The sequence below is a fragment of the Anabaena sp. UHCC 0204 genome, assembly GCF_009711975.1.
GTDB lineage: Bacteria > Cyanobacteriota > Cyanobacteriia > Cyanobacteriales > Nostocaceae > Dolichospermum.
On sequence record NZ_VIKW01000024.1, the window covers coordinates 1 to 56,665 of the forward strand.

The window sequence follows — 56,665 nt, forward strand, 5'->3', positions numbered from 1 at the left end:
CTAACTTTTGCCTGGAATGCGATTCTTACGGAGAGCTTCGCTATAGCTCTGTTCTTTTTCCTAATAGGAATTATACAAGATGAGCAAAGCACAAAATTTTGATGGTAAATACCTCAATCAGTTGATATTGCGTCGCTTGAAAACCTTTTATTAATAGGAAAACTCGGAGATTGACAGAAGAGAGTTATAGCCGTTTCAGATCAAACACGCCACAAAAATCAATCGCATAGTGAAGTCTGGTAATGGTTTTTATCCTTTTCATGTGTGGCACGTTTAACGTTTGATTTGATTGCAATTTGCTGTAAATTGTTGCGATAATTTTGACAATGCCTTAATTAATTGCATTAGTTTAGTCTAAATTTTATCTCCAATGCCCGTATATTCGGCACTACCGAAAATTGCATCTGGGTAGTGATAATACTTAAATTCTATTAAGTTATAAAAGGGGTCTTCTAAAAAGAAAGTACGATGTTCTAGAAGAGTATCAACAAAACGGTTTTTTGGTTCTTCTCGAAAATTTAGCTGTTTGATTTGCACCCTTAATAGTAAATTTTGCCAATCTTCTTCTGTAGTAAAAATTAAGCCAAAATGTCTGGGATAAATTGTTTTCTGAGGTACTAGGATATTTTTAGTAATGTGGGCTACTAATTGATGCCCATAAAGATTGAGAATTAAAGCATGGGAATTTTCACGTCCGGGTATGCAACCTAAACCATCAACATAATAGGCTTTGGCTTGAGGAATATCAGTAACAGGAAAAGCAAGGTGGAATAAAATCTTGTTCATAATTAGAGTTTGCTAAAAAGTCTTTTAGTTAGGGATAGGAGTCAGGAGTATGGCTTACGCCACGCTGCGCTATCAGAAAGAAGAAGGAGATCCGAATAGTATCGAATCTGGGTTATTAAGCGTTGTTAATTGTTAAATGTCAATTTTGATTGATTTATTTAGGTTTTTACTTTATTAAGCAAGACCTAATTAGAGTGAGTATATAGCAGTTTTATCTGATAACATTATGGCAAAAATACTCAGGATTTATCGCTTATGTTATCTTTAATAGATTCTGTTAATCCCTGGTTAATGGGAGTAGGCTTAAATGCAATTTTACTAGGAATAGTCGCAATTATTCCCAAAAAGTTGCTTACTCCCGCAGGTATATTGAATGCTGGGTTATTAGGAATAATCATTTGGGGAACATTAGGTTGGCAAGGATACCTAGTAGTAGTGTTTTATTTTATTGTCGGTTCAGGGGTAACACGCATTGGTATGGTAGAAAAAGAAGCCGCAGGAATTGCGGAAAAGCGTGCCGGTGCAAGAGGTCCAGAAAACGTTTGGGGTTCAGCATTAATAGCGGCTTTGTGTGCCTTGGGAGTCTTGTTTTTACCGAGTTTTAAATATTTACTATGCTTGGGTTATGTTGCCAGTTTTAGCACTAAACTCTCGGATACAACTGCGAGTGAAGTTGGTAAAGCTTATGGTAAAAGCACTTTTTTAATTACGACACTGCAACCAGTTCCTAGAGGTACAGAAGGGGCGGTAAGTTTAGAAGGAACTTTAGCTGGTATGGTAGCATCAATAGCGATCGCTCTCATTGGTTGGGGAGTAAATTTAATTAATCCCCTTGGTATTGTTTGGTGTATACTAGCAGCATTTATCGCTACCAATTTAGAAAGTGTCATTGGTGCAACTTTGCAATCTCAATATACTTGGCTTACCAATGAAGTTGTCAATGTTTTTAATACCCTAATTGGGGCAATTGTAGCAATCATACTGGCATTAATTTACCAAAGTATCTTTGTTTAATTATTAACACAAATCAAACTTCAAGTAGGTTGGGTTGACAGATGTTACCCAACCTTATTATTTTTGTCATCCTGTTTACAGATTTTAAAATAGTGATCATCTAGAATCATTTAGTTTACCTTTTATCAGAAAATAGCATATTTCATTACCAGATATTAATTACATATTTAATTTATCGAATCTTTATTATTGCTAGAGATCATTTCCTACTGTTTTCTCTATTATTTAATGGAAAGTCTTATAGATGTTTTAGTATTATCCTCAGAATTACTTCATGGAATCTTCATCTTTTCTGACTGTCAATGACCAAGAAATAGCCCTAGCTGAAGTAGTCAAATACCTGCAAATATCTGGTAAATTGGGGAATTTCATTAGTGATGTCTTACGTCAGCACGTAATTGCACAAGAAATTAGTAACAGGGCAGAAATCGAAGTTAGTTCTGCATTAATTGAACAAACAATTATTGATTTCCGTCTCAAAAACCAATTAACAGATGCACAAAAATTCCAAGAATGGCTAACAAGCAATGGTACAGATTATACAACTTTTCATACATCTATTACCTTTAGTTTTCAATTAGAAAAACTCAAAGCATTAGTCACAGAATCCAAATTACCAGAATACTTTATTGAAAAGAAGATTTATTTAGATAGAGTTGTACTTTCCAGGATTCTAGTTGATAGTCGAGAACTAGCAGAAGAACTACAAACTCAAATTGAAGAAGGTAGTAGTTTTGAACAACTAGCAAAAGAGTATTCATTAGCAGATGAACGAGTCTTTAATGGCATGATGGGACCGATTAGTCGGGGAACTATACCGGACATTTTACGTGCGGCTGTAGACGCAACTACCCCCGGAAAATTAATCAATCCCATAGAAATAGAAGGACGATTTGCTTTATTCAGATTAGAACAAATTCTTCCAGCATCTTTAGAAGATCCTCAATTACAACAATCATTAAAAAATGAATTATTTGAGAAATGGTTAGGAGAGAAAATTCAAAGCCTGACAGTCAAAATTCAAGTGAATTAAAAGATATCAATCATCAACTTTTACCAATAAATGTGTTAAATAATTTACCCTGGAATGAACCGCCCCTATCCTGGCTAAATGCTGAAGAACAAAGCGAATTAAAACAGCAAGCGGATATTCGTCACTATAAACTTGGCGAAAAAATTTGGTCACAAGAACTAGGATATGAACAGTTTGTAATTGTCACTGGTAAAGTGCGTTTACGTGAAGAAGGAGAAAGTAAAACTGTCGCAACTTTACAAACAGGAAATTGGTTTGGTGACTGTCAACAATTATTTGTTAATTGTAAAGCTGTGGCTGCTAGTAAGGAAGTAGTAGTAGTGTGCTGGAATGCGGAACTATGGAAAAAGTTTATCAATCCTCAACTTGATGAATTTTGGAAAAGTTCAACAGATAAACAGCAGAAAGAAACCTTTTTACCATTTCCTAATTCCCCTATTTCTCCACTACCTTCAACACCTCCTCAACCGATAATTTCTAACTATCCCTTTGTGGGAAGTGGGAATACAGGTGCTGCTTGTTTAACAATGGTGGCGCAATATTTACAAAATCCTGTGCAGTTGGAATGGGTACAACGTCAATTGCGGGGACAAAAGCCCAAAAATCTAGTAGAAGCAGCGGAAAAAGTCGGCTTAGTTTTGCGAAAATTACAGGTTAATTGGCGGGAATTACGTCAATTATCTTTTCCGGCTTTGTTGTTGTGGAATCAAGCCAATCAAGAGGGAGAAAACTCACAATTAAAATGGGTTGTGGCTTATGGAATGAAAGGTAATTATTTAATTATTGCTAATCCCCAAAATCCTGATTATATTTGTGAACAATTACCCCAATCTGTGGTAGAAAATTGTTGGGATGGTACATTATGGCAAACTGAATTAGTTTCCCAACAAGAGAAATTTAATTTATCTTGGTTTACTCCCGCAGTTTGGAAATATCGGGGTTTATTAGGTGAGGTTTTATTAGCTTCATTTACCTTACAATTATTGGGTTTAGCTTCACCATTAATTACCCAAGTCATCATTGATAAAGTGATGGTACAGGAGAGTTTAGCCACATTAGATGTCATGGCGATCGCTCTCTTGCTAGTGGCGACATTTGAATCTATTCTAGGTATGCTGCGGCTATTCATATTTACCCACACCGCCCGACGTTTAGATTTGAGTTTATCAGCCCAACTTTTTCGCCATTTAATGCGTTTACCCTTGGCTTATTTTGAGTCACGGAGAGTGGGCGATACAGTTGCTAGAGTCCAGGAATTAGAACAAATTCGTCAATTTCTTACAGGTACAGCTTTAACAGTAATTCTTGACAGTATCTTTGCTGTAGTGTATCTAGGATTGATGTTTTATTACAACATTCCCCTGACATTTGTAGCCTTAGCCGTATTACCATTGTTTGCGACTTTAACCATTGTTGCTACCCCAATTTTACGTAATTGGCTAAATGAAACCTTTAACCGTAGTGCGGACAGTCAATCATTTTTAGTAGAGACAGTCACCGGCATCCATTCAGTTAAAGCCCATGCAGCAGAACCAGTAGCTAGAGAACGCTGGGAAGGCTTATTTGCTCGTTTTATTCGCACCAGTTTTAAAGCTTCAACTACATCTAATATTAGTAGTAATATTGGTGACTTTCTCACTAACTTTTCTACCTTATTAATTTTGTGGTTTGGGGCAAAATTAGTAATCGATCAACAACTTACCATTGGTCAATTAATCGCCTTTCAAATGTTATCAGGACGAGTAACAAGCCCCCTACTAAGATTAGTCCAGTTGTGGCAAAATCTCCAACAAGTGCTACTATCAGTAGATAGAATTGGTGATATTCTCAATGCTGCCCCAGAGACAGAAGCAGGAACAGGTTTAGTATTACCATCCCTCAAAGGTGAAGTTAATTTTGAGCAAGTTTTCTTTCGCTATAATGCCAACACTGAACCAGTCTTAAAAGGAATTTCATTTAATGTTGAACCAGGACAATTTGTAGGCATTGTTGGACGGAGCGGTTCAGGAAAAAGTACCCTTTCCAAAATTATCCAAAGACTTTACCAAATTGAATCAGGACGTATCCTCATTGATGGTTTTGATATCAAAAGTGCTGACTTAGCATCTTTACGACAACAAATAGCTGTAGTTCTCCAAGAAGACTTTTTATTTAATGGTACAATCTTGGAAAATATCACTTTAGGAAATCCAGATATTAGCGCCGAACAAGTTGTAGAAGCAGCCAGATTAGCAGTAGCCCATGACTTCATTAGTCAACTACCTTACGGTTACGAAAACAACGTTGGTGAAAGAGGTACAGCATTATCAGGAGGACAAAGACAACGCATAGCATTAGCCCGATTATTTCTAGCTTCTGCACCAATTCTCATATTAGATGAAGCCACCAGTGCCTTAGATAGTGAAACCGAACAACAAGTATTACAAAACCTGAAAAATGTTTCCACAAACCGCACCGTCTTCTTAATTGCCCATCGTTTTGCCCCTCTCAAACGTGCTGATTTAATATTAGTCATGGAAAAAGGTGTAATAGCCGAACGAGGAACACATTTAGAACTCTTAAAACAAAAAGGTTTGTATTGGTCACTTTATCAAAGACAACAGGCAAACATCTAAAGTAAACTCTCTCCGACTCTGCGGCTCTGCGTCAAAAAAGAGTTTAATCCAAAACATTCAAACCCAAAGCAACAGCCCCCCATAAAGGTGCATCATCACCCAACAATGCTCGCACAACCTCAAAATTCACCTCTGGTAGTGCAGTTTCTCTAGCTACTTTTCGCACCACATTCCAGAAATTATCCCCAGCTTTGGTAACACCACCACCTAAAACAAACCGTTGGGGATTCATGAGATTGGCTACATTACCAATACCTACGCCCAAAGCCCAAGCGCCCCTATATAATACCTCTTGTGCCATTTCATCCCCATAAGCGGCTGCGGCACTGACGACCTTTCCTGTGATTAAATTGAGGTCATTTCCTATCAAATACCTGAGTATATCACCCCTGCCTTTACCGTCAGCACTGGGGGGTTCGTTCTCCAACATTTCGCGGGCATTTTGCGCCATATATGGACCAGAAGCTAAACGTTCTACACAGCCCCGTTTTCCACATAAGCATATTGGTCCTCTAGGATCTACAACTATATGACCTATTTCTCCTGCCATGCCTAATGATCCTCGCCAGGGCTTGCCATCAAGTATCCAGCCTCCACCTACTCCTGTACTAATAGTAATGTAAAATAGGCTGTCATATCCTTGCCCCGCCCCAAAACGGTGTTCACCAATAGCAGCAACATTAGCATCATTGTCTATACTGGCAGGTACGTGATAATCTTCTTCAAGTAGTTGTTTAAGAGGAACATTTTCCCAGCCAGGAACGTGATGAGATAATCGGACTAAACCTGTAGTTGCATCCACTGGTCCACCAAAGCTGACACCAATGGCATCCGCTTTCTTTCCTTGTAACACAGATTTGATGAGCGATCGCATAATTTCTAAATCACTCAAAGCATCAGCATTTGCAGGTGAAAAACGTGATTCATGATCCAACCACTCCTTCGCACCAGCCTTGACTGTCGCGGCTGCCAACTTTGTCCCACCAAAATCCAGAGCTAAGATTAATGTCATATAATTTAAGAATAGGTAATTTAGGAAACAACCATCAAGTATCCACCATTATTACTTAATAGCAATTGCGCTGTCGTTCATTAAGAAACCATCTTCACTGTCTGGATATAAAATATTTCTGTATTAATTATTTTTGTAACATATAGGCAACCTAATTTATTACATTTGCAAATCCAATCCTACCGATGCTAAATTTTTGCTATTTTAGATAATATTAAGTTTTATGAAAGATAAATTAATCTAAAGATATATTTTTGTAGAATTTATCTAAATAATCAAAATAGTTGCTTTAAAAATTGAGTTAGGTTAGAGTCGAAATACATGACCGCATAAAAATAAAGTCTCCAGTATTTATATTTTTTTCATAAATAATTGAGAATATTTCGCAATATGAATAAATTAAGCTATAATTTAAAAGCTAGTGAATGTAAACAATTGATTGTACAAACAAAAGATAAAATTTGCTATTTAAGATCATTTAGAGAAAACATGAAAAAATAATTTAAATTTCAGAATTCAGCATTTAATAATACTGATTGCCAAAGTCTGAAATGAAAACCAGCTAGTCTAGAAATTCCCTATATCAATTGACCAGAAAATCAGCATTCTCAAATATTACATTTTTTTAAAGAGGATTTATTTAACCGGAAAAACTTTAAAAAATCAGAATTTGATAAAGTGCTTACCTAGCTTTTTCCTAACCATTTCCCATAAAATCTATCATTGAGTAAGTGTACATGAATAATTTTTTCTGTGCTGATCATTCACGACAAATACAAGAAGATGTAATTGGTAGTGCTACCAACTATCAGACTTATATTTTAGTAGAATGTCCTACACCTTGGGCTTATGAAGCTTTCAATTCTAAATGGGTTCCAGATAACTTAAGAAGTTTAGTAGAAGATATCCAACGTGCTAAACTACCAATTCGCTTTTTACTAATTGCTAATGATGAATCTCATCAGGTAGAAGAAACAACCTTATTAATTTATCAACAGCAAGAGGGACTGAGTAGCGGATATCAGAAACAGGAATTTAAATTACCAAATATTGAACAAGTAGCAGGAGTTGTTAGTAAATATTTAGCTGGTGTGACTACTGATTATGAAATAACATCTAGCATCACCAGAGATATATTAATATGTACTCATGGTAGCCATGATCAATGCTGTGCAAGATATGGCAATCCTTTTTATTTTTATGCTCAAAAAACGGTTTCTGATTTACAGTTAAATCATGTCAGAATGTGGAGATCAAGTCACTTTGGTGGACATAGATTTGCTCCCACGGCTATAGATTTTCCCCAAGGAAGATATTACGGAGTTCTTGATCAAGATGCCTTTAAATCAATTCTCACCCAGACTGGGGATATACAATGTTTGAATAAAGTTTATCGTGGTTGGGGAATCTTGCCAAATCCGCTACAAATTTTGGAAAGAGAACTCATGCTTCGCTTAGGTTGGGATTGGTTTAACTATAAGGTAACAGGTAAAATTCTAGAAAAAAGCTTAGATAATAATACGATTCTTGGAGAATTAAGTTTTGAACAACCTTCAGGTGATCTCTACACTTATCAAGCAAAACTTGTAAAAGATCCTGTGAAAACACAAACAGTCAAAGGTTCTTGTCATGCTTCACAAGAGATAGTATGTGTGAAATATGCTGTATCTCATCTTTGGCTTGTAGCGAAGAAAGTCGCAACTTATAGTTAATTGAAATATGCTGTAAGTAGGTGAACAGAAAAAAACCGCAATATGTAACGAAAAGTAAAATCTCCCAAAACCTCTTTCCTGCGATGCACTGAGCTTGTCGATAGCGTAGCGTGGCGTAAGCCATAGTGTTCCCTTCCCATAACGACAATTTTTAACGCCAACCTACTTATGTATAAATATAGACTATAGTCAGTAAGGGTTTAGTAATGCTAAACCCTATTTTGTATACTTCTTTGAAGTTGAACCAACTTTTCATGAATATGAGATAATCTATAGCATTATTTACAAAGCTAATCATTAGACATTTCCGGTATAAGGATGTAGAGACGCTCTATAGATAGGGATTCTCGGCTCTGGGTTTTAAGTCACGCATATTTAATTTTCGGGGATGTTTATTTAAAATTTTTCAGTAAAATTACTATATACTTTACGGAAACAATCATGATATACGTAACTACGTATAGGGTAAGCAATCTTCACAAGACTTGTATTTCAAAAATCAAATAGGTATCCTGTAGAAGCATTACGTTCTCAATAAATCCATACATTTACTCAATATCCTAACATGAATCGTTTTTTATCAGGACTTACGCAAAACAGAACAAAAGTAGGGGTAATTCATGAATTACCCATAGGAAAGAATAATGTTTTCAGCTACATCTTATATAATTCCTCTTTATTACAAACATCATTTTTATCTCTGTTGTTAGTTTTCCTATTTCCCAGTTTAGGAAAATGTCAAGATATCCCTAATCAGCAAGATTTACCAAAAGTTAATTCTGAGTTACAATTACTTTTAAATAAGCCTAACCAAGACATACCTTTAAAATTAATTGATGCTGTTTATTTAGCTTTACAAAATAATCGAGATTTAAAAATAGCTTATCTGCAACGTATTTTAGATAAACAACAGTTAGCAGAAACTGAATCTCAATTTAATCCAACTTTTGGAACTCAACTATCATGGGATTTTAATAATAATGAAACTGGTAGTAATAGCAGTACTAATAAAAATGCTGCTCTCGGTGCTAATTTTAAGTTAAAACTTCCTACAGGTACTAATTTAAGTTTAAGATGGCAAGGACGAAATCAAGTATTTAACAATAGTTCATTCTCTAGTTACTCTAGTACAGATATTCTTAATCAAGGTCTAAACTTGAGTTTAAGTCAACCTTTATTAAGGGGTTTTGGTACATACTTGAATACTTTGAATATAAAAAGGGCAAGATTAACAGAAAATACAAATATTTTATTTTTTAAGAATACTATTTCCCAAACAATCACTAATACAATATTGGTTTATAGAAATTTATTGTTAGCTCAAGAAAGATTGAAAATTGAAGAACTATCTTTTGCTAATGCTAAAAAAGAATTAGAGCAATTAGAAGCATTGTTTGCAGAGGGGAAAATTACTAAAAGTGATTTAGTTGAGCGTCAAGCGGATCTTGCTCAGAAAGAAGTAAATTTAGTTAATGTACAAACAAATTTAATCCAAGCAATTTCTGATTTAACTAAAATTACAGATTTACCTCTAAAAATGCTAATTGCTGCTGAAAAGCCTGCTCCTCCTACAAGTTTAGATCTACCAACTTTTGAAGAAATGCTAAAATTAGCTCAAGATAATAATACGAGTTATCTTATTGCTATTAATTCTGTAGAAAATGCCAAATTTACGATAGCAGAAGCCAAAGATCAACAACGATTAGATCTAAGATTAAATGTGAATTATGGGTTTAATAGTGCTTCTAATAGTGACGATACAAATAGTGTGACTTCATCTTTAGTATTAAGTCGTGAGTTTGGTAATCTTAGTCAAGATAATGCTGTCTACAAAAGTGAGATTGCTTTGCAAAAGGCTAATTACAATTTAGCAAAAACTCAAGATGATCTCAATGAGGAATTAAGAAATAAAATTCGTAATGCTAAGGATAGTTTTAAGCAAATTGAATTAGCTCGACTAGCACTTAATTTAGCGGAATTAAGACTTAACAATGCTAAGGAAAAAATGAAATCAGATAGTAATACTTCGATGACGGATATTATTAATTTTGAAAGAGGTTTAGTTGATGCTCAAAATCAAGAATTAAATGCAGTTATTAATCATCTTAATAGCATGACTCAATTAGAACAGTTTTTGGGTATTACCCTGAATAAATGGATTAAACAATAAAAAAATATACCTAGATCCCGGATTTGTTCAAGAAGTCCGGGATCTATTTCACTGCTGTAATTTAACTAATATCTAGCAATTGTCTCAGCAGCATTTGGTCATCTAGTTTAGCTTTTAAACGACCTTTTTCGACATCACGAATCCAGCTTTGGCTTTTTTCCATCAGCTTGGCTAATTCCCTTTGGGAAAGGTTCATTTTTTTGCGCCCTTCTGTCACCTGTTCCCCCAGTAAATTACCTGTTTGTTGATGATTACTTTTGGTTTTAGTGGTGCGACGTTGTTTTTTATCTGATTCTGAACGCTTATCCCAGTCTGGAGGCAGTTCAAAAGATAAAATTCGTGCATTCATGAGCAAATTCCACTTACCACGGGGACCGCTGTCTGTGAGACGATTTTCACCACTACCATCATTAATCCAAAATTCCAAAGCTTCATCTGGATCTTCAGGAATATCAACTAATTTTGCCCATAAAGGTTGAATTTCTGGGGGATAGGTAACAGGATCAAATAATGGCTTAACTCCATAATGATTGAGAACTTCTAAATCATTTTCGTAGGCTCTAAGTAGGCGTTTACGTTCTTCCCTATGCCTAGAAGCCTGAGTTACTTTTTCCTCACCATAAGCAACGCGCAGCAAGGTAGGAATAGTAATACGTTGTTCTCTACCCATTTTGGTTTTAAATAATAACCAAAGCATGAGTCTAACAGCGCCTTCATGTTGTTGCCACAGACTCATGACTGTGGTTAAGAGGGTTTTGGGAAGACTGCCATATTGATAAAATGCGGTGCGTTCTTTGCATCCTTGTCTGTTGAAGAAATGTTGAGTCCAAGTTCCAGCTTTGATAGTAAATGTCAGTCCAATTAAATATTTACAACCTTGATCATCTTCTTGGAAATGGTGCTGAGTATCTATCAAATTCCATAGATAAGTATCTTTAATAGAAAAACTGGGAACTCTTCCTTGTTGCGGCCAGTCAATAGAAACCATGAGAGAACAAGTTTGATAAACGATGTTTTTAATTAAACCGAGTTTGACGCTTTTGCTGAGGTCTTTACGTTTTTCTAAGCCCAAATACTGTTCAATTTGTCGTTCATCAATAGTAAATTCTTCTTCCCAAGGTTGATCTAGGGCTGTAATTTGAGCCGCAAAAATAAGATGGATACAAGCAGCACGGATGTCTAAATAATCAATTGCTTGTAAATTATTAGCGCAGTTATTACCTTGAAATAGGTCTTGAATGTGAAAGGAAATTGTCCCTCGTCCTTGATTAACTGAGCGACTGTAATGTAAATTATCTTCTTCATCTTTTTCCCATGCTAAAGATGTCCGTTGTGCTAGTAGATTACAAGCTTCCCAGATAACTATTGCTGAAGCAAAAGGGTTATTCTTGCCATTGGAAAATAAATCGGGACTGGTAGCATCTCGTGGTTCAACTTTACATCTTCCTTTTTTTGCGTATAAAGGTATGGGGGCATTTGTTGGACAAGCAATAACACATTGTGGTTCTGGATAATAACCCTCACAATTATTACAAAGGGCTGGATCAATCCAATATTCATCATCTTCGATTTTGATTGCACCCGTAGGACATAGGAGCCGGCAGTTGTCACATCCCACGCAACTGTTATTAGGAATTATATAGGGCATAGGAAGTCTTCCTACTGTAATCGTTGAGATGTTTGGCTCAAGTTTTCCCTGGATGTGTCCTTTTGATTCATAACTTGCTACCAAATTACCTCTATAACGAGAAAATATTTTCCTCGTCTGATTAATTACTCATAGGGATTGATGAAGCTGTATTTTGTAGTTATTGATATTTTCCAAAGTTAGGCTTCATTGCTTCTTCATTAACTATACATTTCATAAAGATTTCAATAAGATTGTTCAGAATGAGCTTGGCATAATTTCTTAATATTTACCTAGATAATTGTGGTAATAATGTTTATTTTGTCCTAAATAAATTTAGTTAAATGTTTTTAAATAACATCTTATGGCAGAGAATAGGGAATAGGGAATGGGGAACAATTGTAGATAATTGTAGTAAGTTAAGGTTTTTGATTTTTACGAAACTAGATAAAAACAAAATAGTTCAGAAATAGATAAAGTGTTTTTTCTGAGTTTGTGTTTATAAATACTGTAGGCAAGATATTTTTTATAACTAAAAATTTTTTGCAAATAGTAGGTCAATAAAGCCAATATAGATATTCTATAATTGATTATTATTCTTATTTAATTAGGTATTGTTAGCCTAGCTTAACAATGTTTATTGAGATATAAATTTAATTAAAATTTTCAAAAGCCTTTTGTTATCAGCTTTTAGCTTAAAGAAACCAAATCAATTGATTAATAAATAATATCATTTAAGATTTTAAATTAAGCAGAAATAAATAATATGATTTAGCAAGTCATCAAAATTTGATAAAGCAGTTAATTTTTGTTATTTAAAAAGGAAATATTAGGCTAGGATTAAGATTAAAGGATTAACTCACATCTAGCTAAAATTGCTGAGGTTTTATTCATGGCGACATTAACAGGATTGACTTTTGGAGGTACTGCTTGGACTCCTAAATTTGCCCAAGAAATAGATAAAGAAAAATGTATCGGTTGTGGCAGATGTATGAAAGTTTGTGGTCATAAAGTTTTAGGCTTAATGGCTTTAAACGAAGAAGGCGAATTTGTAGTAGATGAAGATGAAGAAGAAGTTGAACGCAAAGTAATGGTTATTACTCATCCAGAAAACTGCATTGGCTGTGAAGCTTGTGCTAGAATTTGTTCCAAGAATTGTTACACCCATAGCACATTAGATAAATAACATTCTTGGTGATTTTGCAACGGTGTGATGTACTGCAACACACTGGTTATTTCCGTCAAGTTTCTAAGCAAGGTAATTAGAGGGGAATCTCAATATTTACCGTAACTGATTAAAAAGTTCAGAGTAAACAGAAACGTAAATCGTCAATTGTTATCATCTAACATAATCATACTTGCTACTATTTTTTCTCTTGCTATTTAATTTATGAAAATATCAACTCTCAGATCCTCGATTTTGAAAAAAGTCGGGGATTTTGTTGTTATCAATCTGAAAAAATATGGAAGTTTCCTGATTTTTCATTAGTTACAAGTTAGAACGGTAATAGTATAGCAGGAGTCAGGAGTTAGAATTCAGGAATAAAACCCTACAGAGTTTAATTATTACTTGATTTCTTAACTACCTTAGCGATCGCTATAAAAATCTAAAAGATCATCTTATCCTCAAAAGCCAATTCTCTAGCTACATAAACAAAGTCTACCTTCACCGACTCTTGTTCTATTACTATTTACACAGCAGGTAGCATTCATGCAAAAAGTTCCTGTTTCACTGTGGACACTGTTAGCTGGGATGATCATTGCCCCTATCAGTATCTGGGTTGGACAAAATCATCATTTATTACCGGAAGCTGCATCACAACAAGCGCCTTTGGTAGATGGTTTTTTCGATATTATGTTGACAATTGCGATCGCTCTATTTCTAGTTGTTGAAGGCACAATTCTGCTGTTTCTAGTTATCTATAGACGACGCAAAGGAGATAATACCGATGGTATACCCATCGAAGGTAACTTGAGTTTAGAAATTTTTTGGACAGCAATTCCCACAGTAATTGTCATTGCTTTGGGTATTTACAGCGTTGATGTTTATAACCAAATGGGTGGTTTTGGTGTGGGGAGTCATCCTCACCAAATGTCAGCCAGTGCTATGAATGTTAGTCAAACAGCTAATATTGGGATTGGCGAAAATCCGCAAACCAAAAATAAACCTGCTGATTTGGTTGTAGATGTCAAAGGCATCCAATTTGCTTGGTTATTTAATTATCCAGTCAGTGGTATTTCCGCTGGAGAACTGCACGTTCCTGTCGGTACTGATGTGCAGTTGAATTTATCCGCAGATGATGTCATTCATTCCTTTTGGGTTCCCCAATTTCGTCTTAAACAAGATGCTATTCCTGGTGTCCCCACTCAACTACGATTTACAGCTACAAAACCTGGGACTTATCCAATAGTTTGTGCAGAATTGTGTGGTGGTTATCACGGTTCAATGCGATCGCAAGTAATCGTCCATGAACAACAAGATTATGATGCTTGGATGAGTGAAAATCAACTTGCCCAAAAACAAGATATGAATCATGCAGTTGCTGTGAACTCGGAGAATTTATCCCCATCAGAATTTCTTGATCCCTACCTTCAAAATTTGCAAGTAACTCCAGCAACTCTTGAGTCATTAGTTATGAGTCATTAGTAATTATTAGCTAATAACTGACAAAAGACAACTCACAAAAATATGACACAAGTAGATTTTCCAATTAATCCTCCACCAGATGAAAATCAAGCCCCAACACTGCTGATTACTCATAATTCTCATCCCGAAGCGTGGAAAGTTCGAGATTATTTTACATTCAATACTGATCACAAAGTTATTGGTATTCAATACTTAGTGACAGCATTTTTCTTTTATCTAATTGGTGGGTTGATGGCGATCGCTATCCGCACCGAATTAGCCACAGCAGACTCGGATTTCATTGATCCAAATCTGTACAATGCCTTCATGACAAATCATGGAACAATCATGATTTTCTTGTGGATTGTTCCCAGTGCAATTGGTGGATTTGGTAACTATCTAGTCCCATTGATGATGGGTGCTAGAGATATGGCCTTTCCTAAATTAAATGCGATCGCCTTTTGGTTAAATCCAGTCGCCGGATTATTACTATTACTAAGTTTCTTCTTTGGTGGTTCTCAATCTGGTTGGACAGCATACCCACCATTAAGCCTAATTACCGCCAACAACGCCCAGAGTTTATGGATTTTGGCCATTGTTTTAGTGGGAACTTCTTCAATTTTAGGTTCTATTAACTTTGTCATCACCATTTTGATGATGAAAGTTCCCAGCATGAAATGGGATCAAGTACCCCTATTTTGTTGGGCAATTTTAGCAACTTCCATCCTCGCACTCTTTTCTACCCCAGTATTAGCAGCAGGCTTAGTTTTGCTGTTATTTGATATTAACTTCGGCACATCCTTCTTCAAACCAGATGCAGGTGGTAACGTCGTTATTTATCAACATTTATTTTGGTTTTATTCCCACCCGGCGGTTTATTTAATGATTCTGCCGATTTTTGGGATTATGTCCGAAATTATTCCCACCCATGCCCGCAAACCAATATTTGGTTATAAAGCGATCGCATTTTCCACAGTCGCTATCTGCGTCGTCGGTTTATTCGTTTGGGTTCACCATATGTTCACCAGTGGTACACCTGGTTGGATGCGGATGTTCTTCACCATTTCCACACTCATAGTTGCAGTTCCCACAGGAGTCAAAATCTTCGGTTGGGTCGCAACCTTGTGGGGTGGAAAAATCCGGTTCACCAGCGCCATGTTATTTGCGATCGGCTTACTTTCCATGTTCGTCATGGGCGGTTTAAGCGGCGTAACTATGGGAACAGCCCCCTTTGACGTTCACGTTCACGACACCTATTATGTAGTCGGTCATTTCCACTACGTTTTATTTGGTGGTTCAGTCTTTGGGATTTACGCAGGTATATATCACTGGTTTCCCAAAATCACCGGCAGAATGATGAACGAAACCTGGGGACGAGTTCATTTTGTCCTCACCTTCATCGGTACAAACTTAACATTTCTACCCATGCACGAACTGGGTTTAAAAGGAATGCCCCGCCGAGTTGCCATGTATGACCCTCAATTTGTCAGCTTAAACCAGCTTTGCACCATTGGCGCATTTCTTTTAGCTCTTTCCGTCGTTCCCTTCGCTTTAAACGTCATTTTCAGTTGGCAAAAAGGTGAACTCGCAGGTGATAACCCCTGGGAAAGTTTAACCTTAGAATGGACAACCTCTTCTCCACCTATCATTGAAAACTGGGAAGTTCTACCCGTTGTCACTCATGGACCCTATGACTATGGACATAACCATGATAATGGACAATTGACAATTGACAATTGACAATTGTCAACTGGTAATAGAAGCCGTCAGTTGAAACGCAGATTTAGAAATTGTAGGTTGGGTAGAACGAAGTGAAACCCAACAAACCCCCCCCCCAAAAAGTTGGGTAACATACATCAAGCCAACCTACATCTATTCATCATTTACTAGGAATAATAACATGACTGCAATCACACCCAGTGAACATCATAGCGACGGAGAACATCCAGATTTACGAGTGTGGGGTTTAATCACATTTCTTGCTTCTGAATCATTGATGTTTGGCGGATTTTTTGCCACCTATTTGTTTTTTAGAGGGACTACAGCAGTTTGGCCACCGGAAGGAACAGAAGTAGAATTATTTATTCCCGCAATTAACACTATCATCCTCGTTTCTAGTAGTTTTGTCATTCACTTTGGTGATATGGCAATTAAAAGAAATAGTGTGGGTTGGATGCGGTTTTGGTATTTTATCACCGCGATTATGGGGGCAGTATTCCTAGCCGGTCAGGTTTATGAATACATGAATTTAAGTTATGGATTCACTACTAATGTTTTCTCAAATTGTTTTTATTTAATGACTGCTTTCCACGGTTTGCACGTCTTTATTGGACTGTTGTTAATCTTGGGTGTCTTATGGCGTTCTTTCCGTCGTGGTCATTATTCTGCTACTAAACACACTGGCATAGAAATGGCAGAAATTTACTGGCACTTTGTGGATATTATTTGGATCATTCTCTTCACTTTGGTCTACCTTCTCAACGTTTTGTAAACATGGATAATGAGTAATTCATCATGATGAATTACTCAAATCCTGCAAACCTTGATATGGCTACGCCACGCTACGCTATCAGACATTTTCCTCATCCTGTAAATCCTTAAATCCTGGACATTATCTCGACTATGGCTACGCCACGCAGGCTATCGCTCGATAACCACCTGATTCTGAGCATTTTCCTTAATCAAAAATTTGCGCTGCTTTCAAATTTAGACTATTAAATTGTGGAGATAAAACTAAATCATCATCAGAAAAAATCCCAATCTCATGATAAATTTCATTAATTAATTCTAAAACTAATATACTTTTGGTTTGGGGGTCAATAATCCAATATTCAGGAATACCACAATCCTGATACTGTAGACGCTTGGCGATGAAATCTCTATCTCTTTGTAATTCCCCAGGGCTGACAACTTCCACAACTAATAATGGTGGTGACATTGAGAGGCGGATCGTGTTACGGTTTGCTAATTGTTGAATATGCTCTTCTCGAATAATAGTCAGATCAGGATAACGATTTCTCGGTTCTCCTCTTACTTCCAACTCTAATCCATGTCCTCGCACTCTATCAATTCCTATTAACAATGCAAAAATGATGAAAAGACGATTGGCAATTTGCACATTAATTCCTGACTCTGGTGGCATTTCAATTAACTCCCCATTAAACAATTCATACAAGTTATCTGTGCCATCATCATAAGATAAATATTCTTCAAAACTTGCAAATCTATGTTTAGTTTGTACCATGACATTTACTCCATGATTACTTGTAGTTTAATTTTAACATTATTTGTAAGTATTAAAACATCATTCAATCACATCTTGTAAATCCTGTATCCCTAACGGGAGGCGTAAGGCATTTCTGACAATTAGCCGCAATTTTGCTATAATCATAATCACTTCAATGTAAGTAACTAGATAAAAATCAATCAACTTAGATTAAGTAATCTAAAAAATATGGAGATGATTTGGTAGTAAGGGCTTCAGCCCTTAAATGAGGACTAAAGTCCTCACTACAAACCTGGAATTATTTAGTCCGTTCTACTTAATCGGTGACAGCATAATGATAACCACTGTTGAGCGTCGTTATAGTTTAGATGAATATCGCGCCATTGAAGAAAAAGCTGAAGGGCGCAATGAGTATCATGATGGAGAAATTGTACCAATACCAGGAGTATCACTCAACCAAAGCCATATCAGTGGTAACATTTTTGCATTTCTAAAATTTCTTCTGCGGGATAGTAAATTTGAGCCAATTAATAGCGATTTGCGGTTATGGATTCCTGAATATAAACGCGGATTATATCCAGATGTGATGGTTTTTGCCGGTGAACCGCAACTAAATGAAAATCGCAGTGATGAAGTTTTAAATCCTACCTTAATTATAGAAGTATTATCCCCTTCCACAGCAGATTATGACCGCAAAGGCAAGTTTCGTATGTATCGTTCAATTAGCAGTTTTTGTGAATATTTATTAGTTGAACAAGATGAAATTCTTATAGAAAAATATAGTAAACAATCTCAAGGTTGGTTATTAAGTGATTTTAATAATTTAGAAACATCTATTTCTCTGGAATCAATTGGGGTTGAATTACCAATAGCAGAAATTTATCGTGGTGTTGTTTTTGAGTAACCAATATTCAGATCCCCGACTTTTTAGATCAATCCTCTAATTCATGATAAATGTTTTAAACAATTCCGCTATCTTTGTGTTAAAGATATTAGATAAAGGACTTGACAAAAATCGTAGTTTCAACTATGGTTATGTTATGATTGGGAAAGAATGCGCCCATATATAACAGGTCTTTATATTGTAGATATCTGGTAGAAAACTTTCAGCTTATGAAAACCACATTACCAACCTTATCAGATTCTCTCTACAACCAAGATTTTCATCTTTGGGTAGAATCAACCATCAAAATATTAGAACAAAAAAGATTTGATCAATTAGATATCGAAAATTTAATTTCTGAAATAGAAAGCATGGGGAATAATGATAAAAAATCAGTTAAAAGTAACTTGAGAATTTTATTAATGCACTTACTAAAATGGCAGTATCAACCAGAAAAAAGGACAAATAGCTGGCGTACAACAATTAAAGAACATCGTAACCGATTAGAGGATGATTTTGCAGATAGTCCTAGTTTAAAGAACTACTATTTAGAAATATTCAATGAATGTTATCAAAAAGCGAGAGATTTAGCTTCTTCAGAAACAGGTTTATCTATATCTGTGTTTCCTGTGGAATGTCCTTTTAATACTGAATGTGTTCTCAAATCGGATTTTTTCCCAGAATAACACCAGATTTATTCATCTGATTTAAGAGGAGGAATTTGTTCAGCAGTTAAGGTCACAACTTGACCATCTTGCCAAATGCTTATTGATTCTCCTAATTTGCGGTGTCTTTCAATAGCTTTAGCAATAGCGAGTTTAACACCTGCGTCTATTTGGCTAGATAATTTCTCAGGAATTGGTTTATTTACAGAAATTGGCTTATTCATTAGTAGTGATTTGACTCCATAGTTGAGGTTGATAAATTATAAACTGTTAATGGGTAATGGGTAATTATTAACTCTTTACCTATTATCAATATCCTACTCTCCAAACAAAGCTTCTAAATCTTGACGACCATTAACAACTCGGAGAATTTCAACATTATTATCACTAACTTGATAAAAAATGATGTAACTATTAAGAGGAACTCCACGCATTCCCTGTCTTATATACTCGTAACTACGCCCCATATTGGGAAATTGGAGTAAATTCTCACATTTTTTTGTGAACTCTTTAAAAAGCGTTTCTCCAGCCTCAATATTTCTGGTTAAAAAATATTCTGAAATGGTGTCTAAATCTCGAATTGCTTAGGGCGAAATTAAGCATTGATTCATTTATTCGCCTCATGAGCATTACGAAACTTTGCCTGTATCTGTTCAACAACTGTTTCTAAAGGAACTCCTTCTCCTCGTTCTAATTCTTCTCCCGCTTCATTGACTTTAGCTCTAACATCCTCTACCCATTCTTCATATTCTCGCTGTTTTTCCTGTAAAAGTTGTAGAGCTTGATTAATCACCGCTTCAGCATTAGGAAATCTGCCTTGAGCTAACTGATTTTGAATAAACTGTTCTTGTTCTGGTTTTAAGGTAATATTCATCGCCTATTTCCTGTATTTTAAATAGACTTTAACTGCTAATTTAATTATAAACTGGTAAAAGATACAAACATCGTCAGATCCCCAACTTCTTAGATCACAAACAACAATCAGCGTCCATCCGCGTCCATCTGCGTTCCTATCCTGTAAATCCTTAAATCCTGGACATCCTGTATCCCTAACGGGAGGCGTTAGCCATTTCTGGCAAATAACCCCTTGACAATCCCTGAATTATCTATTATCCTAGATACGATACCTATATTATAGATATTCAGCTTCCCACAACCAAAATCAAATAACCCCAACCCCAAATACCCCACTTCAAAAAACTTCCCCCACGTATAGCAATCATTTCTAACAGTACACCATTACCTAAATTTTCCGTAAATGATCTGTGAGCATTAATAGATTGAGGTTTAATGATTGTTGGTTGAGGTGGGTTAGTTGGGGGAGAAATCAACTGTTGAAAAATTTGTTTAAATGGATTATTAGAACTTGGTTGTGTTTGAGGAGGTTGTGGGTTAGGAACAACAACAGTTTTTTGACCTATGGGATTTTTCAATGCTGCTAAAACTTCTGCTGCTGAATGATAACGTTTCCTCGGAATATCCTGCAACATTGTTTCTAAAAGATCAGTTAATTCCTGACTTAAAGAAACATACTTTTGCCATTGCCATTCCATATTTATAGTATCAAACAACTGATCTGAACCATCAGCTTTGGGAAAATATCCCGTCAATAACCGGACACAAGTAACAGCTAAACTATAAAGGTCACTACTTGGGTAAACCATCCCGCGAAATTGTTCCGGTGGTGCATATCCAGGTGTACCTGTAATAGTACCGATTTTAGTTACAATACTGCTGCTGGTTTCTTTAGAAACACCAAAATCAATTAGGAATAATTTACCGTTTTTACTTCTAATAATATTTTCTGGTTTGATGTCTCGATGAATTACATTATTGTCGTGAATAAATTGCAAAACTGGCAATAATTCTGTTAAAATAATTCTAATTTGGGACTCATTTAATAAACCTTGAGTTTTTAACTCTTGGAATAAATTTTGACCATCAATAAATTCCTGGATTAAATACAATCTACCATCTTGGGGAAAGAAAGCAAGTAAATCAGGAATTTGGGAATGTTTACCTAACTCTTGCAGTCTTTTTGCTTCTTGTTGAAATAATTCCGTTGCTTTTTGTAAAGATGAACTTCCTGCTTGTTGGGGTAAAAACTGTTTAATGACACAGGGGGTATTTAATCTTTTCACATCTACAGCTTGAAAAGTGCGTCCAAAACCACCTTCTCCGATAAATTTAATCGGTAGATAACGGTCATCTAAGATGATTTTATTTCCACAACGTTGACAAAATTGAGTACCCTGGGGATTTTCGTAAAGACAGTCAGGATTGAGACATTGACTCATGGTAGTTGCTGGGGATATCTAGTGATAATTGTAGCATACTACTGTCTGAATCAGGATTTCCAGGATGATAGTGTTTAATGGTTGGTGGTGATTTGATGATTTAAGTATTTGTCTGAATCAGGATTTCCAGGATTTAAGGATTTACAGGATGATAGTGTTTGTGTGTAATTTATGATTTTGGTTAATTATTTATTATTTTTCAAGATAGATATTGAGATAATATAAAATTTACAGAATTACGTCTAGTCTATGCTATAAATTAAATTGGTAATTGGTAAATTACATCCTGAAAATCCTCAAATCCTGGACATCCTGATTCAGACAATTCACCCTGTCTAAATATTATGGAAACTTCTCAAAACAAATTTTCATGGTTTGATGTAGCAGATGATGTTAAAGAATTATTGATATTAGCAGCACAGACTTGGGAAAATACGGAAGAATCTACAAAATATATGCAACAAGCCTTAGCTAAAACAGGAGATAACACAGATGTTTTAGTCGCAGCTTATAGATATTTTTACTACAAAAATAATTATGTTCTCGCACTGACAACAGCAGAGAAAATAACCGCTAAAATTAAGAAAGAGGAAAGTCTACCTGATAATTGGCAAGAACTTAAACCTATCCTCGTTAAAAGTCACGAAGAAGCTCAAATCAGATTGTACTTAACTGCTTATGCTGCTTCGGGTTTAGTATTAGCTAAACTAGGAAAAATAGAGGAAGCTAAGGAAATCAGTACCAGAATAAAAGGTATTGATGACAAAAATGATTTTGGTGCTGGTATTCTTCTCGATATTTTAACCCGTCCACCAGAAGAAGATGATTAAATCTGGGGATACAGAAAAAACTAACAACTAATTAATTACGAATCATGAATAATTGGTTATCTATCAACTCAACAACTCATAATCCACTTTCTGCATCTAATACTGTTAATAATCCGCTGCAACTTCCTGTATCTCCTGTCAATCCAGGGAATTTATTTCCGAAAGTATATGTTCCTATAGTTCCCTTACCAAAATACTAGAAAATATGCAAGGTAAGGATTGGTTTGTCGCTGAAAATGGACAGTATCAAATTTGTAAATCAGCGAGAATATGGGATTTGTTGCGTGATAATTATCGTCTGTATCGCTTTTTAACTGAAGTCGAAGATGTTCTTCATAATGTTGAGGATGAATCAACTCGACTTCCAGAAATTAGAATGTTGGTAAGACGATTAATTGTCAATTCCTATTGGGTAAATAGTCAATCTTTAGAACCTGAAGCAAAAACGGGAATTTCGGTTTTACTGTTATATGATGAATTAGGATTTCCTCTGACTGTACAAACAGTTACATTTGTACCAGGGACAACTTCTAATATTCATAATCATGGAACATGGGGAGTAGTAGCAGTTCTCAAAGGTCAGGAAAAAAATACATTTTGGCGACGTAGTTCTCATCCAGATTTTCCTGATAAAATTGAAAAAACCGGAGAAATAATTCTCTCACCTGGTGATATTGTCAGCTTTGCACCAGAAACAATACATCATGTTCAAGCAATGGGGGAAGAACCAACTGTAACATTTAATATTTATGGAGAAACAAACCCAAAACAGAGATTTGAATTTGATGTAATTAACCATATTGCTAAAAAATTTTAAATGTAATAGCAAAAACATCAATAACAGTTTAATCTGATAAATATAATATCTGCGTTCATCTGCGTTTATCCGCGTTTAATTATTTTCGATCTAGAAATCAATAGGAGAAATAGCAATGGCCAGAGTAATTTTCTATGAAAAACCAGGCTGTAAAAACAATACCAGACAAAAAGTTTTACTCACAGCCGCAGGTCATGAAGTAATAGCATATAGTTTATTAACAGAACCTTGGACAGTGGAAAAATTGCGGTCATTTTTTGGCGATCGCCCGGTCATTGAATGGTTTAATAAAGCCGCACCTAGTATAAAATCAGGAGAGGTGAATCCTGAAAACATCAACGCTGAAACCGCTTTAATAATGATGCTCAGAGATCCTTTATTAATTCGTCGTCCTTTGATGCAAGTAGGGGATAAAAGAGAAATAGGTTTTGATGTCGAAAAAATTGACGCATGGATAGGTTTAAAAGCTGTAGATGAATCTCTGAAACAAATGAGTGAAAACCTCATGCAGCAAGACCTCCAAGGCTGCGCTAATGGACATAATCACAAACACGATAAAGGTGGTTGCAAACATCACGGACAAGAACACCAGCATTAGATATTCCCTCATTTATAACCTCGACTTCTTTAAGGAGTCGGGTATCTTATTTCTCAGTTTTTAATAATTACTCATAAATAAAAAATATTCAGGATCAATGCTAATAGTAAAAGATGATTTTGTTGGGTTTCCTTGCGTCAACCCAACCTACAGATTCAGGATTTTGGCTAATTAATTAACTCATCAATTCTTGAAACATGGCGGTACTTAAATAGCGTTCACCAAAAGAAGGTTGAATCATTACTATTAATTTACCGGCATTTTCTGGACGTTTACCCACAACAATCGCTGCACATAAAGCCGCACCAGAAGATATTCCTGATAATAAACCTTCTTCTCTGGCTAATCTGCGTCCATAAGCCATTGCTTCAGCGTCATCAACTTGCACAATTTCATCAATTAGATCTTGACGCAAAATATCAGGAACAAATCCCGCACCAATACCTTGAATTTTGTGAGGACCGGGTTTACCACCTGAGAGAATCGGACTGTTTTTAGGTTCAACTGCGATCGCTTGAAAACTCGGTTTGCGCTGTTTAATAGCCTCAGCAATACCAGTAATCGTTCCTCCAGTTCCTACCCCAGCTATCAAGATATCCACTTCTCCATCTGTATCCTGCCAAATTTCCTCGGCGGTGGTTTCTCTGTGGATTTTGGGATTAGCTGGGTTGGCAAATTGTTGTAACATAAAAGCATTAGGAGTATTGGCAACTATTTCCTCTGCTTTGTTAATTGCGCCGCGCATTCCTTGAGTTCCAGGTGTTAATTCCAAACTTGCACCATAAGCCCGCAACATGGCGCGTCTTTCTTGGCTCATGGTTTCCGGCATGGTTAAAATTAATTTGTAGCCACGGGCTGCTGCTACCATTGCTAAGGCGATACCTGTATTACCAGATGTTGGTTCGACTAAAATGGTTTTTTCCGGTGAAATTAAACCTTCAGCTTCAGCGGAAAGTATCATACTCACGCCAATTCTGTCTTTCACAGAGGCCGCCGGATTCATACTTTCTAGTTTGACAACTATTCTGGCGACAACTCCCTCAGCTTGGGGAATTTTATTTAACTGAATTAATGGAGTTTTGCCAATAAGTTCTGTTACGTCTTTAGCAATTCGCATTTATTATCCTCTAAAATTTATATATTAATCTATTTTGGTTAAGTATTTAGTCTAGTTGAGTTTTGATTTAGCCATAGTTATTTTAGCATATTTTTGGTTGGCTCTAACAACACAACATGAGCGATCGCTGAAAAAAATAATATGATGCTTTCCTCAGAATATCTTAATTTTATTTTTGAATTATTCAAGATATCTTAGGTCTATCTTTGTCATGAGATGCTGTGATTTGAGTGCAAGTTGTACTTGTGAATTTTATCTTCCAAATATCTCAAACAAATAGCCTATATAGGTTTGGCTTTGAGTACAAAATACCCCGTTCCCTCCCTCAAAAATGCTAGTACCCCACTCAATAAATACTAGCACCCCTACACCAAATATTTTTTTTAATGCTTATCTAATCAGGGTTACAGGCTGTGAGTGCTGTCGTAATCATCTTAATAATATTAATTGGAATTGCTTCCAGGGGGGATGAGAAAGGCGACTGATATAAACGATATAGGATTTACGCAGAGATTCCCCTCTACCCCCCGAAGTTCCTAAGATGAAAATCTGACGAATCAGGGGGGACTTCTTAACTCCTATATCTCTCAAGATTTATCTAAATACTGTCCGTATTATTGAATACGAAAAAGACATATTTTTGTAGATTGAGTAGATTTTGATAAGCATATTTTCAATAAAAAAAGGTGCAAAAAATCAACCTACTAGAAATTTCTTTCTAGGTAATTCATACCTGGCGAGGGAGAATAAACATGAAAGTCAAACTTTTAAATGTGCTGACCGTAAGTTTGGTAACTTTAGCATTAATTTCTCCGGGAATAGTAGTATTTAGTTTAGTCTGGGGACACCATAGAGAGTTCGTTAAAACACAGAATTTATCCTGTGAATTGCAGAAAATAAATATAGCATCTCCAACTGTATTTCCCCAAACAAAAATTATTGCTACTCAGCCACCTTTAGCCAAGGTTAAATTATCTAACAATAATTTCCTGTATCAACTGCAAATGGCTGCAAAAAAATATAAATTAGCAACAATTTTGCAGTGGTTATTTTTGGTTACACCGATTTGTATTGGTGTAGGAATTATTGCTTATGACAGATATCTGGTCTATCGGGCTGCTGTATTCAGAGAAAACATTGCCATGTTAGAAAGAATGTGGCAACAAAGCATTGAACAGTAATTAATCATTCACCATAAACTAAATTATCATGACAGACGAACGCCAAACACAGTATTTTAATTTAATTGATGAACTTCTTCAATGTCCTAATGGTCAAGAACCAGAAGTTTTGGAAGCACAACCTGAATTAATTGATTCTGGTTTAGTTCAGTCAATGTTACAAGTAGCAACAATGTTTGCACATCAAGGTAATCAAGATGGGGCGCAGTTTTTATTTTTTGTTGCTAAACAATTAGCAAAACAATTAGGTTTATATCCTGAAGTTCCGAATCAAGTTGTCAATCAGGAGTAATAATGTTATTGACTTCAACTGATGCCGGACAAATATCATTAGAATTTCTCTTAGCAGATTGGAATATTGCCGACGATTATCGAGATTGGTTTACAGTATTTAACTCTCGGTTAATGGGAGAGAGTTGGTATATTGTCGAATTGGGTGTAGAAGGATTACCTGATAGATGGTTTATGCAGGTTTATGACACAGGAGTTTGTGACCCTAACTACACTTTTATTTCCCCAATCTCTGGTGCAGAAGGATATACAGATTTGAAAAGTCTACCAGATATTATTGCTGATGTATTGGTGGCAGAACGTAATTCTCGATAGAAACTTTTAGATCCCCAACTTCTTAAACAAGTCGGGGATATTTATTTATATATTTTTAATAAAAAATGCTGTTTTTGGAAAATTTGTCAGGTTTATTTGACAAATATATGTTATGCTAAATAGAGTTATGGACGCTACAGAAGAATCAGTCAAATGATTACTGAAGACATCCTAGCCCAAGAATTTGTCAGACTCATAAATGACTATTACCCAACAGTGGGAAAACTCTTAGAAGGCTGCCATGTGAAAGTTATAACTTGCTTTTGGGGACGACCCGCAAAACGGTTTCAATATGTAGGAATTTATTGTCGAGAAGACATGATACCCTATATTCAAGCCAAAAAAGAAATCCTCAGAGAATTAGCAGAAAATATGGGGCTAATTCAAGTAGTTTGTCTCAATGCCAAGCGATTGTTACGTGATCCTATGTCAAAGTTAAAGCAATCTGAACCTCGATTATGGTTAGAGTTGCAATTAGTAGCAGCCTAAGACAATAATTATCATGGCGAATATTGATTATCAATGCGAAAATCCCACAATTCATTGCTAACCACTGCCGATATATATTGCTAGTGGTGATAAGGCGATCGCCATTGCTACTATCGTCACAAAATCAGGAAATTTCCGAACGAATTAGATCTCAGCACACTAGCGTTAATATCCTCATTCTTTTCTTTGCAAAAAAATCGAGAGAGTTGACAACGCTACAATCAAGAGGTGCGGAATTATGTCTAAACTTCCCTTGCTTCCTCCCGATGATTTACCTCCTACCAAGGTAACAAAAGAGGATGGAATGCTACATTTAGAGTTAGAAGAGTCTATTGGTAGATGTTTTTTCTATGCGTGCGATCGCATTACCCAAGTATTATTATCTAATTGTCAGTGGTACATGACTACGAATAACACCACTTTGATGTTAATTGTAGACTGTCCCGATATAGTTGCTTATTGGCACATAGTCAGCAATATTCCCCAATTGGGAAATAGACTGGAAAGATTTACTAAAAATGCCAAAATTCGAGTTTATCCCCCCTTTGGGAAAGGATCACCTTTTGAAATTGGAGTGAATGAAATTTCAGCCTATCGAGATTGGTTATAAGTTTTAAATAACCAGATATTGGACTTCTTGGAGAAGTCCTTATCTATTTTGTTATAATTAGATCAATACCAGAATATACCAGCCATGATTAATAACTTTATCAATAATAAAAAAGAACTTTTCGACCGTTGGGCAAATAGTTATGATTGGACATTTCCTTCTTTTATTTACCAAGCAATTCACCAAAGATTACTCACAAAAGTTGAATTAGCACCAAATGCAAATATTCTAGATTTAGGTTGTGGAACTGGCAGATTATTAGACAGATTAGCAACTCAGTTTCCAGAAATTCGAGGAACAGGATTAGATTTATCTCCCCAAATGTTGCGGATAGCTAGACAAAATAACCGCCACCGTCCCCGATTAATTTATATTGAAGGTAATGCTGAAAATCTCCCCTTTGCTGAAGGACAATTTGATGCAGTTTTTAATACCATCAGTTTCTTGCATTATCCTCAACCAGAACAGGTTTTAAAAGAAGTAGCAAGGGTACTTTCTCCCGGTGGTAAATTTTATTTAGTAGACATCACTTTTAATAACTCATCATGTCAAATTACACCCCATTCTCCCACAGGAATAAGGTTTTATAGCAAGAAAGAAAGAGAAGAAATGGGTAATAATACTGGATTAACTTGTGTAGGTCACTATGATTTATTGGGGTTTGTATTATTAACGGTTTTCCAAAAATAATCTTTGTAAGGCGCGTAACGCATCAATCCTTTACTTCCAATTGACCTAATTACTCAAAGCTGATTTCACCTTGATCTTAGCAGATGATTTCTAGCTGCATTTAAATAACCAATTATATAAACCTTCTAATCCTTCCCCAGTAGTAGCAGAAACTTGGAAAATTTGTATTTTTGGGTTTACCTGTTTTGCATACTCAAGACAACGTTGAACATCAAAATTGAGATATGGCAATAAATCAATTTTCGTGAGAATCATAATTTCACTATTACGGAAAATATGGGGATATTTAATTGGTTTATCTTCCCCTTCCGTCACTGATAAAATTACAACCTTAGCCTGTTCTCCTAAATCAAACAAAGCCGGACAAACTAAATTTCCCACATTTTCAATCATCACCACAGAATTTAAAGGTGGATTAAGTTCCTGTAACCCTCTTTCTATCATTGATGCGTCTAAATGACAACCTGTACCTGTGTTAATTTGCACAACTTTACAGCCTGTGGCTTTAATCTTTTCAGCATCATTAGTAGTTTCTTGATCACCTTCAATCACGCTGATAGATAATTTGTCTTTTAAATCATTAATTGTGCGAGTTAATAATGTAGTTTTTCCTGCACCGGGAGAACTCATTAAATTTAACGCGAGAATATTTCTACCTTTAAACCAGCCGCGATTTTGGGCAGCTAATAAGTTATTTTTACCTAAAATTTCTTGTTCTAAAGATATCGTTGTATTATGAATTTTGGCGTGAATATCAGCAGGTTTTTCATGGTGATGAGTGTGGGTAATTACAGTCCCATCTGCTAAAGTATGAGTATGATGTTCATGTTCTAAGTTAGTAATTGTCGTTTCATTATTATCAGAACAACCACAGGTTACACACATAAATCCTCCACTTCAATTTCTTTAATTTTCAGTTCTTCACCAGTTATTAAGTCTAACTGCACACTACCACATTCACAAATACCAAAAGGTTTATCTATAGGAAAAGTTGTCCCACATTGACGACATTTAGCCGTTCCTGGTATTTCTATTATTTCTAATATTGCCCCTTCTACTATTGTACCTTGGGCGCAAATTTCAAAACAAAATCTGATAGCTTCGGGCATAATAGCTGATAATTTGCCAATTTCTAATAATACTCTTTGGACTTTTTTGTTTTGGGCATTTTCGCTAACTATAGCGATGATATTTTGGGTTATTCCTAGTTCGTGCATAGCTTTTTTTATTTCACGCAGAGACGCAGAGGCGCAGAGAAAGGAGGGAGTTTAACAAATTCGGGGAAGTTGATCTCCTACTAGCATATCAACTATTCTTTCTGCACCAAAGGCGGTTTTTAAGAGGACTATTCCTGGTGGTGTGGGAATTATTTTACCTATGATAGATGCTTGTTTTCCTGTGGGGTGGGTTTTCATTGTTGCTAAAATTAAATCTGCTTTTTCTGGAGGGGCAACTATGACTAGTTTACCTTCGTTGGCTAGATATAAGGGATCTAAACCTAATATTTCACATACTCCATTTACTTCTTCTCTAATAGGAATGGCGTTTTCATTGATGCTTATTCCTACGTTAGCTGTGAGGGCAAATTCATTTAAGACTGTGGCTAAACCGCCTCTGGTTGCGTCTCGCATGGCGTGAATTTGAGGACAAATTTTGATAATTTCGGCGACTAATTCATGCAATGGTTGACAGTCACTTTCTATATCTGTTTCTAATGCTAATTCTCCTCTAGCAATTAATATTGCTGTGCCATGATTTCCAATTTCACCGTTTATAATTACTACGTCTCCCGGTTGAATATTGCGGGGAGAAATATCAATATTTGGGGGAATTATGCCAATTCCCGCAGTGTTAATAAATAGTTTGTCAGCACAACCACGATTAACAACTTTTGTGTCTCCTGTGACTATTTGTACTCCAGCTTTTTGGGCTGCTTGCTGCATACTGGCAACTACACGGCGCAATGTTTCTACTGCTAAACCTTCTTCTATAATGACGCTACAGGTAAGATATAAAGGTTTTGCACCACTCACTGCCAAATCATTAATTGTGCCATTAATTGCTAGTTCTCCTATATCTGAACCAGGGAAAAATAAGGGGTCTACTACATAAGAATCTGTGGTAAATGCTAATCTGTTTCCATGTTGAGAAAGGCTGGCTAAATCAAATGTTGCTTGATCTTCTAATTGGGAAAGAATGGGATTATTAAAGGTTTTGACAAATACATCATCTATCAAGTCACGCATGGCTTTACCACCGCTACCATGTGCGAGATTAATATGTGTATCACGGACTTTTCCCTGCCGACGACGGACTTGTTCGATTTTTTGAAAAAGTGGATTTTGATTGGGGATAATGGTCATTTTAAATTGTTTTATAAGTATAAATTTTGAATTTTTGACAGGCATATTGCCTGTCATTTCAAATCATTTACCAATTTTTTCTATCATCTCTTTCGTCCCTATCTTTTCTCTCATCTCTGTCTTTTCTTTCATCTCTATCTTCGCGCTTATTGTTGTTTTTGTCATATTGTAAAACGCCACCAATTCCCAAATCTTCTCGTTCAATTTCTTCAATGTGAACAGTTATATATTCGGATTTAGTATCTAAAGTGGAGGCTAAAGCATCAGTCACAGCCTTGACTAATTTGCGCTTTCTTTCTATGGAGTTACCCTTACTAATGCGGACGGTTACATAAGCCATGTGATTTTCCTCAACTTGTACAAGTTAGACTGATAAAGGTTCGGTAGATACACCTGATTTATCTCTTTTTGACATAGTTGAAAGTCGCCCATATTTGTAATATGCTGCACAAGCACCTTCGGAGGAAACCATACAAGTTCCTATGGGTGTTTCTGGTGTACAAGCTGTTCCAAATACGTTACATTGCCAAGGTTTTAAAACTCCTTTGAGAATTTCTCCACATTGACAAGCTTTATGATCTGCTACTTTTAAATTAGGAATTGTAAATTTAGCTTCAGCATCAAATTGGGCATATTTTTCGCGGATTTTAAAACCGGAATTGGGGATTTCTCCTAAACCTCGCCATGCAAATTTTTCTCGGACTACAAAAACTTGATTCATGGCTGCTAGTGCGTTTTTATTTCCGGCTGGTTCTACTAATCGGTTATATTGATTTTCAACTTGACAACGATTTTCTACTATCTGTTTTAATAACATCCAAATTGATTGAAAAATATCTAATGGTTCAAAGCCGGAAATAACTATAGGTTTATGATATTTTTGGGAAATAAATTCGTAGGGTTCTGTTCCTATCACCATGCTTACATGACCTGGACCAACAAAACCATCAAGTTCTAAATCTGGATTTTCTAATAATGCTTGTAAGGCGGGAATTACTAATACATGATTAGAAAACATACTAAAGTTAGTGATATTTTCTGCTGCTGCTTGGAGGATAGTAAATGCTGTACTGGGGGCGGTGGTTTCAAAGCCTAAACCGAAGAAAACTATTTCTTTATGGGGGTTCTCTTTGGCAATTTTGAGGCTGTCTAAGGGTGAGTAAACCATGCGAACATCTGCACCTTGGGCTTTAGCTTGCAAGAGGCTGGTTTTTGCACCGGGTACGCGCATTGCATCGCCAAATGTGGTAAAAATGATGTTGGGGTATTGACTGAGGGCGATCGCATCATCTATTCTACCTTTAGGCATTACACAAACTGGACAACCAGGACCATGAATTAGTTCGATATTATTAGGTAATATTTCTTCGATTCCGTATTTAAAAATTGCATGGGTATGTCCACCACATACTTCCATTATTTTTAAATGTCTATCTATTTGTTGGCTGAGTTTTGCTATTTCTTGTTGTAAGGCTTGGGCTTTTTCTGGGTTACGAAATTCATCTACATATTTCATATTTTTATTTCTCACGCAAAGGCGCAAAGACGCAAAGGAAGAGAGGTTTTAAGTATAAGATTGGGCTATTTCTTGCAGTAATTTTAATGTTTCTGCGGCTTCTTGTTCGTTGATTCTATTCATGGCAAAACCAACGTGAACTAATACCCAATCTCCTATACAAGCTTCTGGGGGGTGTTGTTCGTCAACTATACAAGCTATGTTTACTTGACGTTTTACTCCTCCAATATTAACTGTAGCTAGTTTATGTTCTATGTTGGTTATTTCTGTTATTTGTCCGGGTATTCCTAAACACATTTTGCTTGTCCTTTTTTTGAAGATTTATTTCACGCAGAGGCGCAGAGACAACAGAGGTTTTTATGTTATTTTTTTAAGTATTTAGCGGCTGCAATTACGCTTTGTCCTAGTGATAAACCTCCATCATTTGCGGGTAATATACTATGGGTGAGGACTTTTATTTCTAATTTTTCTAACTGTGTTTTTACTTGTTGTAAAAGAATGCGGTTTTGAAATACTCCTCCTGTTAATGCTACTTGATTAAATTGATGTTCTTGTCTAAGTTTTTTAACTATTTGGGTTATGGTAATGGCTAAACTTTTATGGAATTTTGCAGCTATTTCTGATGAGGATATGTGCTGTTTTATATCATTGAGTATTTCTATCCATGTTGGAGATGTACCTATATAATAAATATTATCTAATTTTTCTAAGTTAAAGGGATAATTTAGAGTTTCTTTATCATTGTTTAAAATATTAATATCAGCTATGGCTTCCATTTCTATGGCTGCTTGTCCTTCATAACTACATTTTTCTGGACATATACCTATTGCGGCTGCTACTGCATCAAATAATCTCCCTACTGATGATGTTAAGGGTGAATTAATACCTTTTGCTATGATTTGATTGAGTAGTTGAGGATTTTTATTTTCTAGGGTTTTGATAATTGCTAAATCACTATATTTTTGTTTTATTTCTTCCCATGCGAAGGAGTTTATTAATTGAGAGTATGTATTTCTCCAAGGTTGATAAATTGCTTGTTTTCCTCCTATCATGGGTAGAGGTTTAAATGTAGCTAATCTTTGAAAGTTTTGATAATCTGCTAGGAGAAATTCTCCACCCCATAATGTACCATCTTCACCATAACCTAAACCATCATAAGCTATTCCTAAAATCGCTTTTGAGTCTAAAGGAATTTGATTTTCTGCCATACAAGCTGCTATATGGGCGTGATGATGTTGAATTTCATCTAATTTAATATTATTCACTATTGCTAGTTCTTTACCAAGTTTAGATGATAGATATTCTGGATGTTTATCAATAGCAATTATTTCTGGTTTATGTGCAAATAAGTTTAAATATAAATTTAATGTTTCTTGATACCCATTGAACGCAGCTACATTTTCTAAATCTCCTAAATGTTGTGATAAAATCGCCTCACCTTCTCGTAATAAGCAAAAGGTATTTTTTAACTCGCTACCCATTGCTAAAATTGGCGGAATTTTCTCAAATCCTGGTGGTAATTTAATTGGTGCTGGTGCATATCCCCTAGCACGTCGGAGGGTTTGTATTTGATTATCAATAACTCTGACTACAGAATCATCTACTCTATTGACAATATCACGGTTATGTAAAAGAAAATAATCGGCTATTTTCGATAATTTATCTTTTGCTTCTTCATTATTTATACATTGCGGTTCATCAGAAATATTCCCGCTAGTTAAGACTATGGGGCGATTCATGCGTCTGAGAATTAAATGATGTAAAGGTGTATAAGGTAGCATGAAACCCAGAGTATTTTGTCCTGGGGCGATAGAAGATGGTAATTTATGATGATTTTTAATATTTAATAAAACAATAGGTGCAGCAGAACTTGTTAATAATTCTTTTTCTAAATCATTAATATCGCAATATTCAGAAATAATATTAATATCTCTTGCCATTAAAGCCAAAGGTTTATGATCACGTCGTTTGCGATTTCTGAGTTTAATAACTGCATTTTCCAAAGTAGCATCACAAGCTAAATGAATACCACCTAAACCTTTAATAGCAACAATTTCACCCTTTTGTAATAAAGTACAAACAGCATCCACATCATCCAACATTGAAAACATATCAGATATCATAGGTTTACCGTCAGCACGTTCTAACCATGCACGCGGACCACAAGTAAAACAAGCCACAGGTTGGGCATGAAAACGACGATTTGCTACATCTTCATATTCCCTTTCACACTCTCCACACATTGAAAAATTCACCATGCTGGTGTTATTTCTATCGTAAGGAATAGCCCGAATAATACTCAACCTTGGACCACAATGAGTACAATTAGTAAAAGGATAACGAAAATAACGACTAAAAGGATCAAAAATATCCTTTTGACATTGAGAACAAGTTGCAGCGTCAGGAGAAACTTCAGTTTTCACCACACTATTAACACTACGAGAAATCACAAAATCATCAAAATTAAACTCACCCAAATATGGACTCCTAATCACATCAGTAATTCTTGCCAAAGGAGGACATTCTTGATATAATTGATTAATAAAATCCGTTATTTCTTCCTCACTACCAGAAACACGAATTAACACCCCTTCACCATCATTATAAACATCACCCTTTAACCCAAAAACCTTCGCTAAACGATAAACAGTAGGACGAAAACCCACACCTTGAACAGTACCACAAACCCTAACTTCTTCTATTCTCATCTTTCTTCCTTTGCGTCTTTGCGCCTTTGCGTGAGATCATCAAAACTTCCAAATCAAAACACGATTATTCCCAGAATCAGCAATCACCGCAATTTCACCACAAACCTTAATTCCATAACACCAATTTAAACTTTCTCTTGTTGGTAATCCAAAATTCCTATTTTCACTCTTACTTGTAAAATTATCTTGTCCCATAACACCATCAGCATCTGCACCATGTAATAATAAAATAGAGTTTCGTATTTTCCATCCTAGCAAACGAGAATTAGCAGTATCTGCAACTATTAACCAATCCTTCCATATATCTACGCCATAAGGCATACTTAAACTACTCCGAATAGGGAAATAAACCCCTTGATTTAATTCCACAAAATTGAAGTTTTTTTGTCCTAAAATCACCGCACAAGCAGCATTATTTTCTGTGGGGATTCCCTCCCAAATCATCACCCGGTTATTACCTGCATCAGTAACAACTAAATTCTCTTCCCAAAGAGTGATATCATGACACCAGCGCATACTAGAAGCAGTGGGAGAAGCACCACCATTTTCATTACGAGATATCATATCTGGTTGTCCCAAAACGATATCCGCAGGTTGTCCATTTTCTATTGGTAATTGATTCCAAATTAATAACCGACGATTTCCAGTATCAGCTACAAATAATTTATTTTTATAACAGAAAATACCATAAGGCCAGTGTAAAGTATTAGCCGCAGGTTGTTGACTTCCCCGGTTAGGTATATTATCAATAAAGTTAGCTTGTCCTAATACCAAATCTGCGGGAATATGACTATCTTTCGGGATATTATGCCAGATTAAAATGCGATGATTCCAAGCATCTGCAACAGCTAAACCATTACCATATTTACAAATACCTGTAGGGACACTAAATGTAGATTTTCCAGGTGTACCTTTGGCGTTTTGTCCTTCACTATAAAAGTCAGGTTGTCCGATTATCCAGTCAGCAGGTTGATGATCTTTTGTGGGTAAATTGCGCCACCCTAATAAACGATGATGTCCTGTATCTGCTACCCATAATGGTCCTGTTGGTGATAATAAACAAGCTGCACGGGGTCCAAACATTGTTGTGGGAGTAGGTGCAAGAGGAATTACTAATTGTTCTGGTGTAATATTATTTCCTAATATTATTTTTGCACCGTCAGCAGATAGGGGTAAATTAAGTATATTTTTAGTTTGCAATGTAGTTTTAGGAAGTAATATTTATTAAATATCCCAGTTTTTACTGTATGGAAAAATCTGGAATAGTTATATCAATTTCCTCTATTAGTCGCAAAATTTCTGTTAAAGAAAATACAATTTTTTGATAATGATAGGACTTACGCAAAATATCTCTGAAACCTTCTTTTCTTCGTGTTCTTCGTTCCTTCGTGGTTCGTTTCTTCGTGACTTGTGCGTAAGTCCTGAATGAATAATTTCATCATTAGATAATTTTAGCGTGGCGTTTTTTCTGTCTTTCAACCATTTATCTAATACTTGGTATCTACCAATTTTAAATTCCCAGATAACTTATTATTTTTTCTGGGTGAGTAATACCCACCCAGTCTTTTAAACGATGATAATTGAATTAACGATGCCGTCTATTGTAACGACATCTGTAATACTTGCCCCGATAATATCTGTAACTATTTCTGCCAGTACAAGTCCGATAACGTCTAACATGGGTAGTTGTCTGACGACGGCGATTATGAGTTGCAGAATCAGCATTTTCTGCAATACCCAACACAGACATAGACGCTATCACAGTAGCGAGAAGAAAAGATGCAATACGTTTCATGGGGATGATTTGAAGAATCAGTAATTATTTCTACAAACACATAAATTTGATGTTGATGAAGCGGAGATTCCATAAAGCTTTAAATAGATATTATCATCAAAGATTCTAAAATTGGTATTAATCATCAATATCTTATTAAAACTTAGTCATTAAATATAATCTAAAAGTTAACTCAGTTTAATTACTTTAAACTTGATCTTTTATTGTCTAAATAATAATTTACCAAATGAATGGTATACTTAAATCATCATATCCTAAAAATACTTAATCTCTTTGGTTGGGTTTGCTTGCCTCAAACCAATCTATAAACTAGAATAATAAAAAAGGATACCGTCATGAATACATCTGTAAAAACAATTAAAGTCTACGACGAAATTGTAGATTTTATTGCTGCTGGTACTACTCCCGCAAGTGTGATTAACTTCCACCTTTCCGAAACAGCACAAAACCGTTTAGAAGATTTAATTGATGGTGCTAAAAATAATGAGCTAACAAAAGAAGATAGAGAAGAGTTAGAGTATTTTTTGACTCTAGAACACATTATTAGATTAGCTAAGGCTAAGGCTCATAAATATATTAATGTTGAGGGTAAATAAGGTGTCTCGTACTTACATTAATTTAGAAATAAGGCGTTTAGTTGTGGAACGTGCTGGTAATATCTGTGAATATTGTCTAATTTCAGAAAAAGATACGACATCTTGTCAAGTTGATCATATTATTAGTGTCAAACATGGTGGTACAAGTACAGAGGATAATCTCTGTTATGCTTGTGTTTTCTGTAATCTACAAAAAGGTACAGATTTAGGTTCAATTAATTGGCAAAATGGTGAATTAGTAAGATTTTTTAACCCCCGCAGAGACTTCTGGGGTGATCACTTTCGACTTAATGAAGCTGTAATTCAACCGTTAACAGATATTGGTGAAGTAACATCACGTATTCTCGATTTTAACAAAAATGAACGGATTATAGAAAGACAATTATTAATAGAAGTTGGTAAGTATCCTTCAACAGCAGGAAAAGAAAAAATGAGTAAATAGTAAAGTAGGTTGTTTTGATCCAAATAAACCCACTATTTATCCATTTTACATTTTACGTTAGTTTTCTTAACTCAAATTACAACTATAAATTATTAATTATTTGGTGGGCAATGCCCACCTTAAAAAGCTATAAATTCACACCATGTTTTTTAGCAATTTCTACAAGTTGCTCATATTGATGTTGTGATGCTTTAGCTAAAATTGCATCTGCTTCTTCTGGATTAGTACCATCTTTAGGAATTAAATACTTAACATAAAGAGAAACAAAATCAACTACAGCCGCTAATCCTGGCAATTCGTGTTTATCGGCTTGATTTCCAGCAATTACAGCCACCAAACCCGCTCTAATTGGGTCAGGTCTTACCTTCATAAATTGGTCAACTAATTGCTTAGAATAATCCGCTGAGGCTAAATTTTTTAACTTACTTTGATCAGGTTTAAATTCTAATCCTGCGGCGCTTGACTGCTCTAACATACACCATTCTATAAATTCTTGCAGTGCGGCTTCAGGAAGCTGAGGAAGATATTGATGTAGTTCTAAATTAGACACAATTAGTTACCAATTTTAGTAAATTTGTCATTGATAATTGATAATTCATAATATAATATTTAGGAATTACCAATTACTCATTAAAATCCAGACTAACCCACAGAATTGGGAACTTTTGTACTGCAAACAACAATTATAAGATATACACAAAAATGCAAAAAAAAAGACACAAAGATAGAAAATCTCACTCCCTCTCTGTGCCTCTGCGTCTCTGCGTGACACAAAAATTAAGCCGTTCTAAAACGTGCCAATTCCTCCCCAGTTTTCGCATCATGAGCGTGAACAGTACACACCAAACATGAATCAAAAGAACGGGCGACATGACCAACTTCCACCGGATCTTTAGGGTCTTGAATTGGTGTTCCTATTAATGCTTTTTCAATCGGTCCTAGTTGTCCTTCACCGTCACGGGGTCCGATATTCCAAGTACCGGGAGCGATAACTTGGTATTGTTTAATTTTGCCTTTTTCGATTTCTACCCAGTGACATAATGCACCTCTAGCGGCTTCAGTTGCACCCCAACCTTTACCATCTTTTTCTTCTGGTTTAATATACCAAGGATCGTTTAATTTGAACTCTCTTAAACAGCGTTCAGCTTGACGATATAGTTTAACTATTTCGTGGACTCTTCCTAATTGGCGAAGATGAACACTTGCACCGCCCATTTGCTTGAATGTGTCCAGAATAAATGGGTCATAATGTTGCCAAGATTCTCCATGATTTCCCCCTGCAACTAATTGACGGGCTAGGGGTCCGGCTTCTAAACGTCCTAAGTCTTGGTGAAGGACTGCACTTGACCAAGAATAAGCCCCAGTAAAGTCTTTTTGGTTGTTATTAATTGGTGTGGTTGTGCGATCGCTTGGATGCCAATCTTCTGTACCCTCATCATACCAAGAATGGGTTAAATTCTCACGGGCAAAACCTTGATTCATCAAGGCATGAGTATCAGTGAAGCTATCATAAACACCGCTTTTCATAATTACAGCAGCGTTACGTCCTTCAATGGTGGGATGATTATATTTATCCTCATGGGGAATATAACCCCAAGTCACATATTTACCCACACCTGCACCATATCGATCTAAACCGATATCTAAACCCATGCGCCAATATAAACCTAAGTCAGATTCCCGATGTTTAACATCTTCATTTAACCACTTTTGAAAGTCTTCATAAGATTGAATTTCTTCATATCTTTCTAAAGAACATCCTAACCAAACTGGTTCTAACCAATTGGTGCGGAAATATTCCAGAATTGCCCAAGCGCGAGTAATATCCGTTAAAGTGGGGGCGCACATCACTCCACCAGGCACCATATAACTGCTATGACAACAGGTGATATGCTGTAAATGTTCCTGAGTAACTTATTTTATCAGGTAATTTTGCTCGGACAGAACATTTTATTTTCACCATTTCAGTTTATAAATAAGGGAATATTTAGGGAATGAGCGGACAAAATCAGGGTAATTTTTATCCCTAACAGTTACAGCAGTTTTCTTGTATTTGAACTACTATTATTAGACCTAACCCCCAGCTTCTCTACCTCTCCCTAACCCTCTCCTAAGAGGAGAGGGAAAAAGAAAAACCTTTGTTGCTGGAAGGGGGGTAAATCAAAGCCTCTCTCCTTGCAGGAGAGAGGTTTGGAGAGAGGTCGGTTTGTGGTCTATTTACCTGAAAATAGCTGTACTGTAATATCGGAAACCTATCCCCCATCTCTACATGAGGATGCAAATGCAGACTCAAGGGACTGGTTCGCAGATATGTTTGCAGACTTTGAGCCGCAGAACACCACAGACGGTAGCTATAGAGGCACAATGGCGAAAATAAAAGCAACAGAATTACAGTATCAAGAAGTTTTTGATCAGAAGTTTGTCGAAGCTAATACTAATTTAAAAAGGGAGAGAATAAGAGTTAGTATTAAACAAACTGGCAATTCTCTCCAATTACGAGCTACCTTACCATTAAAACCAGGAGATTACAGTTTAGGTAAGACAAAAAAGCAGTATGATTTATCTCTAGGAATACCCGCAAATTTAGAGGGATTAAAAACTGCAATTGAAGAAAGTTATGAGTTGGGTAAATTAATTGCTCGTCATACTTTCGAGTGGAATGAGAAGTATTTAGGAATTAAATCGAGAGAGAAGCAAGAGATAAAAACAATTGGGGAATTATTAGATACATTTGATGAAAAATATTATCAAACCCGTCAAAAAACTATCACTAGTCAAAATACTTTTGCTAACTATATATCTGTAATTAAAAGAAACTTGACTCTCACCCATTTAGCCACAAAAGAAAATTTTGAGGAAATTATTAATTCATTTCAGGGTAATAAAAAAAATGAACTAATAGCAGTAAGTTCTGTTTTGATTAAAACCTTTAATTTAGGATTTCAACTCGATGTCAAACGAGATCATGTCACTCCTGCTTATCGAGAAATTCCTGAAGATGAAAAAATCATATCTGCTTTTGACCTGTTTGAAAAATTTGCACTCAACCGCAAAAATACAAACATTAGTGATGAAATAGACACCTGGGAAATGTGGCGTTGGGTATATGGAATGTTGGCAACTTATGGGTTAAGACCAAGGGAATTATTTGTAGAACCGGATATTAATTGGTGGATGTCTCCCCAAAATATAGATCATACTTGGAAAGTGAATAAAAATACCAAAACTGGATATCGAGAAGTTATTCCTTTTGTCCCTGAATGGATAGAATTATTTGATTTACATAATCCCAAACCATTAAAGATTTTAGAACACAAGGTGGCAAAAATTGCATCTGTACAAAATATTAATTGGATGCGGAGAGATATATCCAGATGGTTTAGAAAAGTGGGAATTGATTTTCAACCTTATGATTTACGGCATGGTTGCGCGATTCGAGCGCATCTTCAGGGAATACCGATTAAAGCCGCAGCAGATAATTTAGGTCATACTGTTGATGAACATACAAAAACCTATCAAAGATGGTTTGGGATTGAAAACCGGAAAAAAGCCTTTGGTGAGGTAATTAGTCAAAGGTCGTTAATTGAGTTGCAGAAGAATGAAATTTTGGCATTAAGGATGGAGAATGAAAGGTTGAAGTTGGAGGTTGAGAGATTTAGGAAAATTCTGGATATCAGCAAGAAATAAGCTCAAACTACTGTGGTGGCGAACAAACTCAGATGAATAGCCCGAAATATTCCGTAATAATACTTGGATATTGACGATATCCAGAGTTTTTCTTGCTATTACCTAGACGTTATGGTAAGGTATAATGGGTCACGATATTGTCATTACCTGAGTTAAGGTCAACATAACCAGTGTAAAATCTGGGTATGTTAGACCGAAACTTTCCGTCTAATAGCTACTACTAGTTAGATAAAAAAGAGAGATAAACATGCCTCAGTTAAAAACATACCGTCTCTTTATCAGCCATTCATGGGCATATGGTGATGCATACGATAAATTGGTTAAATTCTTCAATGAATACCCAAATTTTCATTGGATTGATTACTCTGTTCCAAAAGACGATCCAATACATAACGCACCAAATGACAAGGCACTCTATGAGGCGATAAAAAACCAAATGCAATCTGCAAATTGTGTGGTTATGTTGGCTGGTAAATATAGCACCTATTCAAAATGGATAAATAACGAAATTGAAATAGCAAAGAAAATATTTTCAAAGCCACTAATTGCGGTTGAACCTTGGGGTTCGGAACAAACGTCAAAAATTGTGAAAGACAACGCCGACGCAACTGTTAAGTGGCAAAGCTCATCCATTGTTGAGGCTATACGAACATACTCTATATAGGAAGGGATATGAGAAAAGCTCTAGTTGTTGGAATAAATTACTATGCTTGTGGTTCCCCTCTGTATGGGTGTGTGGATGATGCTCATGCCGTAAAAGCAATCTTATCAAGGCATGGTGACGGCTCAATAAATTTTGATGTTCAGTTATTTACAGGAACAGGATCTTCTGACAGTGTTTCCCGAAACCAACTCAAAGACCATATTCAAAAGCTTTTCTCAGATGATAGTGAGATAGCACTTTTTTATTTCGCCGGGCATGGTCATATTGAGTCTACTGGCGGATATTTGTTAGCAAGCGATTCCCGGAGAGGAGATGAAGGGGTTTCTCTTACAGAAATCTTGGAATTGGCAAATAAATCAAGAGCAAAAAACAAGATTATTGTACTAGATAGCTGTCATTCAGGAATTGCTGGAACTCCTCCATTATCAGGTAACCATGCCGTATTAGCCGAAGGACTCACCATCCTAACAGCGTCAACAGAAGATCAATACGCGACAGAGAAAAATGGACGAGGAGTTTTCACTACTCTCTTCGTCGATGCACTAAGTGGGGTATCCGCCAACCTTCTAGGTGACATAAGCCCCGGCAGTGTCTATGCGTATATCGATCAATCCTTGGGAGCTTGGGAGCAGCGTCCGGTGTTCAAGACTAACGTGAAGAGCTTTGTCTCATTACGGAAAATACAACCAAACGTTCAATTGACAGATTTACAAAGGATTACTGAATTCTTTCCAATAGCAGGTTATGAATTTCCATTAAATCCAACTTTTGAACCAGAAATGAAAGGGCGAAGCGAAGGAATGCCTGATCCCATCCCAGGAAATACAAGAAAATTTGCAGTTCTACAAAAATTTAATCGTGTCAATTTGGTCGTTCCTGTTGACGCTCCTCATATGTGGAATGCAGCTATGGAAAGCAAGGGATGTAAATTAACTGTACTTGGTGAGCATTATAGGCGCTTAGTTGAGCGTGGAAGAATTTGAAACTGTTATCATGATCTAACAAATCGTTCCAGTGCGATCGCTGATATTGTAGGGTGCGTTAATGAAATGTAACGCACCTTATTACGTTTTCATCTTTGAGAAAAGTGCGATCGCTCAAAATCAATTATCTTGTGCTTCCTTAACTGGGATTAACTGCGATCGCTAATATTGGGGAAATGCGATCGCTCAAAATCCATTGTCTTGTGATTCTTTAACTGTGATTAAATGCGATCGCTAATATTGATAATATTGATTTGGTGCGATTCCTACGGAGCGCTTCGCTATCGCTCAATATCCAAACACATAAATCAATAAAAATATGCGTGCAAACATTGACACTCAAAAGTTAGAACGTCTGATGCAACTCTTGGGTAGAGAAGCCCAGAGTTCAGGCTGCATCTACTTTACAGGTGGAGCTAGTGCGCTACTAATTGGATGGCGTAACTCCACAGTTGATGTTGATCTTCGTCTAGATCCTGAACCACCAGGGATTTTTCAAGCGATCGCCAAACTCAAACAAGAATTAAACATCAATATCGAATTGGCATCTCCGCAGGATTTCTTACCACCTCTTCCAGGATGGCGTGATAGAAGTGTATTCATTGGCAAACAAGGTCAAATTTCCTTTTATCACTATGATTTTACAGCCCAAGCTCTTTCTAAACTATCTAGGGGATTTGACCGTGATATTAAAGATATTGAAGCTATGTACAAACAGAAATTATTCTCTTTGAATGATTTACGGAATTGCTTTGAAGCAATTACACCTGAACTAATCAGATTTCCCTCTCTAAACCCTGATATCCTTAGACGTAGAATTGAGAAATTTATTGAACGTTGTGAAAATAACCTGGAGGAAAATCAATCATGAATCTTAATGAATTACCAGGTGCAGAAACAATATTACCTGGACTTAATGATCTTCACAATGGTGAATCTAATACAATTGGAGCATTATTAATTGCAATTGCCTCAACACGATTATCTGAAGCCGGTTTAGATATCCCTAAAGATCACCTAGCACCAGAACCAGAGTTAACTTTATATGCTAATCTCCAAGATAAACAAGAGGATGCTTACGTTTACTATAATGCTTTGCTTAATCAACTAAATAGCTTTTGCAATGCTATGGAACTAAGTTATAAATATAAACCTTCTAAATTGACTGTTTAACATCTTTGAGAAAAGCGATCTCGCTCAATTTTCATTTTTTTGTGCTTCGTTAACTATTATTAAGTGCGATCGCTAATATTGGGGAAATGCGATCGCTCAATAACATTTCTCGCTAAACTATAATCAGGGAAACAGCAAAATGAGATTATGAACTTAGATACCATTCAACAAGATATTGCGTCTCTTCCGCCCGATGCACAACAAATCATAGTGGAACTCGTAGAAGTCCTGAAAAAACGCTATCTTCTAAATCAACACCAATCTTCAGAAAATTCCTTGCCAGACTGGTCAGATTTTATCGGTTGTATAGAAGCTGAAACAGACCTCTCAAAAAACTATAAAAACTACTTAGACCGTGAACTTAATCAAAAATATGATCATAGTTGATACAGGCTTTTGGTTAGCTCTTGCCAATAAAAAAGATGCAGTTCATATAGCCGCCAAAAAACGATTTCAAGATTTAGCTAATCAGCAATTTATTACAACCTGGTGCGTCGTCACAGAAACGTGCTATCTATTACAAAAAAGAGTAGGAGTAGATGCTCCAAAAATCTTTATTAATAAAATTTCTACAGGAAAGCTACAAATCTTTGATCTGAAACAACATCATTGCCAGCGTATTGAAGAACTGATGGAAAAATATAAAGATTTACCGATGGATTTAGCCGATTCCTCTCTTGTTATCCTGGCAGAAGAATTAGGTCATGGCCAAATTTTATCGGTTGATTATCGAGACTTCAACACCTATCGCTGGAAAAATACAGAACCGTTCGATAACCTCTTTCAGGAATTTTTATGACGTAGTGCGATAGCGAAGCGCTCCGTAGGAATCGCTGCGATCTCTTCTCTTTGCGACGCTCCGCGATCGCTATCGCACTTGAAAAAATAATTGCGACAGAAACAACGAAGCACACTAAGATTCAGTGTTATTCTTCAGGCAGCTTTTTGAGAATTTTGAGAAGATGGTTCAGCCATAATTGGTTCAATATCCTGGCTTTTGTCTCTTTGGATAAATTCATCTAGTAATTGAAAAAAGTAATCAAATGCAGCTTTTTCATCAATACAAGTGAGTAAAATAATTTTATCCCAAGCGTTAACGGTATGGATAGATAAGCGGTTTTGTAGCCAAGGTTGAAAGTTTTTATAAAAATCACTTTCAGTTTCAGTATTAGCAATACCTAATTCAGAACGAGAAAAGCGATATCCCAAAATAAACATCTGTAAATTACTGATAGATGCTGTTCCCAAATATAAGCCTGGTTTGGTTTTAATTTTTTCTAGTAAGTTGAATAATGCACTCATTGAGTTTAACTCCATTAAAAGTTTGCATAACTCAGAATGATAGGAATTGTGGGTAATGCTTCATCATCATTAAAGGGAAATTCCACTGTACTAGCCATCAGTAGATGCCTCTTGGTGATCCTGAATCATCTGCATGAGGATGTTTGCAGCTTCCGTTGCGTGATATGGCGACCAAATCGGATACTCTGAGGCAGAAAAGATCACTTGTAATTCGGCATTTGGGATTTGTGTAGCTAGGAGTTTAAAGAGTGATAATTTGTCTGATTGACTCAGATTATTGACTAGAGGAATTAACTCAGCGAGTGACATATTTTAAATTTTTAGATATACAATAATACATTGATTATAAGCGATCTGTAAGGTACGGTCTCATGGATCTGTTAAACATCTTTGAGAAGTGCGATAGCGCGATCGCTGCTGCAAGCAGTTCGCTCAATATCCAAACAAAGATGTGTGCAGAGTGTGTTTGATATTCAGTGGCAAGGTAAAAATTAGAATTACTCCTCTCTACAAAGCTATAATGTGATTGAAGTCAAAAAACTATCATCCGATATGTCAACCATTGAACAAATTGAAGCAGCTATTCTAACGCTTCCACCAGAACAATTTCAGCGACTTCGGCAATGGATCTTAGACCTAGACTACCAACATTGGGACAAGCAGCTAGAACAGGACATCGCAGACGGCAAACTGGAGGCTTTAGCAGAAGAAGCGATCGCTGAGTTTAAAACGGGACATTGCCGAGAACTCTGATGCACTATACAACGCGAAGATTTTGGAAATGCTATGACGAGTTGTCCCATCAAGTTCAGGAAACAGCAGATCAGTGTTACGAACTTTTGAAAGCTGATCCATCTCATCCATCATTACACTTCAAGAAGATCGGTAAAAAATACTGGTCAGTTCGAGCAGGATTAGACTATCGGGCTTTAGGAGTTGAGGTAGAAAGCGGTATTTCTTGGTTTTGGATCGGAACTCACGCAGAATATGACAAGCTCATTGGTAAGCTTTAACCAGCAGCCCCCTACGGAGTCCTGGCCCAAGTCCTATGATCGAGGTAAGGGCTGTAGCTTATGAAGATGGGATAAAGTTAGTCTGCGATCGCCCACTGATTTCGACCGTTATTTTTAGCTTTATACAATCCTCGATCTGCGCGGGATAATAGGTTTATGCACTTTGGATCTGGCGGGGTAAAAAGGCTAATGCCAAGACTAATCGTGCTACGAATCGTTTCTCCAGAAGTTAATTCAATAGTCGTAACAGCCACATTCTCTCGAATACGTTCAGCAACAGTACACGCTTCTGGTAAGGGTGTATTCAGCAGAATTACAACAAACTCTTCACCACCGAAACGTGCAATTACATCATAGGGGCGCAGGGTAGATTCACAAACCTGAGCAATCTCTTGTAGCACAATATCTCCATTTCCATGCCCATAGCGATCATTAATAGACTTAAAATTATCAACATCAAGTATCAGTAACGACATTGGCTCATTTGAGCGCAAGGTTCTCGCTGACTCAATCTCAAGACAATCCATAAGATAGCGGCGACTATACACCTTCGTTAAGGGGTCGCGGTTAACCATTTCTAAAAGTTGGGTTTGTAGATCCTCAAGCTCAAATAGAAGTTTAACAACGAAGTTGGTCGCTAAAGGCGCAACGATTCCGGGGATTATGGCAGCAACCAGTAATGATTTGAGGAGTACATCTATCCCCTCCCACCAAAATACTGTCATTATTACACCAGTAATTATTATCGACATCAGAATTGAAAACAAAGTAATAGCGAACACTGAGCGATAATGTCCCATGCCTAAAATTGCATTTCGCCAAGTCTTTGCTCTTTGGATGTTATTGAAAGGCATTAAAGTAAGCAAGTAAAAGAAAATAAATAATAGGAAGCAGTGAAACTATTGTCGTCTTTTAATCTGAGTGCGATAGCGAAGCGCTGCTGCAAGCAGTTCGCTAATCCTGTAGTTTAATACTCCAAATAGGGATATTATACGGAAAAATTCCATACAATAAGTAATTGGATGCTTGTCGTGATGCCGAAAAATACTGTTACTACGTGCGTTGTTCTGAACGCAAAAATTCGAGAGGAGTTTGGTGATATGCACCTGACTGTTGAATTAGTCCCAAGCAGATGCTGGTTCTCGAATGTTCGTGACCATGTTAGTCAAAGCGATTGGGACAAACTGCGAAAAGCGTCGTATAAGAAAGCAGGCTACGTTTGTGAAATATGTGGCGGGCGTGGAGAGAAGCATCCTGTCGAATGCCACGAAATCTGGGAATACGATGATGAAGGATTTACCCAAACGCTAAACAGTCTAATTTCATTGTGTCCGAATTGCCATGAGACAAAGCATATTGGGCTTGCGGGATTGCGCGGGCGTGGAGAAATTGCCAAAGCTCATCTGGCCAAGGTGAACGGCTGGACAAGCGAGCAAACCGAGCAATACTTGAAACTTGTATGGGCAGTTTGGACAGAGCGAAGTAAGCACGAATGGAAACTCAACTTTGAATGGCTTGAAAATCTTAGCGTGCATATCAAGCCAAAAAGGTGAGAGAGACTCAGATGATTTATTCAAACCAAGTGTCGGTTAATGCTTCCTTAACTGCGATCCCTAGTTCTAATTTAAGTGCGATACCTACGGCGAGGGATGCGATCGCACTTGAAAAAATAATTGTGTTATTCTTCAGGCAGCTTTTTGATAATTTTGAGAGGATGGTTCAGCCAGAATTGGTTCAATATCCTGGCTTTTGTCTCTTTGGATAAATTCATCTAGTAATTGAAAAAAGTAATCAAATGCAGCTTTTTCATCAATACAGGTGAGTAAAATAATTTTATCCCAAGCGTTAACAGTATGGATAGATAAGCGGTTTTGTAGCCAAGGTTGAAAGTTTTTATAAAAATCACTTTCAGTTTCAGTATTAGTAATATCTAATTCAGAACGAGAAAAGCGATATCCCAAAATAAACATCCGTAAATTACTGATAGATGCTGTTCCCAAATATAAGCCTGGTTTGGTTTTAATTTTTTCGAGTAAATTAAATAATGCACTCATTGACTTTAACTCCATTAAAAACTTTCAAAATTCTTCTATTACTTCTATTTTAAACTCATTAGATAGAGAGGTAAAATCCTGAATCCAGTCATCTGGGTATAGTCCTTGTGGGGAAAGATTGTCAAAAATTTTGCCAAAAACTTCAACACCGTAATGAACACCATTTTCCGTAATAGTTTCAAAGCAACCTTGTTTTTCTAGGCGATAACTCAAAATAAAGTCTTCATTGTCTTATATGGTCGAAAGTCGCCAAAGTTTACCAGGAATTTTACGTTGTTTTAGCCACTGTTTGAGTGTCTTGGCAATGAAGTAATGGAAATCGAATGACAAGATTACCAATTGCTTGATGAATTTCGGCAATGTCTAAATCATCCGGTAAATTATTCAGAAATAGCACCTCCTAAAAAATGTTGCTCTTATTTTATAATACATTCGCCAAATTGAAAAAAGCCTTCATTGGTAGTGCGATGATTAGGGCAAGCGAAGCGATCGCTATTTCTGATTAAATTGCGATACCTATAGTGAGCGATCGCATTCTTATTAAATTATTTATTTACAACTTTGAATTAAAATTCACTCATCTGCAATATCTAAAATAGTCTTATACAACTGATCACTAACACGAAAATCAGCTTGCTTAATCAATTGGTCTACAAGCGGTTTGACAGATTTAATTAAGCCATTCTGTTTCCCTTGTATAAGTACACCTAATAAGCCAGTAACTTGTAAACCATAGCTTGTTGCCACTAAACGACCTCGACGTTCATCCATCAAAAGTAAACCAGCTTTTAACTCCAGTGCTAGAACGATCGCTTCCGCTTCACCCAAATCAATATTTTCTTCACTTTCGGTGAATTATAACTACTTGTTGTTGATCTGTAACTGTTTGAGTTTCAATCCAGGGTAAACTTTGCACCTCCATAGCACCAGGAACAGGTTTACCAACATTTACCATCTCATCATAGACAGCTACCGGGATAATGATGTGGGTATAGAGTTTTTGTAGTAAATCTAGTTGTCCAATAGCCGCTAGATTCGTAATTGGTGAGGTATCACTAACAACAATCATAGTAACCTCATTGACTGCAAAGTTTTCACATCTGCCTCAAAATCCTCCACATCATAGTTAATACAAAGTCCGCGTTTAGCGAGTTCATGTTGAAATTCAATTACTGTTAGTCCAGTCCAAGCACGAACTTTACCACTACTGATTTTTTCTTGTTTATAAAGCATAATGGCAATTTCTAACTTTAATTCATTCTCCGTCATTTTTGCGGCTCGAATAATATCATCAGGAATTAAGACACTCATAGAAATGGCGATTAAATTTGTTTACTCTACAATTTTAAAGGATACAGAGAAAAGCGATCATGCTCAACTTCTTTTTCTTGTACTTCCTTGATCATGATTGAACTTGAAAATACAGATATAATTATAATTTAGAACTCACAGTTATTTAACTGAATTTGTTATGCCATTAACATCACCTATTATTCATAGCGACCCTGATATTCTAGGGGGAACACCCGTTTTTGTGGGAACTCGTGTACCAATAAAAACCTTGCTTGATTACCTTGAAGCTGGGGATTCATTAGACGTATTTCTAGACCACTTTCCTAGTGTCACACATAAACAAGCGATCGCGGCTCTTGAATTAGCCAAGGAAATGCTCACAGCTTATGCGAATCCTGCTTGATGAATGCGCTCCACGTCCCTTAAAGCGTCAACTTGCGGAATATGACATCAAAACAGTTGTGGAGATGGGATGGTCAGGAAAAAAGAATGGTGAATTGCTACAACTCATGAGTCAAAAGGTTTCACGATTCTGCTCACTACAGATCAAAATTTACGCTATCAGCAAAACTTACAGCAAGTGGGAGTTGCAGTTGTTGTTCTTGTAGCGCAGAGTAATAAACTTGCTGATTTACTTCCTTTGTTGCCAGATGCTCGTAAAGTTTTAAATACAATTGTTCCGGGAGCAGTAGTTGAAGTTGGTGGTTCGTGATAGCGATAGCGCAATCGCTGACTTGTCAGTTCGCTTAACTTCCTTTTTTGTGCTTCCTTTAACTACTATGAAGTGCGATGCCTACGGCGAGCGAAGCTATCGCTAATATTGGGTTAATGCTATCGCTCAAAATCCATTTTCTTGTGCTTCCTTAACTATTATTAAATGCGATCGCGCGATCGCAGCTGCAAGCAGTTCGCTCAATTGCCATTTTCTTGTACTTTCCTTAACTATTGCGAGCAGTAAATTTCAGGCGTAATACTTGCTGCCCAGTAGGCTCATGCAATTTCTCTTCTAGATACTCAAAACCGTATCGAGAGTAAAATTTACGACCAATTGAGTTTTCCTTAAATACCTCAACCTCTAGGTCGCCGTGTAATTCTTGTGCTTTATCCATTAGGGCTTTTCCCACACCCTTGCCGTGGTAATCTGGCTGTAGAAATATAGCTCCCACCTCGTTGCCCATTAGTGCAATAAAGCCCTCAACATTACCATCTATATCTACGACCCATGTATTTGTATTAGGTATGTATATTTCAGCTACGTTTATTCGCTCTTGAGCTATAAATTCGTTGGTCATAAACGGATGTGCTAATCGAGTTGCTATTTCCCAAGAGGAGAGAACAGCATCTAAGTCAGAATTTTCATATTGTCGTATCTTCACGAGTCTATTTCCTTGTAAAACTTTTGACGATTTTTAGTTATGACGATTCATCATTATATCTATGTTTCTGAGTAATTCCTAAACGGTGCGGATGTCGTAACCATTTTGTAATAGATAGGTAGCAAAATGTGTGACAACCCACCTTATAGTAAATAGTTATGGACATAAACAGGTAAGGAGAGACAATATGGAAGATTACCAACTCTTGATAGACCTCCACAAAGGTGGTGATCGGCAGGGTCCAGGCGGTGATGCAGAGACAAAAATGGCCATAGATATGTCTATGGTAGATAGGGTTGCGCCGCTAAAAATTGCAGATATAGGTTGCGGAACGGGAGCTTCCACGCTCTGTCTTGCTCAACAGTTGAATGCTCAAATTACGGCAGTAGACTTTCTTTCGGATTTTCTGGAAGTGCTGGAGAGTAAAGCTGATAGAGCAGGACTTTCTGGAAAAATATCGCCCCTTTCATGTTCGATGGATAACCTACCCTTTGGTGATGGGGAGTTTGATGTCATCTGGTCTGAAGGTGCAATTTACAATATTGGTTTTGAAAAAGGGGTAACAGACTGGAATCGTTATTTGAAAGTTGGGGGCATATTGGTTGTTTCAGAGATTACTTGGATTACAGCATCCCGCCCGTCAGAACTCCAGAAACATTGGGAAGGCGAGTATCCCGGAATAGATGTGGCCTCTTCAAAGATTGGCGTACTGGAGAAGAATGGCTATTCTCCGATTGGCTATTTTGTTTTACCGGAGCATTGTTGGTTAGATAATTATTATCGGCCTATGCAGAATCGCTTTAAGAGTTTCCTTAACCGGAACAGCAACAGTGAAGAAGCACGGGCAATAGTTGAAGCAGAAAATCGAGAAATTGAACTGTATGAGAAATATAAAACTCACTACAGCTATGGTGTATATGTTGCAAAAAAGTTAGATCGCCATAACAAACCCAATGCAGCGGGATTGTGAACTTTCAGCAAGCGATCGCAGTCTAGAGGTGTTAGAGTAGCTGTTAAACATCTTTGAGAAGTGCGACGCTCAATATCCAAATAAGTCAATCCTCTATACTCAAACTAACCCGTAACTATTTAAACCTTCATATTCCCATTTAAGTATTTATATTGAGAAAAAACCGGATTTATATTTCAATAGAAAGAAAAAATTATACTTAACCACTTGCCTTCACTTTCCTTAAATGCGATTAATTGCGATCGCATCGCAGCATAACAAAACATTGGAGCAGACAAATATGATATTTTAGTTTTGAGTTGGGAGTAATACCTGTTGAAATTTCCAAGATGAATTTATCTAAAGACTTATTCTGCAAAGGTTTGCCAGTTAGTTTTTCTCTTGTCATAATCATGACTTTCCTTGCGCCGAAAGTAAAAGCTGAATATGCTTGCGGTGGCGCAGGTCTGGGAGAGATAGTGGTTGGGAGAACCCAAGGTGGGCATGGTGTCGCATCTGTTCTCCTTTGTGACAGAGACCCGAATTATCAAGAAGAGCAAGAGGATCGAGGGAGTGATAATTCTCGTTCTCGTTATTACGACCCTCAGTTTGCGGCTCTACAGTTTCAAGCCGCTTCTGCCATGAGCAATTTGCAACAACAAGCTCAATTATTGCAAGATCCAAAGTATCTGAAATATCTATCGGGTAGTTGGAAGCTTTTTCCTACTTCAAGGTTAGAGGGGGTAAAATCAGGTGGCTCTTGTGTTGCATCCTTTTTCAAGGCATCAATGGATCCAGAAGCTAAAAACGCTCCAGTCATGATCAATTTGTTGGGGCCAACTGGCAACGAGAAGTTTGCTCTCCTGACATTTGCAACCGAAAGTATTCCTAAACCTAAAACGATACAAACAATCACGGTTACTTTGATTCAAAACAATGACCCCCCTGCTACTGTCAAGGCATTCAATTACACAATGCCAGATATGCCATTTGGGGTGATTGCTTTTGCTGTACCGACAATTGATGCAGCTTTAGCGGGGATAGAAGATGTCCAGAACTTTGATGTAAAAATAGATGGTAAGTCTGTTGCTAAGACCATGTGGCATAGTGGGCTAAAGGTAAAGGATGAATTCCGTAAGTGTTTAAATGGTAAACCTTATTCGGTAACGGAAATTGACATAGTGCCGGAGCGTTTGAAAAAACCATAACTCAGAATTTTAGTCTCACGCAAAGGCGCAAAGACGCAAAGGTAAGAGTTTTAAAGGTTCAATTTAGGAATTTCATACCTCAATATGGCTATCGCCACGCAGGCTATCAGCAACACCCAAAATGTCTAATCATTCAAAATACTTACGCCCGAATCACAGTAATCCGACGTTGATTTTCCGTAACCACAACCTGAGTTGACAAACGCTCTTCCATTGGTAGGGCATTTTTACGCCTATCAAACACAAATAACCAACCAAAATCCAACCCCAAACGCCCTAAATAGGATTCTAACTGCTCAATACCCTCAATTTGGGGATCGCGCTTTTTCTCCCTCCACACCTTTAACTCAATACCTAACGTGACATCTTTGTAACGCAGACATAAATCCATTCTGTCACTACCAATTGCATATTCCCGTTCCAAAATTCCACCACCATTAATAACACGATGTAAGAAAGCCATTAATACTATGTGGGGTGCAATTTCATGGTAGCCAGTGCTACCTAATAATGGTTCTCCATGTTGTCGCCAAAATTTGAGAAATGCTGCAAGTAACGCATCTATATTTAATTCACCTTCTGGAGTTAACCAAGTTGGTGCAATCATTGGTAAAGAAGCCATTGGTGTCACGGTTAATACTCTGGGTAAAACTTCCCGATAAATGGGATTAGCAATAGTTAATCCTCCGTAGGGGTGCATTTTACATAATCCTAAATCAATCACAAATTGAATATCATCGTTGGGTATATTTCCTAATTCTAAACCTGCTAACATCGGCTCGATAATGGCTTTGATTCTTGGTTCTCGTAAGCGTTCAGCTAAACTATCTAAATGAGTGTCTTGACGAGAAATTAATATTTCCTTTGCCTGTAAAATATGTTCTTTTGTAATAGCAATACTTCTATCTTTAACCATTTTTTCCACAACTTCTTTAGCCAGAGCATTAACTAACCAAGGTTGTCCTTGAGTTAAATCAAAAGCTGTTGCTGTAGCTTCTGGTGTGAAAATTTGTCCTGTTGCTGCTGTATGTTGTTGATATAGTTCTACCACTTCCTCTGCATTAAAATTTCTCAGGGTAATAGAACTAACTTTAATATTAAAAGGACTGGATGTATTTAGTCGTTCACTACCACCAGATGCTACTTTATAATCTCGCACATCTCGTAAACCAATTAATCCTACCGATGAGGGAAAATTTTCTGGGCGATTGGGAAAACCATCTCGTAATTGTCGTAAAACTGAAATTAAAGTTTGGTCTTGTAAAGAATCAATTTCATCTATAAATAATATTAAAGGACGATCAATAGCTTTAGACCAACTTCTTAAAAAAGACTTAATTCTATTTCCTGCTTCTTCCTGTTGCCATTGTTTAACAGGTGGTTGTAATTCTGGAGGTAAGTTATCTTCAATTGTATTTTGCCAAGCTCCCAAAATCGCTAATTCTGCTGCACCTGGGTCATGATTAAATGCACTTCCTACTTCTGCTGATACCATGACTGCTGCATAATTTCCTGTGGCCGTAAGTTGCTGTGCTAGGGCTAACATTGCTGTTGTTTTCCCTGTTTGTCGCGGTGCGTGAAGGACAAAATAACTACGCTGTTGGATTAGCTCCTCCAAATCGGGTAATCGTGTTGTTGGAGATAGCATATAGTGGATATCATCTTCACAAGGACCTGCAATATTAAACCAGCGAGACATAGGATTTTGGCAGTTGGCGAACACTTTTAAGTTTAGACGATTTTGGAGTTGGGGATGGAAGGAAGGGCTAATTGGGGATTTTTGTTTGTTTAAGCATCGGGTAGATATACCGAATCATTCCGTCTATTACCCGGAAAAGGATAATAGCCAGAAAATTTATTGCTATCCACCAAGATTTAGGTAGTTATATGGAAATTTTCTGTATAATACGTGGATATTGAGGATATTCGCAAAATGGAAATAAAACCCCCTCCTCGGCTAGTTACTCTTGATACACAGGTTTTTAATAGCTATAATTTTCACTATAATTCTAAGCCTTTTCAAACCTTAGTTAAACTTTCTCAGGAAGAAAAAATCAGACTTCTTTTAACTTCTGTTACTCTTGATGAATTAAGAGCGCATATTATCGAAGGTGCTAAATTAGCATCAGAAGCAGTCAAGACAGGTATAAACCATTTAGATAATACACGATCCAAACCAACAAAAGGTAAGGAAAAAATAAAAATCTCTAAGAATTCTGACTTACTATATGAATTCAAGAAGAAAGTCCAAGAACTTGTACCAAATTTCGAGCAAATTAAACATGAGCTTTTAGACAAACTTGAGATTTTTTTGCAGGAAACTGATTTTCAAAAAATAGAAGTTGATCAAGTTTCAGTGGTTGATATTTTTGAAAATTATTTTTCTGGTAATCCACCATTTGGCGAAGGAAAAAAGAAATCTGAGTTTCCAGATGCTTTTGCGCTCTTAGCTCTTAAAAAGGAGGCAAAAGACAGAAAAAAAATAATCTATGTCGTTAGTGGAGATTCCGATTGGGAGAAGTTTTGTTCATCAAGTGAAGACCTATGTTGGATTGGAAATCTCGATGAATTATTAGAAAATATAATTCGAGAAACTGATTCAGATGAGGTTGACGTATGTTATGAACTTTATAGGGACAAAGAAAATGAAATAGAAAGATACATAGAGGATAAATTCTCAGATTTAGATTTTTCAATTGATTTGTCTGGAAGTAGTTTGATTGAATGGGGCAGTGAAGAAATTGAAGTTAATGTTAATTCAGTATATATCATTAATTCCTCATTGGTTGAAATTGACGATTCTGATTTAGATCAACCTTCAGTAGTGTTTGAGTTAGAAGCAGAGGTAAATTATGATGCAAATGTAAGCTATGAGAGCTTAGAATATGCAATTTATGACAGAGAAGATGGTATGTACTATGGAGGAGAAACAATAGATA

The 56,665-nt window shown here is 36.5% G+C and carries 67 protein-coding genes and 1 pseudogene (1 of these 68 cut by a window edge); 38 read left to right on the plus strand and 30 right to left on the minus strand.

The features are described 5' to 3' along the window. Positions 1-354: 354 nt before the first annotated feature. Complete coding sequence (locus tag FJR04_RS18180) at positions 355-786, minus strand: VOC family protein (protein ID WP_168497340.1); 432 nt, start codon at positions 784-786, stop codon at positions 355-357. 255 nt (positions 787-1,041) lie between these two features. Here FJR04_RS18180 and FJR04_RS18185 point away from each other — a divergent pair, with 255 nt between their 5' ends. The 3 genes from FJR04_RS18185 (at position 1,042) to FJR04_RS18195 (ending at position 5,448) form a co-directional block, all read left to right on the plus strand. Further along, positions 1,042-1,800: a TIGR00297 family protein gene (locus FJR04_RS18185; protein ID WP_168497342.1), complete on the plus strand. Its 759-nt coding sequence runs from the start codon at positions 1,042-1,044 to the stop codon at positions 1,798-1,800. A gap of 274 nt (positions 1,801-2,074) precedes the next feature. Beyond that, positions 2,075-2,833 (plus strand): peptidylprolyl isomerase, encoded by a 759-nt coding sequence (locus FJR04_RS18190; protein WP_168497344.1) that lies wholly within the window; start codon positions 2,075-2,077, stop codon positions 2,831-2,833. Then, positions 2,782-5,448 (plus strand): type I secretion system permease/ATPase, encoded by a 2,667-nt coding sequence (locus tag FJR04_RS18195; RefSeq protein WP_168497346.1) that lies wholly within the window; start codon positions 2,782-2,784, stop codon positions 5,446-5,448. The genes FJR04_RS18190 and FJR04_RS18195 overlap by 52 nt, the downstream gene beginning before the upstream one ends. 43 nt (positions 5,449-5,491) lie before the next feature. Here FJR04_RS18195 and FJR04_RS18200 read toward each other — a convergent pair whose 3' ends face one another. Further along, a complete protein-coding gene (locus FJR04_RS18200) occupies positions 5,492-6,460 on the minus strand; it encodes an ROK family protein (protein ID WP_168497348.1) in 969 nt (322 codons plus the stop codon). A 737-nt stretch (positions 6,461-7,197) separates the two neighbouring features. Here FJR04_RS18200 and FJR04_RS18205 point away from each other — a divergent pair. Further along, complete coding sequence (locus FJR04_RS18205) at positions 7,198-8,172, plus strand: sucrase ferredoxin (protein ID WP_168497365.1); 975 nt, start codon at positions 7,198-7,200, stop codon at positions 8,170-8,172. Between the two features lie 565 nt (positions 8,173-8,737). Then, entirely contained in the window at positions 8,738-10,342 is a 1,605-nt protein-coding gene (locus FJR04_RS18210) for a TolC family protein (RefSeq protein ID WP_168497367.1), read from the plus strand. 61 nt (positions 10,343-10,403) lie between these two features. Here the strand turns inward: FJR04_RS18210 and FJR04_RS18215 are convergent, their stop codons facing one another. Further along, complete coding sequence (locus FJR04_RS18215; protein WP_168497369.1) at positions 10,404-11,990, minus strand: transcriptional regulator; 1,587 nt, start codon at positions 11,988-11,990, stop codon at positions 10,404-10,406. 871 nt (positions 11,991-12,861) lie between these two features. On the opposite strand from FJR04_RS18215, the gene fdxB reads away from it, so the two are divergent. The 4 genes from fdxB to FJR04_RS18235 all read left to right on the plus strand — a co-directional run bounded on the left by fdxB (position 12,862) and on the right by FJR04_RS18235 (position 17,086). Then, positions 12,862-13,155 (plus strand): ferredoxin III, nif-specific, encoded by a 294-nt coding sequence (fdxB, locus tag FJR04_RS18220; RefSeq protein WP_168497371.1) that lies wholly within the window; start codon positions 12,862-12,864, stop codon positions 13,153-13,155. A 525-nt stretch (positions 13,156-13,680) separates the two neighbouring features. Beyond that, positions 13,681-14,616 (plus strand): cytochrome c oxidase subunit II, encoded by a 936-nt coding sequence (locus FJR04_RS18225; RefSeq protein ID WP_168497373.1) that lies wholly within the window; start codon positions 13,681-13,683, stop codon positions 14,614-14,616. Between the two features lie 42 nt (positions 14,617-14,658). Further along, positions 14,659-16,335 (plus strand): cytochrome c oxidase subunit I, encoded by a 1,677-nt coding sequence (gene ctaD / locus FJR04_RS18230; RefSeq protein ID WP_168497375.1) that lies wholly within the window; start codon positions 14,659-14,661, stop codon positions 16,333-16,335. A gap of 160 nt (positions 16,336-16,495) precedes the next feature. After that, entirely contained in the window at positions 16,496-17,086 is a 591-nt protein-coding gene (locus tag FJR04_RS18235) for a heme-copper oxidase subunit III (protein ID WP_168497377.1), read from the plus strand. A 186-nt stretch (positions 17,087-17,272) separates the two neighbouring features. On the opposite strand, the gene FJR04_RS18240 is transcribed toward FJR04_RS18235, so the two are convergent. Further along, entirely contained in the window at positions 17,273-17,839 is a 567-nt protein-coding gene (locus FJR04_RS18240; protein ID WP_168497379.1) for a Uma2 family endonuclease, read from the minus strand. 316 nt (positions 17,840-18,155) lie between these two features. Here FJR04_RS18240 and FJR04_RS18245 point away from each other — a divergent pair, with 316 nt between their 5' ends. Together FJR04_RS18245 and FJR04_RS18250 are read left to right on the plus strand one after the other, a co-directional pair. Continuing rightward, positions 18,156-18,725, plus strand: coding sequence for a Uma2 family endonuclease (locus tag FJR04_RS18245; RefSeq protein WP_168497381.1), 570 nt, complete (start codon positions 18,156-18,158; stop codon positions 18,723-18,725). A gap of 209 nt (positions 18,726-18,934) precedes the next feature. Beyond that, complete coding sequence (locus FJR04_RS18250) at positions 18,935-19,390, plus strand: DUF29 domain-containing protein (protein ID WP_168497383.1); 456 nt, start codon at positions 18,935-18,937, stop codon at positions 19,388-19,390. Positions 19,391-19,398: 8 nt separating this feature from the next. Here the strand turns inward: FJR04_RS18250 and FJR04_RS18255 are convergent, their stop codons facing one another. The 4 genes from FJR04_RS18255 to FJR04_RS18270 form a co-directional block, all read right to left on the minus strand. Next, positions 19,399-19,593: a hypothetical protein gene (locus FJR04_RS18255; protein ID WP_168497385.1), complete on the minus strand. Its 195-nt coding sequence runs from the start codon at positions 19,591-19,593 to the stop codon at positions 19,399-19,401. 93 nt (positions 19,594-19,686) lie between these two features. Beyond that, a complete protein-coding gene (locus FJR04_RS18260) occupies positions 19,687-19,950 on the minus strand; it encodes a type II toxin-antitoxin system RelE/ParE family toxin (protein WP_371718352.1) in 264 nt (87 codons plus the stop codon). 26 nt (positions 19,951-19,976) lie between these two features. Continuing rightward, entirely contained in the window at positions 19,977-20,243 is a 267-nt protein-coding gene (locus tag FJR04_RS18265; RefSeq protein ID WP_168497387.1) for a type II toxin-antitoxin system ParD family antitoxin, read from the minus strand. A 268-nt stretch (positions 20,244-20,511) separates the two neighbouring features. Beyond that, positions 20,512-21,666: a serine/threonine-protein kinase gene (locus FJR04_RS18270; protein WP_168497389.1), complete on the minus strand. Its 1,155-nt coding sequence runs from the start codon at positions 21,664-21,666 to the stop codon at positions 20,512-20,514. A 344-nt stretch (positions 21,667-22,010) separates the two neighbouring features. Here FJR04_RS18270 and FJR04_RS18275 point away from each other — a divergent pair, with 344 nt between their 5' ends. The 4 genes from FJR04_RS18275 to FJR04_RS18290 all read left to right on the plus strand — a co-directional run bounded on the left by FJR04_RS18275 (position 22,011) and on the right by FJR04_RS18290 (position 23,911). Then, positions 22,011-22,496 (plus strand): hypothetical protein, encoded by a 486-nt coding sequence (locus tag FJR04_RS18275; protein WP_168497391.1) that lies wholly within the window; start codon positions 22,011-22,013, stop codon positions 22,494-22,496. A 44-nt stretch (positions 22,497-22,540) separates the two neighbouring features. Beyond that, the gene (locus FJR04_RS18280; RefSeq protein ID WP_168497393.1) at positions 22,541-22,696 is read left to right on the plus strand and encodes a hypothetical protein; all 156 of its coding nucleotides are present in this window, start codon (positions 22,541-22,543) and stop codon (positions 22,694-22,696) included. Between the two features lie 5 nt (positions 22,697-22,701). Beyond that, positions 22,702-23,313 (plus strand): cupin, encoded by a 612-nt coding sequence (locus tag FJR04_RS18285; protein ID WP_168497395.1) that lies wholly within the window; start codon positions 22,702-22,704, stop codon positions 23,311-23,313. 115 nt (positions 23,314-23,428) lie between these two features. Then, positions 23,429-23,911, plus strand: a complete 483-nt coding sequence (locus FJR04_RS18290; protein WP_168497396.1) for an ArsC/Spx/MgsR family protein — start codon at positions 23,429-23,431, stop codon at positions 23,909-23,911. 175 nt (positions 23,912-24,086) lie between these two features. On the opposite strand, the gene cysK is transcribed toward FJR04_RS18290, so the two are convergent. Continuing rightward, positions 24,087-25,028, minus strand: coding sequence for a cysteine synthase A (gene cysK, locus FJR04_RS18295; RefSeq protein WP_168497398.1), 942 nt, complete (start codon positions 25,026-25,028; stop codon positions 24,087-24,089). Positions 25,029-25,780: 752 nt separating this feature from the next. On the opposite strand from cysK, the gene FJR04_RS18300 reads away from it, so the two are divergent. From FJR04_RS18300 to FJR04_RS18325, 6 genes are all read left to right on the plus strand, one after another. Beyond that, on the plus strand, positions 25,781-26,209 hold the full coding sequence (locus FJR04_RS18300; RefSeq protein WP_168497400.1) for a hypothetical protein: 429 nt from the start codon (positions 25,781-25,783) through the stop codon (positions 26,207-26,209). A gap of 28 nt (positions 26,210-26,237) precedes the next feature. After that, positions 26,238-26,501 (plus strand): hypothetical protein, encoded by a 264-nt coding sequence (locus tag FJR04_RS18305; RefSeq protein WP_168497402.1) that lies wholly within the window; start codon positions 26,238-26,240, stop codon positions 26,499-26,501. 2 nt (positions 26,502-26,503) lie between these two features. Beyond that, positions 26,504-26,815, plus strand: coding sequence for a hypothetical protein (locus tag FJR04_RS18310; RefSeq protein ID WP_168497404.1), 312 nt, complete (start codon positions 26,504-26,506; stop codon positions 26,813-26,815). A 153-nt stretch (positions 26,816-26,968) separates the two neighbouring features. Next, positions 26,969-27,304, plus strand: coding sequence for a hypothetical protein (locus tag FJR04_RS18315; RefSeq protein WP_168497406.1), 336 nt, complete (start codon positions 26,969-26,971; stop codon positions 27,302-27,304). Positions 27,305-27,542: 238 nt separating this feature from the next. Then, the gene (locus FJR04_RS18320) at positions 27,543-27,914 is read left to right on the plus strand and encodes a hypothetical protein (RefSeq protein ID WP_168497407.1); all 372 of its coding nucleotides are present in this window, start codon (positions 27,543-27,545) and stop codon (positions 27,912-27,914) included. A gap of 84 nt (positions 27,915-27,998) precedes the next feature. Then, complete coding sequence (locus tag FJR04_RS18325; RefSeq protein WP_168497409.1) at positions 27,999-28,604, plus strand: class I SAM-dependent methyltransferase; 606 nt, start codon at positions 27,999-28,001, stop codon at positions 28,602-28,604. Between the two features lie 90 nt (positions 28,605-28,694). Here FJR04_RS18325 and hypB read toward each other — a convergent pair whose 3' ends face one another. The 9 genes from hypB to FJR04_RS18370 form a co-directional block, all read right to left on the minus strand. Continuing rightward, positions 28,695-29,489, minus strand: a complete 795-nt coding sequence (gene hypB, locus FJR04_RS18330; RefSeq protein ID WP_168497411.1) for a hydrogenase nickel incorporation protein HypB — start codon at positions 29,487-29,489, stop codon at positions 28,695-28,697. Beyond that, a complete protein-coding gene (gene hypA, locus FJR04_RS18335) occupies positions 29,480-29,821 on the minus strand; it encodes a hydrogenase maturation nickel metallochaperone HypA (RefSeq protein WP_168497413.1) in 342 nt (113 codons plus the stop codon). Before hypA ends, hypB begins: the two co-directional genes overlap by 10 nt. A 51-nt stretch (positions 29,822-29,872) precedes the next feature. After that, entirely contained in the window at positions 29,873-30,967 is a 1,095-nt protein-coding gene (gene hypE / locus FJR04_RS18340) for a hydrogenase expression/formation protein HypE (protein ID WP_168497415.1), read from the minus strand. A 67-nt stretch (positions 30,968-31,034) separates the two neighbouring features. Beyond that, the gene (locus FJR04_RS18345) at positions 31,035-31,307 is read right to left on the minus strand and encodes a 4-oxalocrotonate tautomerase family protein (protein WP_168497417.1); all 273 of its coding nucleotides are present in this window, start codon (positions 31,305-31,307) and stop codon (positions 31,035-31,037) included. A gap of 24 nt (positions 31,308-31,331) precedes the next feature. Beyond that, positions 31,332-32,483 (minus strand): hydrogenase formation protein HypD, encoded by a 1,152-nt coding sequence (hypD, locus tag FJR04_RS18350; RefSeq protein WP_168497419.1) that lies wholly within the window; start codon positions 32,481-32,483, stop codon positions 31,332-31,334. Positions 32,484-32,531: 48 nt separating this feature from the next. Beyond that, entirely contained in the window at positions 32,532-32,780 is a 249-nt protein-coding gene (locus FJR04_RS18355) for a HypC/HybG/HupF family hydrogenase formation chaperone (RefSeq protein WP_168497421.1), read from the minus strand. Positions 32,781-32,845: 65 nt separating this feature from the next. Then, positions 32,846-35,191 (minus strand): carbamoyltransferase HypF, encoded by a 2,346-nt coding sequence (gene hypF, locus FJR04_RS18360; protein ID WP_168497423.1) that lies wholly within the window; start codon positions 35,189-35,191, stop codon positions 32,846-32,848. A 39-nt stretch (positions 35,192-35,230) separates the two neighbouring features. After that, on the minus strand, positions 35,231-36,391 hold the full coding sequence (locus FJR04_RS18365) for a hypothetical protein (protein ID WP_168497425.1): 1,161 nt from the start codon (positions 36,389-36,391) through the stop codon (positions 35,231-35,233). A gap of 385 nt (positions 36,392-36,776) precedes the next feature. Then, positions 36,777-36,986: a hypothetical protein gene (locus FJR04_RS18370; RefSeq protein WP_168497427.1), complete on the minus strand. Its 210-nt coding sequence runs from the start codon at positions 36,984-36,986 to the stop codon at positions 36,777-36,779. Positions 36,987-37,321: 335 nt separating this feature from the next. Between FJR04_RS18370 and FJR04_RS18375 the strand changes: the two genes are divergently transcribed. Both FJR04_RS18375 and FJR04_RS18380 read left to right on the plus strand, forming a co-directional pair. Next, complete coding sequence (locus FJR04_RS18375) at positions 37,322-37,582, plus strand: hypothetical protein (RefSeq protein ID WP_168497429.1); 261 nt, start codon at positions 37,322-37,324, stop codon at positions 37,580-37,582. Position 37,583: 1 nt separating this feature from the next. Continuing rightward, on the plus strand, positions 37,584-38,024 hold the full coding sequence (locus FJR04_RS18380; protein WP_168497431.1) for an HNH endonuclease signature motif containing protein: 441 nt from the start codon (positions 37,584-37,586) through the stop codon (positions 38,022-38,024). 127 nt (positions 38,025-38,151) lie between these two features. On the opposite strand, the gene FJR04_RS18385 is transcribed toward FJR04_RS18380, so the two are convergent. Then, positions 38,152-38,574 carry a hypothetical protein gene (locus tag FJR04_RS18385; RefSeq protein ID WP_168497433.1) on the minus strand — a complete coding sequence of 141 codons (423 nt, stop codon included), beginning with the start codon at positions 38,572-38,574 and terminating at the stop codon, positions 38,152-38,154. A gap of 227 nt (positions 38,575-38,801) precedes the next feature. Beyond that, positions 38,802-39,902 (minus strand): annotated as a pseudogene (locus FJR04_RS18390) (nickel-dependent hydrogenase large subunit); the annotation flags it as partial. Between the two features lie 432 nt (positions 39,903-40,334). Here FJR04_RS18390 and FJR04_RS18395 point away from each other — a divergent pair. The 7 genes from FJR04_RS18395 (at position 40,335) to FJR04_RS18425 (ending at position 45,330) form a co-directional block, all read left to right on the plus strand. Then, on the plus strand, positions 40,335-41,711 hold the full coding sequence (locus FJR04_RS18395; protein ID WP_371718354.1) for a site-specific integrase: 1,377 nt from the start codon (positions 40,335-40,337) through the stop codon (positions 41,709-41,711). 247 nt (positions 41,712-41,958) lie between these two features. After that, a complete protein-coding gene (locus FJR04_RS18400) occupies positions 41,959-42,375 on the plus strand; it encodes a TIR domain-containing protein (RefSeq protein ID WP_168497435.1) in 417 nt (138 codons plus the stop codon). Positions 42,376-42,383: 8 nt separating this feature from the next. After that, positions 42,384-43,358 (plus strand): caspase family protein, encoded by a 975-nt coding sequence (locus FJR04_RS18405; protein WP_168497437.1) that lies wholly within the window; start codon positions 42,384-42,386, stop codon positions 43,356-43,358. 319 nt (positions 43,359-43,677) lie between these two features. After that, positions 43,678-44,229, plus strand: a complete 552-nt coding sequence (locus tag FJR04_RS18410) for a DUF6036 family nucleotidyltransferase (protein ID WP_168497439.1) — start codon at positions 43,678-43,680, stop codon at positions 44,227-44,229. Beyond that, positions 44,226-44,531 (plus strand): hypothetical protein, encoded by a 306-nt coding sequence (locus FJR04_RS18415; protein WP_168497441.1) that lies wholly within the window; start codon positions 44,226-44,228, stop codon positions 44,529-44,531. The genes FJR04_RS18410 and FJR04_RS18415 overlap by 4 nt, the downstream gene beginning before the upstream one ends. Before the next feature lie 147 nt (positions 44,532-44,678). Further along, positions 44,679-44,918 (plus strand): hypothetical protein, encoded by a 240-nt coding sequence (locus FJR04_RS18420; protein WP_168497443.1) that lies wholly within the window; start codon positions 44,679-44,681, stop codon positions 44,916-44,918. Next, positions 44,905-45,330, plus strand: a complete 426-nt coding sequence (locus tag FJR04_RS18425) for a type II toxin-antitoxin system VapC family toxin (RefSeq protein ID WP_168497445.1) — start codon at positions 44,905-44,907, stop codon at positions 45,328-45,330. Before FJR04_RS18420 ends, FJR04_RS18425 begins: the two co-directional genes overlap by 14 nt. A 134-nt stretch (positions 45,331-45,464) precedes the next feature. Here the strand turns inward: FJR04_RS18425 and FJR04_RS18430 are convergent, their stop codons facing one another. Beyond that, a complete protein-coding gene (locus FJR04_RS18430; RefSeq protein ID WP_168497447.1) occupies positions 45,465-45,833 on the minus strand; it encodes a hypothetical protein in 369 nt (122 codons plus the stop codon). Between the two features lie 90 nt (positions 45,834-45,923). Continuing rightward, positions 45,924-46,142: a hypothetical protein gene (locus FJR04_RS18435; RefSeq protein WP_168497449.1), complete on the minus strand. Its 219-nt coding sequence runs from the start codon at positions 46,140-46,142 to the stop codon at positions 45,924-45,926. Between the two features lie 243 nt (positions 46,143-46,385). Here FJR04_RS18435 and FJR04_RS18440 point away from each other — a divergent pair, with 243 nt between their 5' ends. Next, a complete protein-coding gene (locus FJR04_RS18440) occupies positions 46,386-46,586 on the plus strand; it encodes a hypothetical protein (RefSeq protein ID WP_168497451.1) in 201 nt (66 codons plus the stop codon). Then, positions 46,586-46,846, plus strand: a complete 261-nt coding sequence (locus FJR04_RS18445; RefSeq protein ID WP_168497453.1) for a hypothetical protein — start codon at positions 46,586-46,588, stop codon at positions 46,844-46,846. The genes FJR04_RS18440 and FJR04_RS18445 overlap by 1 nt, the downstream gene beginning before the upstream one ends. A 77-nt stretch (positions 46,847-46,923) precedes the next feature. On the opposite strand, the gene FJR04_RS18450 is transcribed toward FJR04_RS18445, so the two are convergent. Continuing rightward, positions 46,924-47,700, minus strand: a complete 777-nt coding sequence (locus FJR04_RS18450) for a GGDEF domain-containing protein (protein WP_217359420.1) — start codon at positions 47,698-47,700, stop codon at positions 46,924-46,926. Between the two features lie 180 nt (positions 47,701-47,880). Between FJR04_RS18450 and FJR04_RS18455 the strand changes: the two genes are divergently transcribed. Next, complete coding sequence (locus FJR04_RS18455; protein ID WP_217359421.1) at positions 47,881-48,399, plus strand: HNH endonuclease; 519 nt, start codon at positions 47,881-47,883, stop codon at positions 48,397-48,399. Between the two features lie 132 nt (positions 48,400-48,531). On the opposite strand, the gene FJR04_RS18460 is transcribed toward FJR04_RS18455, so the two are convergent. From FJR04_RS18460 to FJR04_RS18475, 5 genes are all read right to left on the minus strand, one after another. After that, a complete protein-coding gene (locus tag FJR04_RS18460; protein WP_168497457.1) occupies positions 48,532-48,900 on the minus strand; it encodes a hypothetical protein in 369 nt (122 codons plus the stop codon). A 24-nt stretch (positions 48,901-48,924) separates the two neighbouring features. Then, a complete protein-coding gene (locus tag FJR04_RS25955; RefSeq protein WP_217359423.1) occupies positions 48,925-49,113 on the minus strand; it encodes a papain fold toxin domain-containing protein in 189 nt (62 codons plus the stop codon). Between the two features lie 360 nt (positions 49,114-49,473). Continuing rightward, on the minus strand, positions 49,474-49,728 hold the full coding sequence (locus FJR04_RS26250; protein ID WP_254445316.1) for a DUF3368 domain-containing protein: 255 nt from the start codon (positions 49,726-49,728) through the stop codon (positions 49,474-49,476). A gap of 13 nt (positions 49,729-49,741) precedes the next feature. Next, positions 49,742-49,969, minus strand: a complete 228-nt coding sequence (locus FJR04_RS26255) for a hypothetical protein (protein ID WP_254445317.1) — start codon at positions 49,967-49,969, stop codon at positions 49,742-49,744. Then, a complete protein-coding gene (locus FJR04_RS18475; protein ID WP_168497459.1) occupies positions 49,966-50,211 on the minus strand; it encodes a UPF0175 family protein in 246 nt (81 codons plus the stop codon). Before FJR04_RS18475 ends, FJR04_RS26255 begins: the two co-directional genes overlap by 4 nt. A 160-nt stretch (positions 50,212-50,371) precedes the next feature. Between FJR04_RS18475 and FJR04_RS18480 the strand changes: the two genes are divergently transcribed. Together FJR04_RS18480 and FJR04_RS26510 are read left to right on the plus strand one after the other, a co-directional pair. After that, positions 50,372-50,596, plus strand: a complete 225-nt coding sequence (locus FJR04_RS18480; RefSeq protein WP_168497461.1) for a DUF433 domain-containing protein — start codon at positions 50,372-50,374, stop codon at positions 50,594-50,596. A gap of 177 nt (positions 50,597-50,773) precedes the next feature. Further along, positions 50,774-50,905 carry a hypothetical protein gene (locus FJR04_RS26510; protein ID WP_256366800.1) on the plus strand — a complete coding sequence of 44 codons (132 nt, stop codon included), beginning with the start codon at positions 50,774-50,776 and terminating at the stop codon, positions 50,903-50,905. 226 nt (positions 50,906-51,131) lie between these two features. Here the strand turns inward: FJR04_RS26510 and FJR04_RS18490 are convergent, their stop codons facing one another. Then, a complete protein-coding gene (locus FJR04_RS18490) occupies positions 51,132-51,569 on the minus strand; it encodes a GNAT family N-acetyltransferase (protein WP_168497463.1) in 438 nt (145 codons plus the stop codon). A 130-nt stretch (positions 51,570-51,699) separates the two neighbouring features. Between FJR04_RS18490 and FJR04_RS18495 the strand changes: the two genes are divergently transcribed. After that, positions 51,700-52,539: a class I SAM-dependent methyltransferase gene (locus tag FJR04_RS18495; RefSeq protein ID WP_217359425.1), complete on the plus strand. Its 840-nt coding sequence runs from the start codon at positions 51,700-51,702 to the stop codon at positions 52,537-52,539. A 329-nt stretch (positions 52,540-52,868) separates the two neighbouring features. After that, entirely contained in the window at positions 52,869-53,726 is an 858-nt protein-coding gene (locus tag FJR04_RS18500) for a hypothetical protein (protein ID WP_168497465.1), read from the plus strand. A gap of 142 nt (positions 53,727-53,868) precedes the next feature. On the opposite strand, the gene FJR04_RS18505 is transcribed toward FJR04_RS18500, so the two are convergent. Next, positions 53,869-55,425 (minus strand): AAA-like domain-containing protein, encoded by a 1,557-nt coding sequence (locus FJR04_RS18505; protein WP_168497467.1) that lies wholly within the window; start codon positions 55,423-55,425, stop codon positions 53,869-53,871. A gap of 234 nt (positions 55,426-55,659) precedes the next feature. On the opposite strand from FJR04_RS18505, the gene FJR04_RS18510 reads away from it, so the two are divergent. After that, positions 55,660-56,665, plus strand: partial view of a PIN domain-containing protein gene (locus tag FJR04_RS18510; protein ID WP_168497469.1) — the 5' portion only. It continues 167 nt past the right edge of the window; 1,006 of the gene's 1,173 nt are visible here — the first part of the coding sequence; the start codon lies at positions 55,660-55,662; the stop codon falls past the right edge of the window.

Bases quoted from the DNA above. Each gene is read 5' to 3' on its own strand.
- FJR04_RS18180 (WP_168497340.1), bottom strand. From the start codon at position 786: ATGAACAAGATTTTATTCCACCTTGCTTTTCCTGTTACTGATATTCCT.
- FJR04_RS18185 (WP_168497342.1), top strand. From the start codon at position 1,042: ATGTTATCTTTAATAGATTCTGTTAATCCCTGGTTAATGGGAGTAGGC.
- FJR04_RS18190 (WP_168497344.1), top strand. From the start codon at position 2,075: ATGGAATCTTCATCTTTTCTGACTGTCAATGACCAAGAAATAGCCCTA.
- FJR04_RS18195 (WP_168497346.1), top strand. From the start codon at position 2,782: ATGGTTAGGAGAGAAAATTCAAAGCCTGACAGTCAAAATTCAAGTGAA.
- FJR04_RS18200 (WP_168497348.1), bottom strand. From the start codon at position 6,460: ATGACATTAATCTTAGCTCTGGATTTTGGTGGGACAAAGTTGGCAGCC.
- FJR04_RS18205 (WP_168497365.1), top strand. From the start codon at position 7,198: ATGAATAATTTTTTCTGTGCTGATCATTCACGACAAATACAAGAAGAT.
- FJR04_RS18210 (WP_168497367.1), top strand. From the start codon at position 8,738: ATGAATCGTTTTTTATCAGGACTTACGCAAAACAGAACAAAAGTAGGG.
- FJR04_RS18215 (WP_168497369.1), bottom strand. From the start codon at position 11,990: ATGCCCTATATAATTCCTAATAACAGTTGCGTGGGATGTGACAACTGC.
- fdxB (WP_168497371.1), top strand. From the start codon at position 12,862: ATGGCGACATTAACAGGATTGACTTTTGGAGGTACTGCTTGGACTCCT.
- FJR04_RS18225 (WP_168497373.1), top strand. From the start codon at position 13,681: ATGCAAAAAGTTCCTGTTTCACTGTGGACACTGTTAGCTGGGATGATC.
- ctaD (WP_168497375.1), top strand. From the start codon at position 14,659: ATGACACAAGTAGATTTTCCAATTAATCCTCCACCAGATGAAAATCAA.
- FJR04_RS18235 (WP_168497377.1), top strand. From the start codon at position 16,496: ATGACTGCAATCACACCCAGTGAACATCATAGCGACGGAGAACATCCA.
- FJR04_RS18240 (WP_168497379.1), bottom strand. From the start codon at position 17,839: ATGGTACAAACTAAACATAGATTTGCAAGTTTTGAAGAATATTTATCT.
- FJR04_RS18245 (WP_168497381.1), top strand. From the start codon at position 18,156: ATGATAACCACTGTTGAGCGTCGTTATAGTTTAGATGAATATCGCGCC.
- FJR04_RS18250 (WP_168497383.1), top strand. From the start codon at position 18,935: ATGAAAACCACATTACCAACCTTATCAGATTCTCTCTACAACCAAGAT.
- FJR04_RS18255 (WP_168497385.1), bottom strand. From the start codon at position 19,593: ATGAATAAGCCAATTTCTGTAAATAAACCAATTCCTGAGAAATTATCT.
- FJR04_RS18265 (WP_168497387.1), bottom strand. From the start codon at position 20,243: ATGAATATTACCTTAAAACCAGAACAAGAACAGTTTATTCAAAATCAG.
- FJR04_RS18270 (WP_168497389.1), bottom strand. From the start codon at position 21,666: ATGAGTCAATGTCTCAATCCTGACTGTCTTTACGAAAATCCCCAGGGT.
- FJR04_RS18275 (WP_168497391.1), top strand. From the start codon at position 22,011: ATGGAAACTTCTCAAAACAAATTTTCATGGTTTGATGTAGCAGATGAT.
- FJR04_RS18280 (WP_168497393.1), top strand. From the start codon at position 22,541: ATGAATAATTGGTTATCTATCAACTCAACAACTCATAATCCACTTTCT.
- FJR04_RS18285 (WP_168497395.1), top strand. From the start codon at position 22,702: ATGCAAGGTAAGGATTGGTTTGTCGCTGAAAATGGACAGTATCAAATT.
- FJR04_RS18290 (WP_168497396.1), top strand. From the start codon at position 23,429: ATGGCCAGAGTAATTTTCTATGAAAAACCAGGCTGTAAAAACAATACC.
- cysK (WP_168497398.1), bottom strand. From the start codon at position 25,028: ATGCGAATTGCTAAAGACGTAACAGAACTTATTGGCAAAACTCCATTA.
- FJR04_RS18300 (WP_168497400.1), top strand. From the start codon at position 25,781: ATGAAAGTCAAACTTTTAAATGTGCTGACCGTAAGTTTGGTAACTTTA.
- FJR04_RS18305 (WP_168497402.1), top strand. From the start codon at position 26,238: ATGACAGACGAACGCCAAACACAGTATTTTAATTTAATTGATGAACTT.
- FJR04_RS18310 (WP_168497404.1), top strand. From the start codon at position 26,504: ATGTTATTGACTTCAACTGATGCCGGACAAATATCATTAGAATTTCTC.
- FJR04_RS18315 (WP_168497406.1), top strand. From the start codon at position 26,969: ATGATTACTGAAGACATCCTAGCCCAAGAATTTGTCAGACTCATAAAT.
- FJR04_RS18320 (WP_168497407.1), top strand. From the start codon at position 27,543: ATGTCTAAACTTCCCTTGCTTCCTCCCGATGATTTACCTCCTACCAAG.
- FJR04_RS18325 (WP_168497409.1), top strand. From the start codon at position 27,999: ATGATTAATAACTTTATCAATAATAAAAAAGAACTTTTCGACCGTTGG.
- hypB (WP_168497411.1), bottom strand. From the start codon at position 29,489: ATGTGTGTAACCTGTGGTTGTTCTGATAATAATGAAACGACAATTACT.
- hypA (WP_168497413.1), bottom strand. From the start codon at position 29,821: ATGCACGAACTAGGAATAACCCAAAATATCATCGCTATAGTTAGCGAA.
- hypE (WP_168497415.1), bottom strand. From the start codon at position 30,967: ATGACCATTATCCCCAATCAAAATCCACTTTTTCAAAAAATCGAACAA.
- FJR04_RS18345 (WP_168497417.1), bottom strand. From the start codon at position 31,307: ATGGCTTATGTAACCGTCCGCATTAGTAAGGGTAACTCCATAGAAAGA.
- hypD (WP_168497419.1), bottom strand. From the start codon at position 32,483: ATGAAATATGTAGATGAATTTCGTAACCCAGAAAAAGCCCAAGCCTTA.
- FJR04_RS18355 (WP_168497421.1), bottom strand. From the start codon at position 32,780: ATGTGTTTAGGAATACCCGGACAAATAACAGAAATAACCAACATAGAA.
- hypF (WP_168497423.1), bottom strand. From the start codon at position 35,191: ATGAGAATAGAAGAAGTTAGGGTTTGTGGTACTGTTCAAGGTGTGGGT.
- FJR04_RS18370 (WP_168497427.1), bottom strand. From the start codon at position 36,986: ATGAAACGTATTGCATCTTTTCTTCTCGCTACTGTGATAGCGTCTATG.
- FJR04_RS18375 (WP_168497429.1), top strand. From the start codon at position 37,322: ATGAATACATCTGTAAAAACAATTAAAGTCTACGACGAAATTGTAGAT.
- FJR04_RS18395 (WP_371718354.1), top strand. From the start codon at position 40,335: ATGTTTGCAGACTTTGAGCCGCAGAACACCACAGACGGTAGCTATAGA.
- FJR04_RS18400 (WP_168497435.1), top strand. From the start codon at position 41,959: ATGCCTCAGTTAAAAACATACCGTCTCTTTATCAGCCATTCATGGGCA.
- FJR04_RS18405 (WP_168497437.1), top strand. From the start codon at position 42,384: ATGAGAAAAGCTCTAGTTGTTGGAATAAATTACTATGCTTGTGGTTCC.
- FJR04_RS18410 (WP_168497439.1), top strand. From the start codon at position 43,678: ATGCGTGCAAACATTGACACTCAAAAGTTAGAACGTCTGATGCAACTC.
- FJR04_RS18415 (WP_168497441.1), top strand. From the start codon at position 44,226: ATGAATCTTAATGAATTACCAGGTGCAGAAACAATATTACCTGGACTT.
- FJR04_RS18420 (WP_168497443.1), top strand. From the start codon at position 44,679: ATGAACTTAGATACCATTCAACAAGATATTGCGTCTCTTCCGCCCGAT.
- FJR04_RS18425 (WP_168497445.1), top strand. From the start codon at position 44,905: ATGATCATAGTTGATACAGGCTTTTGGTTAGCTCTTGCCAATAAAAAA.
- FJR04_RS18430 (WP_168497447.1), bottom strand. From the start codon at position 45,833: ATGAGTGCATTATTCAACTTACTAGAAAAAATTAAAACCAAACCAGGC.
- FJR04_RS18435 (WP_168497449.1), bottom strand. From the start codon at position 46,142: ATGTCACTCGCTGAGTTAATTCCTCTAGTCAATAATCTGAGTCAATCA.
- FJR04_RS18440 (WP_168497451.1), top strand. From the start codon at position 46,386: ATGTCAACCATTGAACAAATTGAAGCAGCTATTCTAACGCTTCCACCA.
- FJR04_RS18445 (WP_168497453.1), top strand. From the start codon at position 46,586: ATGCACTATACAACGCGAAGATTTTGGAAATGCTATGACGAGTTGTCC.
- FJR04_RS18450 (WP_217359420.1), bottom strand. From the start codon at position 47,700: ATGCCTTTCAATAACATCCAAAGAGCAAAGACTTGGCGAAATGCAATT.
- FJR04_RS18455 (WP_217359421.1), top strand. From the start codon at position 47,881: ATGCCGAAAAATACTGTTACTACGTGCGTTGTTCTGAACGCAAAAATT.
- FJR04_RS18460 (WP_168497457.1), bottom strand. From the start codon at position 48,900: ATGAGTGCATTATTTAATTTACTCGAAAAAATTAAAACCAAACCAGGC.
- FJR04_RS26255 (WP_254445317.1), bottom strand. From the start codon at position 49,969: ATGATTGTTGTTAGTGATACCTCACCAATTACGAATCTAGCGGCTATT.
- FJR04_RS18475 (WP_168497459.1), bottom strand. From the start codon at position 50,211: ATGAGTGTCTTAATTCCTGATGATATTATTCGAGCCGCAAAAATGACG.
- FJR04_RS18480 (WP_168497461.1), top strand. From the start codon at position 50,372: ATGCCATTAACATCACCTATTATTCATAGCGACCCTGATATTCTAGGG.
- FJR04_RS18500 (WP_168497465.1), top strand. From the start codon at position 52,869: ATGAATTTATCTAAAGACTTATTCTGCAAAGGTTTGCCAGTTAGTTTT.
- FJR04_RS18505 (WP_168497467.1), bottom strand. From the start codon at position 55,425: ATGTCTCGCTGGTTTAATATTGCAGGTCCTTGTGAAGATGATATCCAC.